General features: G+C 58.3%; 38 protein-coding genes and 3 pseudogenes. 24 read left to right on the top strand and 17 right to left on the bottom strand.

Going from position 1 to position 42,860, the window contains the following annotated elements:
• The first annotated feature begins 427 nt into the window (after window positions 1-427).
• Together JQK88_RS31960 and JQK88_RS31955 are read left to right on the top strand one after the other, a co-directional pair.
• Entirely contained in the window at window positions 428-1,216 is a 789-nt protein-coding gene (locus JQK88_RS31960) for a class I SAM-dependent methyltransferase (protein WP_246750132.1), read from the top strand.
• 201 nt (window positions 1,217-1,417) lie between these two features.
• Window positions 1,418-2,077 (top strand): annotated as a pseudogene (locus JQK88_RS31955) (IS5 family transposase); the annotation flags it as partial.
• A gap of 302 nt (window positions 2,078-2,379) precedes the next feature.
• On the opposite strand, the gene JQK88_RS31950 reads toward JQK88_RS31955, so the two are convergent.
• Genes JQK88_RS31950 through JQK88_RS31940 form a run of 3 tightly spaced genes read right to left on the bottom strand, consistent with a single transcriptional unit; the run spans window position 2,380 to window position 3,527 of the window.
• Window positions 2,380-2,883: a hypothetical protein gene (locus JQK88_RS31950; protein ID WP_203280594.1), complete on the bottom strand. Its 504-nt coding sequence runs from the start codon at window positions 2,881-2,883 to the stop codon at window positions 2,380-2,382.
• Between the two features lie 57 nt (window positions 2,884-2,940).
• The gene (locus JQK88_RS31945; RefSeq protein ID WP_203280593.1) at window positions 2,941-3,282 is read right to left on the bottom strand and encodes a helix-turn-helix domain-containing protein; all 342 of its coding nucleotides are present in this window, start codon (window positions 3,280-3,282) and stop codon (window positions 2,941-2,943) included.
• Window positions 3,279-3,527 carry a type II toxin-antitoxin system RelE/ParE family toxin gene (locus JQK88_RS31940; protein WP_246750131.1) on the bottom strand — a complete coding sequence of 83 codons (249 nt, stop codon included), beginning with the start codon at window positions 3,525-3,527 and terminating at the stop codon, window positions 3,279-3,281. Before JQK88_RS31940 ends, JQK88_RS31945 begins: the two co-directional genes overlap by 4 nt.
• Window positions 3,528-3,764: 237 nt before the next feature.
• On the opposite strand from JQK88_RS31940, the gene JQK88_RS31935 reads away from it, so the two are divergent.
• The 3 genes from JQK88_RS31935 (at window position 3,765) to JQK88_RS37055 (ending at window position 4,470) form a co-directional block, all read left to right on the top strand.
• Window positions 3,765-4,031 (top strand): NAD-binding protein, encoded by a 267-nt coding sequence (locus JQK88_RS31935; RefSeq protein ID WP_203280592.1) that lies wholly within the window; start codon window positions 3,765-3,767, stop codon window positions 4,029-4,031.
• Window positions 4,032-4,109: 78 nt separating this feature from the next.
• A complete protein-coding gene (locus JQK88_RS31930) occupies window positions 4,110-4,325 on the top strand; it encodes a hypothetical protein (RefSeq protein WP_203280591.1) in 216 nt (71 codons plus the stop codon).
• Window positions 4,326-4,347: 22 nt separating this feature from the next.
• Complete coding sequence (locus JQK88_RS37055; protein ID WP_281434915.1) at window positions 4,348-4,470, top strand: hypothetical protein; 123 nt, start codon at window positions 4,348-4,350, stop codon at window positions 4,468-4,470.
• 53 nt (window positions 4,471-4,523) lie between these two features.
• On the opposite strand, the gene JQK88_RS31925 is transcribed toward JQK88_RS37055, so the two are convergent.
• Window positions 4,524-5,741 (bottom strand): MFS transporter, encoded by a 1,218-nt coding sequence (locus JQK88_RS31925; protein WP_203280590.1) that lies wholly within the window; start codon window positions 5,739-5,741, stop codon window positions 4,524-4,526.
• A gap of 491 nt (window positions 5,742-6,232) precedes the next feature.
• Between JQK88_RS31925 and JQK88_RS31920 the strand changes: the two genes are divergently transcribed.
• The 8 genes and pseudogenes from JQK88_RS31920 to JQK88_RS31885 all read left to right on the top strand — a co-directional run bounded on the left by JQK88_RS31920 (window position 6,233) and on the right by JQK88_RS31885 (window position 12,938).
• Window positions 6,233-7,450, top strand: coding sequence for a cytochrome P450 (locus JQK88_RS31920; protein ID WP_203280589.1), 1,218 nt, complete (start codon window positions 6,233-6,235; stop codon window positions 7,448-7,450).
• Between the two features lie 44 nt (window positions 7,451-7,494).
• Window positions 7,495-7,740 (top strand): ferredoxin, encoded by a 246-nt coding sequence (locus tag JQK88_RS31915; protein WP_203280588.1) that lies wholly within the window; start codon window positions 7,495-7,497, stop codon window positions 7,738-7,740.
• 174 nt (window positions 7,741-7,914) lie between these two features.
• Window positions 7,915-8,550: a nuclear transport factor 2 family protein gene (locus JQK88_RS31910; protein ID WP_203280587.1), complete on the top strand. Its 636-nt coding sequence runs from the start codon at window positions 7,915-7,917 to the stop codon at window positions 8,548-8,550.
• 364 nt (window positions 8,551-8,914) lie between these two features.
• Window positions 8,915-10,513: an SDR family oxidoreductase gene (locus tag JQK88_RS31905; protein WP_203280586.1), complete on the top strand. Its 1,599-nt coding sequence runs from the start codon at window positions 8,915-8,917 to the stop codon at window positions 10,511-10,513.
• Window positions 10,510-10,779 carry a hypothetical protein gene (locus JQK88_RS31900; protein ID WP_203280585.1) on the top strand — a complete coding sequence of 90 codons (270 nt, stop codon included), beginning with the start codon at window positions 10,510-10,512 and terminating at the stop codon, window positions 10,777-10,779. The genes JQK88_RS31905 and JQK88_RS31900 overlap by 4 nt, the downstream gene beginning before the upstream one ends.
• Before the next feature lie 33 nt (window positions 10,780-10,812).
• Window positions 10,813-11,865, top strand: coding sequence for an LLM class flavin-dependent oxidoreductase (locus JQK88_RS31895; protein WP_203280584.1), 1,053 nt, complete (start codon window positions 10,813-10,815; stop codon window positions 11,863-11,865).
• Window positions 11,866-11,970: 105 nt separating this feature from the next.
• Window positions 11,971-12,286: pseudogene (fdxB, locus tag JQK88_RS31890) on the top strand (ferredoxin III, nif-specific).
• 31 nt (window positions 12,287-12,317) lie between these two features.
• The gene (locus tag JQK88_RS31885) at window positions 12,318-12,938 is read left to right on the top strand and encodes a nitrogen fixation protein NifQ (protein ID WP_203280583.1); all 621 of its coding nucleotides are present in this window, start codon (window positions 12,318-12,320) and stop codon (window positions 12,936-12,938) included.
• Window positions 12,939-12,956: 18 nt separating this feature from the next.
• Here JQK88_RS31885 and rpoN read toward each other — a convergent pair whose 3' ends face one another.
• The 6 genes from rpoN to JQK88_RS31855 form a co-directional block, all read right to left on the bottom strand.
• Window positions 12,957-14,366, bottom strand: coding sequence for an RNA polymerase factor sigma-54 (gene rpoN, locus JQK88_RS31880; RefSeq protein WP_203280582.1), 1,410 nt, complete (start codon window positions 14,364-14,366; stop codon window positions 12,957-12,959).
• A 172-nt stretch (window positions 14,367-14,538) separates the two neighbouring features.
• Complete coding sequence (locus JQK88_RS31875) at window positions 14,539-15,072, bottom strand: peroxiredoxin (protein WP_192250766.1); 534 nt, start codon at window positions 15,070-15,072, stop codon at window positions 14,539-14,541.
• Between the two features lie 1,603 nt (window positions 15,073-16,675).
• Window positions 16,676-17,524, bottom strand: coding sequence for a hypothetical protein (locus JQK88_RS31870; RefSeq protein WP_203280581.1), 849 nt, complete (start codon window positions 17,522-17,524; stop codon window positions 16,676-16,678).
• Window positions 17,525-18,087: 563 nt separating this feature from the next.
• The gene (locus tag JQK88_RS31865) at window positions 18,088-20,085 is read right to left on the bottom strand and encodes a phospholipase D-like domain-containing protein (protein ID WP_203280580.1); all 1,998 of its coding nucleotides are present in this window, start codon (window positions 20,083-20,085) and stop codon (window positions 18,088-18,090) included.
• A 573-nt stretch (window positions 20,086-20,658) separates the two neighbouring features.
• Window positions 20,659-21,903, bottom strand: coding sequence for a hypothetical protein (locus tag JQK88_RS31860; protein ID WP_203280579.1), 1,245 nt, complete (start codon window positions 21,901-21,903; stop codon window positions 20,659-20,661).
• A gap of 11 nt (window positions 21,904-21,914) precedes the next feature.
• The gene (locus JQK88_RS31855) at window positions 21,915-22,418 is read right to left on the bottom strand and encodes a hypothetical protein (RefSeq protein WP_203280578.1); all 504 of its coding nucleotides are present in this window, start codon (window positions 22,416-22,418) and stop codon (window positions 21,915-21,917) included.
• A gap of 609 nt (window positions 22,419-23,027) precedes the next feature.
• Here JQK88_RS31855 and JQK88_RS31850 point away from each other — a divergent pair.
• Entirely contained in the window at window positions 23,028-23,567 is a 540-nt protein-coding gene (locus tag JQK88_RS31850; protein WP_203280577.1) for a hypothetical protein, read from the top strand.
• 131 nt (window positions 23,568-23,698) lie between these two features.
• On the opposite strand, the gene JQK88_RS31845 is transcribed toward JQK88_RS31850, so the two are convergent.
• Window positions 23,699-23,881, bottom strand: coding sequence for a hypothetical protein (locus JQK88_RS31845; protein ID WP_203280576.1), 183 nt, complete (start codon window positions 23,879-23,881; stop codon window positions 23,699-23,701).
• Between the two features lie 327 nt (window positions 23,882-24,208).
• Between JQK88_RS31845 and JQK88_RS31840 the strand changes: the two genes are divergently transcribed.
• Both JQK88_RS31840 and JQK88_RS31835 read left to right on the top strand, forming a co-directional pair.
• Window positions 24,209-24,409, top strand: coding sequence for a hypothetical protein (locus JQK88_RS31840; protein WP_203280596.1), 201 nt, complete (start codon window positions 24,209-24,211; stop codon window positions 24,407-24,409).
• A 114-nt stretch (window positions 24,410-24,523) separates the two neighbouring features.
• Window positions 24,524-24,784 (top strand): DUF2958 domain-containing protein, encoded by a 261-nt coding sequence (locus JQK88_RS31835; protein ID WP_446669885.1) that lies wholly within the window; start codon window positions 24,524-24,526, stop codon window positions 24,782-24,784.
• A 28-nt stretch (window positions 24,785-24,812) separates the two neighbouring features.
• On the opposite strand, the gene JQK88_RS31830 is transcribed toward JQK88_RS31835, so the two are convergent.
• Window positions 24,813-25,253, bottom strand: coding sequence for a Ros/MucR family transcriptional regulator (locus JQK88_RS31830; protein ID WP_203280575.1), 441 nt, complete (start codon window positions 25,251-25,253; stop codon window positions 24,813-24,815).
• Between the two features lie 1,096 nt (window positions 25,254-26,349).
• Here JQK88_RS31830 and JQK88_RS31825 point away from each other — a divergent pair.
• A pseudogene (locus tag JQK88_RS31825) lies at window positions 26,350-26,776 on the top strand (hypothetical protein).
• 121 nt (window positions 26,777-26,897) lie between these two features.
• Here JQK88_RS31825 and JQK88_RS31820 read toward each other — a convergent pair.
• Both JQK88_RS31820 and JQK88_RS31815 read right to left on the bottom strand, forming a co-directional pair.
• Complete coding sequence (locus tag JQK88_RS31820) at window positions 26,898-28,052, bottom strand: porin (RefSeq protein ID WP_203280574.1); 1,155 nt, start codon at window positions 28,050-28,052, stop codon at window positions 26,898-26,900.
• Between the two features lie 367 nt (window positions 28,053-28,419).
• Window positions 28,420-29,157, bottom strand: coding sequence for an antitoxin Xre/MbcA/ParS-like domain-containing protein (locus tag JQK88_RS31815; protein WP_203280573.1), 738 nt, complete (start codon window positions 29,155-29,157; stop codon window positions 28,420-28,422).
• A gap of 812 nt (window positions 29,158-29,969) precedes the next feature.
• Between JQK88_RS31815 and JQK88_RS31810 the strand changes: the two genes are divergently transcribed.
• From JQK88_RS31810 to JQK88_RS31800, 3 genes are read left to right on the top strand one after another with little or no spacing between them, the layout of a single operon-like run.
• Window positions 29,970-31,106: a ParB/RepB/Spo0J family partition protein gene (locus JQK88_RS31810; RefSeq protein ID WP_203280572.1), complete on the top strand. Its 1,137-nt coding sequence runs from the start codon at window positions 29,970-29,972 to the stop codon at window positions 31,104-31,106.
• Entirely contained in the window at window positions 31,082-31,567 is a 486-nt protein-coding gene (locus JQK88_RS31805) for a hypothetical protein (RefSeq protein ID WP_203280571.1), read from the top strand. Before JQK88_RS31810 ends, JQK88_RS31805 begins: the two co-directional genes overlap by 25 nt.
• Window positions 31,540-32,046 (top strand): hypothetical protein, encoded by a 507-nt coding sequence (locus tag JQK88_RS31800; protein WP_203280570.1) that lies wholly within the window; start codon window positions 31,540-31,542, stop codon window positions 32,044-32,046. Before JQK88_RS31805 ends, JQK88_RS31800 begins: the two co-directional genes overlap by 28 nt.
• Before the next feature lie 726 nt (window positions 32,047-32,772).
• Here JQK88_RS31800 and JQK88_RS31795 read toward each other — a convergent pair.
• Window positions 32,773-33,717: a toll/interleukin-1 receptor domain-containing protein gene (locus JQK88_RS31795; RefSeq protein WP_203280569.1), complete on the bottom strand. Its 945-nt coding sequence runs from the start codon at window positions 33,715-33,717 to the stop codon at window positions 32,773-32,775.
• 388 nt (window positions 33,718-34,105) lie between these two features.
• Here JQK88_RS31795 and JQK88_RS31790 point away from each other — a divergent pair, with 388 nt between their 5' ends.
• The gene (locus JQK88_RS31790) at window positions 34,106-34,534 is read left to right on the top strand and encodes a hypothetical protein (protein ID WP_203280568.1); all 429 of its coding nucleotides are present in this window, start codon (window positions 34,106-34,108) and stop codon (window positions 34,532-34,534) included.
• A 1,163-nt stretch (window positions 34,535-35,697) separates the two neighbouring features.
• Here the strand turns inward: JQK88_RS31790 and JQK88_RS31785 are convergent.
• The gene (locus JQK88_RS31785) at window positions 35,698-36,447 is read right to left on the bottom strand and encodes a restriction endonuclease (protein WP_203280567.1); all 750 of its coding nucleotides are present in this window, start codon (window positions 36,445-36,447) and stop codon (window positions 35,698-35,700) included.
• Window positions 36,448-37,032: 585 nt separating this feature from the next.
• On the opposite strand from JQK88_RS31785, the gene JQK88_RS31775 reads away from it, so the two are divergent.
• The 3 genes from JQK88_RS31775 to JQK88_RS31765 all read left to right on the top strand — a co-directional run bounded on the left by JQK88_RS31775 (window position 37,033) and on the right by JQK88_RS31765 (window position 42,254).
• Window positions 37,033-37,740 carry a competence protein CoiA family protein gene (locus tag JQK88_RS31775; protein ID WP_203280565.1) on the top strand — a complete coding sequence of 236 codons (708 nt, stop codon included), beginning with the start codon at window positions 37,033-37,035 and terminating at the stop codon, window positions 37,738-37,740.
• Window positions 37,741-38,022: 282 nt separating this feature from the next.
• Complete coding sequence (locus JQK88_RS31770) at window positions 38,023-40,350, top strand: AAA family ATPase (RefSeq protein WP_203280564.1); 2,328 nt, start codon at window positions 38,023-38,025, stop codon at window positions 40,348-40,350.
• Entirely contained in the window at window positions 40,347-42,254 is a 1,908-nt protein-coding gene (locus tag JQK88_RS31765; RefSeq protein WP_203280563.1) for a UvrD-helicase domain-containing protein, read from the top strand. Before JQK88_RS31770 ends, JQK88_RS31765 begins: the two co-directional genes overlap by 4 nt.
• An 18-nt stretch (window positions 42,255-42,272) precedes the next feature.
• Here JQK88_RS31765 and JQK88_RS37635 read toward each other — a convergent pair whose 3' ends face one another.
• The gene (locus JQK88_RS37635) at window positions 42,273-42,755 is read right to left on the bottom strand and encodes a DUF6650 family protein (RefSeq protein ID WP_376740480.1); all 483 of its coding nucleotides are present in this window, start codon (window positions 42,753-42,755) and stop codon (window positions 42,273-42,275) included.
• Window positions 42,756-42,860: the final 105 nt, after the last annotated feature.

The following is a 42,860-nucleotide window of genomic DNA, read 5'->3' as shown; positions in this document are numbered from 1 at the left end:
ATCGAGTTGCCAATCCCTGTTCATGGTCGGCCCCTCCAACAGCCGACCTCTCATGAATCACGCAAAACCGCTCTTGGGAATCCTCAAAACGCTCCCAGAACTAAAAATCTGCCAAAGTAGTGCTAGGCCGTGTACTCATAAACCGGCGGCGAAGTCCGCTTCGCTCCGATACCGACCTCCTTTGCGCAACCGCAGCAAATGTCGCGATGGGCCATTAACGAAAGTGACAGGGCTATATTCGAGCACCTCCGTCGGGCCGGTCAACGCGACAGAAACGATAGGCATCGGCCCAGAGTCTGGCAGAAGGACCGCCTGAGGGAGGGCGCCGGGTCGTTATTGGTGCAAAGGTGGTGCTCATCGGCACGAGCTGTTTGTCCCGATCAAACCCGGACGATGCTGCACTTGCGTTATATAACGGAGAATGTCGATGAGCCAAGCGCCCATACGTTTTGAGGATGGTTCAGTCTACGAGCGCGGGATGGGTGTCTGGAGCCGACTTGCAGGACAAGTGTTCCTCGACTGGCTGGCGCCCTCGTTGGGACTTAAGTGGATTGACGTGGGTTGCGGCAACGGCGCATTCACAGAACTGCTTGTCGAGCGGCTAGCGCCAAGTGAAGTGCAGGGAATTGATCCATCCGAAGCGCAACTGGTGTTTGCACGCGCGCGGAAAGGAGCATCGGGCGTAGAGTTTCGGCAGGGTGATGCCATGGCGTTACCGTTCGATAAAGCACGTTTCGATGCAGCTGTTATGGCCTTGGTGATTTTCTTCGTTCCCGATCCAGCCAAAGGCGTTGCGGAGATGGTACGAGTGGTTCGACCAGGCGGCATGGTTGCGACATACGCTTGGGACATATTGGGGGGCGGCTTCCCATTCGATCCGATCCAGGTTGAGTTTCGCGCTCTGGGCATCACGCCGCCGCTTCCACCGAGCGTCAACGCCTCACGTATGAACGTCATGCGCGATCTATGGAGCAACGCAGGCCTTCAGGCTATCGAGACCCGCGAAATCACAGTGCAACGGACCTTCGCCGATTTCGACGATTTCTTGCGTTCAAGCACAATTACCGGGAGTATACGGCCAATCGTTGCGGCAATGTCAGCCAGCGACGTGGAAGGGCTGAAGTCGCGGCTGCGTGCACGTTTGCCGGCGGATGCAGCCGGCCGCATAACGTATAGTGCGCGAGCGAACGCGGTACGGGGTGCGGTGCCAGAATAATTGATCGGCGTTGTGTGCCTCGCAAACTTCGGTGGTGAATGTCGGCATTGGGTCATTTTCAACGGTTTTGGCAGAGATTGAGGGCTAGTTGATGTCCGCTCCTGTCCGTAAGCGCCGTACCAGGGTCGGCCCGGGAGCGTTGCGAGCGTTGCGTTTAGCCGGACTGCCGTGATTCAAACTCCCGAATTGGGGGCTCGAATCATGCGCTACGAACTCGCCGACTATGAATGGACCGCCATCAAGCCGATGCTGCCGAACAAGCCGCGCGGCGTTCCTCGGGTAAACGACAGACGGGTCCTGAATGGCATCTTATGGGTCCTCCAATCAGGAGCACCCTGGCGTGATCTGCCGACGGCGTTTGGCCCATACACCACTTGCTACAACCGCTTCGTCAGGTGGCGGCGGGCCGGTGTTTGGGGCCGCATCATAGAAGCGCTTGCCACTGCCCAGGATGCCGCTGTCCAGATGATCGACACCTCCATTGTCCGCGTGCATCAGCATGGAGCCTGCATCAAAAGGAACCAGCGCCAATCGATGGGAAGGTCCCGCGGCGGCTTGACGAACAAAATCCATGCGGTCGTCGATGGCAATGGTCTGCCGGTACGGCTGGCGCTGAGCCCCGGTGAGGCCCATGACGTTCGACTTGCCGGAAAACTGCTGTCTCGTCTGAAATCCGGGCCAATGCTGCTTGCCGACCGTGGCTATGACGCGGACTGGATCAGGGAGCTTGCCACGAAGAAGGGCGCGTGGGCCAACATCCCGCCGAAAAGCAACCGTAGCGATCCGATCTGCTTCAGCCCCTATCTCTACCGCGCTCGCAATCAGGTCGAGCGGTTCTTCAACCGGATCAAACATTGTCGGCTTACTTCAGTTCCAGATGACTAGTTTCCGGGAACGAGATTTAGCCGAAGTGCAGTTGATGATCGATCGTCAGCTCGCCGATGCGAATTGCAAAATGTCATCCGGGCTCAGCGAGCACGCTATGATGTGGAAGCGACTAAAATTCAAAGCGATCGAGCGAACTATCTCGCGCCAATTAGCCCGCAGACGCTTTCGCAAAAATTCGCGGGACGCCTAGCCAGAAAAGGGCGCCACTATCTTTCTCCCGCGCGATAGCCGCGATTTTGACTTTCTATTCAGGAACGATCGGCGTCCAACCCAAATCATGTTGGAGTCTTCTCCGATATTCGGTATCCGTTTTGGATCGGTGCATGACGCACATATTCCTCTGCAACTGCGCGCTTCTCGTGAGCCAACCCCTGAAGCGAGGCGAGGATTTGGTCGTATGTGGGCATATGGTCCCGGCTTGCTACCAGTCCAATTTTCAGATTTGTCCAGACGGCTGCGTCCAAATCCTTCTCCGCAGCCCAAGCCTGGATAGCGGCTTTCCCCATGCCATGGCTGGTGTTTGTGGCCTTATCCCAGAAACCGATCGAATATTTGATGTCCGCTTCTTGGATGCTCTCGCGCGCGGCAAGAGCGCTTTTGGCAGAGGCCAGATCGTCAATCGTCATTAATGCCCACAGACTTCTGACCAGACTTTCAGTTTCGGCAATCACAAGCGTGATCCGGCCGTCCTTGGACTGTCTTGCGAATTCGATCGGTAAGACCGGACCGTCTTCGAACCACTTTTTGCGGATGGGCAAGGCTCCTGGATTCCAGATCAATGATCCCCATCCCAAACAAGCTATTTTCATTTGAAATGCCCCCGATGGTGTTCGTCGCTATACCCCGGCCGGAAGGGTGGGGTGAGCGCTGTTCGAGCGAGGACGCACACTCACAGACAATTCAACTTCCTGTCCAAGTGAGGTCAAAACTGTCATAAGGCGGTCCAGCGTGAATCGTCCGAGATTGACGCGGCGTATACGGGAAAAGTCAGCGTGGCTGATCCCGGTGGCGTCTTGCGCTTTGCGCGTCGTCCAGCTGCGTTCGTCCAGGATTTTTATGATCTCGGACGCCATGATGGCCTTGGCCTGCAAAAGGTCGGCGTCGTCGCGATTGAAATCGCGAAACACGTTGCCGCTGCCGTGGACCAATTCCATGTCGTCTTCTTTTTTCGTGCTCATCTCAGCATCTCCTTTAGTCGTTTTATCCGCTCAAGGATCAGATCGATCTCCTGTTTGGGTGTTTTGATTCCGCTCTTCGACTTCTTCTGAAAGGCGTGGACGACCCACAATGCGCCTTCAAACTGAATCGTATAGACTGCGCGATAGGCATCGGTGCGGTGGCGCAACGCTAGTTCGTAGACACCGGTCCCTACGCCCTTCATGGGCTTCACGTTGCTCGGAAAGCCGCGCCGCCAAAACCTCATCCTGGGCGTCCTTCGGAAAGTCCTCGAATGCCTTTAGGGCGGCTTTAACCCATGAAACCGGTCTGGTATCGCGGTAGGTAATCATCTATCACAATGTTGGCAAATTTGCCACCAAATGTCAAGGGCTAAGCTAGTCCGGCTAGTGACCTGTCGGACTCAGGACGGCCCGCCTAAAAATGAGCCTGTGGACTGAGATGCTCATATCGCTTCGAAACAGAGGCAGAAGCGGGTACAGTCATGCTCGACATTCTCTCGGGCACATCAGCATCGAGTTCGATGCTGAAAGATCGCGGGCCGCGCATGATCATGGAAGACCCGGAGGCCTTCAGCACAGTCGATATCTTCGTCAAGGACCTCGGCATCGTGCTCGAGGCGGGCCGAGAAACCAAGGCGGCACTGCCGTTCGCCGCGCTGTCCCACCACCTCTTCCTTTCCGTTTCCGGCCGCGGCGACGGCCAGGTCGACGACAGCCAGGTAATCCGCGCCTCGCGCGCTCAACGGTGAGTAAGCGCGATCAATCAGCCCGGTGCAGCCGTTCGCCTGCACGCCGGCCTCGGGCTGAGAGAAGGTCAGGTCGGGCTGGTGCGTGAGCGCTTCTTCACGCCGCGGCTGTGCTTCAACACCCACGAGAAGCTGAACGCCTGCCTGCATGACAAGTGTATCGCCTACGCCAAGACGCATTGTCACGTCGAGCAGCCGGAACCTACGATCTCGAACGTGTTCGAGGACTCTCGCGGCAAGCTGGTTGAATACCGCGGTTCCTTCGACGGGTTCCATAGGATGCCGGTCTCGATCTGAAGCGAGGCGCCGGTGCTGGGTCATGCCCGATCGGAGAGCCGCCGCGGAAGGGGCAGAAGCCGCGATCCAGGGCGGCTATGCGATTGGCGAGACGAAGGCTGCAGCCGCCAAAGTAATCGTGTGCAGGATCGCGCCGCGCGACTGATTGCGATTGCATCTCTCGCCGCACCGCGCTGAGGGCTTCGTCTGTCAGGCGGTCTAGGTTTCGCGCTTCGGGCCGAGCACGAAGACAGTCAGGACAGCGAGGAACGTGGCAACCGCGCTGTAGGCAAAGACACTGGCAACGCCGGCATTATCCACCAATAGTCCGCCGAAAATCGCGCCGGCTGCGATGGCTACTTGGAACGTTGCGGTCATTAGCACACCGGCGCTTTCGGCCTGCTCGGGAGCGGCGCGCAGCACTGTCCACGTCTGTAACCCCCCCGGCACCGCGCCGAAGGCAAAGCCCCATACGGCAACCGCAGTCGCCGAGGCCGAGGTCGATGCTCCCACCGTCAGCAGCGAGACAGCGGCTATCGCTATGAGTAGAGGCGGCAGTGCCGCGACTGCCTTGAGGCTGTGCATGCCCAGGAATGCGCCAGCTAAATTACCGAAGAAGCCGCCGATGCCAGAAGCGAGCAAGATTAGCGAGATCGTCTCGATATCGAGCGCGGGAACCTTCTCGAGAAAGGCACGGATGTAGGTGAAGCTGGCGAAGTGCCCAGAAGCGACCAGCAGGACGACCAAATACGCGACCCTGATCGTCGGATTCTTGGCCACATCCAGGAGACTGCGGAATGTAGCCACTTCAACCGGAGGCAGCGTCGGAATGGTTATGAGTTGGACAACCAGTGTAACGGCATTAACGACTGCGGCGATCATGAAGGCGGCTCGCCATCCCCAGATCTCGCCGACATAGGCGCCGATAGGAGGCGCGCAAACGGTAGCGACGGAAACGCCGGTCAGGATGATCGACATGGCGCGCGGCAGGAAGTGACTTGGAACGAGCCGCATCGCCAGCGCTGCCGAAATCGACCAGAAGCCTCCGAGCGCTATGCCGAGCACGACGCGTGCCGTCAGGAAAACCGGCAGTGACCAGGCGACCTCCGCCAGAACGTTGGACAGGATCTGCAGCAGCGTCATCGCCCACATGACGATATTGCGATCCAGGCGCCTTGTAATGATGGCCATCGTCGGCGCCGCGATCGCCCCGGCGATTGCGGTCGCTGTCAGCGCCTGGCCAGCCGCACCCTTGGTGATACCGAGATCATGCGCGAGTGGCGTCAGCACGCTGGCAGGCAGAAACTCTGCCGTCACCAGCCCGAAGGTGCCCAAGGCAAGCGAAATGACCGCACCCCATGCGGGACGAGACCGTTGATCGGGCTTTTCTGGGTCGTGCAGAGCAGCGTCCGTGACGCCTGTCGCCGATTCGGTCATGAATAAGCTCTTCAGTTTGAATGCGCTGCAACATGGGGGTGGAAGCGTCGACCCGCGTTAAAGCCAGAAGTGCCGCCTTTCCCGGCGGCGTTCAGCGACTTGTTGTGACGGTGCGTTGCAATATCGATGCCGTTTCCTTGAGTCGAAGACGCTGTCGTCGAGGAGGGGACAATGTCCCGACGTCGGCGGGAACGCTCGGTCACCAGGACCGAGAAATGTCCGAAGCTGAACAAGAATGTCGCAAGTCCGACCAAAAGACCGCCAAGGCTGGGCTACCGTTACCGGGCAAGTCGGGCAACGCAAACGGTGCGCTAATCGGCACGCAACTTGCTCCGACGGTTTTGTGGCGTCAGCAGTGCTTGGAGCTCAGCGGTCATTGACCAGTCTGTACGGGGCCTGATCCGGGACGTGCCCCGTGCTGGCAATCGACCCTGTGACCAGCCGTGCGATCCAATCGAGTGCAAGAACGGCTGACGTTCAGGAGAAACCAAATGGCGATTAATGCGGTTCCAGATCATGTCCCGCCCGAAATGGTGAGGGACTTCAGTCTGTTTACGTCGCCTGGCATGGCGCCGGCGCCCAACGGAGATCCGCACGCAGCTGTCGCTTGCGTCCATGCCGGGCCGCCGATCTTTTATTCGCCCTACAACACGCGCGATGGCCGGGGTACCTGGGTCATCACTCGCGCCGCAGACCAGCGCCGTGTGCTGCAGGACGCCGAAACCTTTTCCAGCCATCGCAGCATCTTCGCATCCGCGCTGGGCGAAAACTGGCCGATGATCCCGCTTGAACTCGATCCACCGGCCCATGGCGTCTTTCGCTCCCTGCTCAATCCGCTGCTTTCGCCAAAGCGGGTGGTGGTATTGGAGCCGAAGGTCCGCGAGCGAGCGATCACGCTGATCCTTAGGATCGCCGCATCGGGCACAAGCTGCGACGTCATGAAGGATTTTGCCTTTCCTTTCACGGTCAGCATCTTCCTTCGCCTTCTGGGGCTTCCGGATCACCGACTCGATACATTTGTCGGCTGGGCGAAAGATCTGCTCCACGGCGACGATGTGAAGCGACCGGCCGCGGCCCGGACGATTGTGGCCTTCATCGACGAACTCGCAACCAAGCGCCGCAAGGAACCGGTCGACGATTTCATGACTTTCATCGTGCAGGCACAGGTCGGGGGTCGCCCGCTGACCGAGGAGGAGGTCCGTGGCATCGGCGTGCTCGTGTTCATTGCGGGCCTGGACACGGTCGCGGCAGCTATAGGCTTTGGCTTGGCTTATCTCGCGCGCAACCTCAAAGATCAAGATTTGCTGCGGCGCGAACCGGACCGGATCGTGCTTGCAGCCGAAGAATTGCTGCGCGCCTATCCGACCGTTCAGATAATCCGCGTGGCAACCAAAGATATAGAGTTCGAAGGCGCGCCGATCCGCAAGGGGGATTATGTTTCCTGCGCCGCGATGATTGCCAATCGTGACCCGGCGGAATTCGAATGCCCCAACACGGTCGATCTGGCGCGAGAGGACAACCGCCACGCCGCCTTTGGCTATGGTCCCCATCGTTGCCTTGGCTCACACCTTGCCCGGCGGGAGATTGTCATTGGTCTGGAGGAGTGGCTGGCGCGCATCCCGGCTTTCCGGATCCAGAACGGTACGGCACCCATTACCTCTGGCGGCCATCTATTCGGGATCGAAAACCTGATCCTGGACTGGTCCTGACCAAGCCCGTCTCGAGCCGGGCAACAGACATTGGAGGTAGCGCTATGCGCATTATTGTCCACAAAGCCAAATGCCAGGGTCACGCGCGATGCTCGGCGCAAGCGCCGGACGTCTTCAAGCTTGATGACGAGGGCTACATCCTGCCCGGTGACATTGAGGTTGCGCAGGGGGAGCAACTGCTTGCGTCACGCGGTGCGCGATCCTGCCCCGAACGTGCGCTGGAACTCGACCGTACTCCCGCTGTGCGGGCTGTATCGGACGTCATTGAACCGAGAGTCTGGCGGGCTTGAATGGGGATCGACCATGTGGCCGCACACTGAAGACGGCAGGCGGCCTCTGTCCCACCCTCCTCCTCGTCGAATTGCGCGGGAGGCATCACCGGCGTCGAGGTGCTGCCATGATGCGCAACCGGCGGCCGGGATTCGCGAAACACCTCTTCCAATCACCCAATTGCGACAGAGACGATGGACCAGGCAAAAACTACCGAACTCCTCGACCGAGAGGCGATCCGCGACTGCCTCTATCGATACTGCCGCGGTGTAGACCGTGCGGATGAGGCGGCGTTGCGCAGCGCGTACTGGCCCGATGCGCATGACAATCACGGGGCCTATTGCGGCTCGGCAGAGGGCTTCATCCAGTTTGCGCTCGGTGTCTTCAAGACCGAGCCTCGCAACATCCATCAGATCACGAACATCCTGATCGAATTCATCAGCCGGGCGGAGGCCACGGTCGAGAGCTATTTCACCGCGCTGCAACGCGGACCGGACAAAGACGGAGAAGTACGCCAGACCCTCCTCTGCGGCCGCTACTGCGATCTGTTTCAGAAGAGGGAAGGGGAGTGGCGGATTGCCGAACGGACGGTGGTCTACGATTGGCTCGAGGAGCAGATCCCACCTGCCGTCCTTGAGGCAGAACGGTTCGGCCCGCGACAGCCGATTGGAGCACCTCATCCGGACGATCCGGTCTATGCGCTCGAGAAGCATCGCATTCCTCCTCGCCATGAAGCCTGCAGAGGTTCCGAACGGGGTGCCGGCAATGGAGACAAAAACTATGATGACTTTGCAATGGCACAGCGATCCCGGCGAAAGCCTGCCCGGTAAGGACGTAGCCGAGAGGATTGCCTTTCTGCCCCGTAGCGGCGTGACCGCGACAGCGGTCGGCTCTGTCGCTCATAAATTCGCTGACGCAGGAACAGGACTGTATTGCACGGCAGTCTCCGATGTCCAAGCTCAGACCGGAGGACCGGTTCGCAGAGGCAAGTGGCCTCCCATCGATCCGGATCGCCTCTCATCGAAGGGTCCGTCGCCAGCTTCGTCCTGCCACTCGACAGTTGGACCGCTGCCGGAACGCACGACGTCTATCTGGGGCCGCAACTGGCTGTCACCCGGGCGTGCTGCTTACCTCATTCCGCCGCCCAACGGGTGATGCGCTGACATCGCTGAGGCTCGTCGCGGAGAAGTTCTCATGAAGCAGGCAGGACGCATCGTCATCATTACAGGTGCCGCAGGCGGGATCGGCCGAGCCCTGGCCGATATTCTTGCCGAAGATGGAGACACTGTTGTTGCGGTGGACCTTCCCGGTAGCGGCGTCGTTGAATTCGCCCGTGGTCTCGGCTATCCGCATCTCGGCCTCGAGTGCGATGTCTCGCGAGAAGAGGAAGTCCTCGCGCTTTATGGCCGGATCCAAGCGCAGTTCGCTCAGATCGGCGTCCTCATCAACAACGCGGCCGTCGGTCCAACGATGACTGCGACCGTCGACACGGGAGTCGACGCCTTCAGGCGCGGCTTGGCAGTAAACCTGCTTGGGCCGTTCGTCATGGCTCGCGAAGCGGCGAGACGTATGAGGCGAGGCGGTGTCATCGTCAACGTCGCTTCCATGGCAGGCATGGTCGGCAATCCCAAACGCAATGCCTACGCAGCCTCGAAAGCGGGCCTGATCTCGTTGACGAAGTCGCTTGCATGCGAGTGGGCGTCTCGTGGCATCCGCATCACGGCGGTTGCGCCAGGCTACGTGCGCACGCCGATGGTCGCAGAACTGGAACGCGCGGGCAACATGGACCTCGCCGCGGTGCGCCGCCGTGTGCCGATGGGCCGCTTGGCGCGGCCCGACGAGATCGCCCTCGCCGTGCGTTTTCTGGCCAGCATTGAGGCGCGCTACATCACCGGATCGGTGCTCGCGGTCGACGGCGGGTGGATGTCATTCAACCAGCCGGGGGATGCGCACCCCGCGATGGAAGGGACGCCCAGAGCCGAACTCTCCTGTCCGGCCGAACGAACCGGTGCGCGAATCGTGCTTGTCACGGGTGGCGCGAACGGCATAGGCGCCGCCATCGTTCGCCGTTTTGCCGCGAACGGCGATACCGTCGTGGTTGCTGACAGAGATCGCGCTGCAGCCACTGCACTCGCTGGAACGCTCGACGGAAATTTGGCGAAATCCGTGGATGTTGCCGTTGAGAGCGAGGTGGTGGCGCTGTTCGAGGAGTTGCGGGGACGTTTCGGGCGCATCGATGTGCTCGTCAACGGCGCTGCTGTCGCCGACACTTGGTTGTCGGGGCTCAAACAAATACCGCAACAGATCGAACACGTCCTGGATGTCAATCTCACCGGCGCCTTCACTTGCGCGCGCGAGGCGATCAAGGTGATGGGCCCCGGCGGCGTGATCCTCAATCTCGGATCGATCAACAGCTTTCTGCCGTTCGCGCCGCGCCATGCCTACGGCGCCTCCAAGGCGGGGATGGACATTCTGACCCGATGCATGGCGGCCGAACTCGGACCGGTGGGGATTCGGACAGCCACCGTCGCTCCTGGCTACATCCGCACGCCTGCACTGGCTCGGTTGGCGAAGGCCGGCCGCATCGACTCGACAGCGATCGAGCGACGGATCCCCATGGGCAGGATGGGACGGCCGAAAGACGTCGCAGATGCGGCGTTCTTCCTTGCTTCGTCTGACGCCTCATACATCAACGGCTCGATCCTCTACGTGGACGGCGGCTGGACCTCGTTCGGTGATGCGGGAAACGCCAGTGAACTCTATGACGAAGGTTTTGCGGAGGCCGTGGGTTGAGTATCGACCAATCGCCAGCCGACGGGCTGCGGCTCATCGAAGCCGAGGACGTCCAGGGCTTCAGGCTTCGGCTGCGCGCGCCCGCAGCGCTTCCTGCAATCGAGCATGTCATCTTCGGCCATGACGAAACCGTCCTCATCGCGGTCGAAGCAGTTCCAATCGCTCCCGGGCGCGCCTGCACCCGCCCAATGGCAAGCGGGTTGCCGCACGACTCCATCGCCACCGCGGCCAACGCCTTCAGTGCGCATGCCGAGCGCATCCCCTGATCGGCAAACTCCCTCCGTAAACAAGGAAGCCCCATGGAATTCGCCACCTTCATCCTGGCCGCCCAGCGTGGCTACCATCAATCTTCCGACAGCGTCATCCGAAACTCCATCCAACAGGCTATCGTTTCGGAGCAGGCCGGCTTCGGCACCGCCTGGTTCGCCGAGCACCACTTCAACAATTACAGCCTGATTCCGTCGCCCTTGATGATGGTGGCGCACTGCGCCGGCGTGACGAACACCATTCGCCTCGGCACTGCAGTCTGCGTGCTGCCGCTCTATCAACCGCAGCGCCTGCTTTCCGAGATCGGCTTCGCCGATATCGTTGCGAACGGCCGCCTTGAACTCGGCGTCGGCTCGGGATACCAGCAATTCGAGTTCGAGCGTTTCGGCGTCCATATCGATGAGGCGCCGGCCGTCTTCTCGGAATACCTGGACATCCTTCTCAAGGGCCTCAACCAGAAGGTCTTCGAGCATGACGGCCAGTATGAGACCATACCCCCGACGGCGATTTCGGTGCGCACCGTCCAGAAGCCGACCCCGCCGATCTGGATCGCCGGCGGGCCGGCGCGCATGGAGCGGGCCTATCGCGAGGGACACAATTTCTTTGTCACAGCATTCCACGATGGCCTGGAGGCTTTGAGCGCGCTGCGCGGAACCATCGAGAAGACAGCGGCTTGCGAGGGCAGGAATGTCACGGACGCCAAAATATCGCTGCTGCGCTGCTGCTATGCCAGCGACGACCAGGCGGAGATCAACAGCTATCTCGATAACGCCCGCTTCCAGCGCCGGCTGTCTGAGGCACTGCATCAGCGCCGTCAGCAGAGCCACGACGGCTATCTGCTGCAGGAAACACCGACGCAGCAGGATCTGTCGTTCGAGACTATGCGTAAGAACCTGCCGATTGGCAGTGTCAATCGCGTGATTGATCGCCTGCTGGAAGAGATGGACATCTTGAAACCGGACCAGATCGCAATTCAGACCCAATTGGGAGATTTCGACCAAAAGACGATGCTGCGCCAGATCGAGCTCTGGGGCGACAGGATCATTCCCGCGATCAACAAGTCGCTGGGTCATGCGCAGGTTTGAACGAAACGGCTTGAACTTTTTGCCTCAGCTGCATGATCGTTCAAGCTGGCATAAGCGCACGTCCAACGGCAGGCTCATGGACGGAACTTAAAAGATCGCTTTTCGATGAGTAGCGCTTTCGTCACTCTCGACGGCGCCAGATGGGTGCCGGAATGTGTCGCCGCTATCAACGGCTCTGCCTGCAGCGGCCGCTGCCGCTGCTTCAAGTCTGATCGCGCAAGGTCATGCACCTTCACGGCGTCGATGACCCGGGTAAAATCCTTGGCGCCCGCGACGGCGAGGACGATGCCTTCGACGGCTGGCTCAATCGCATGATCATGGTCGTTGACCATGCCAGCCGCTGCATTGCCGGTGGAGCCTGCGCCCGCGTCTGCCCGAAGGACGCCAGACCCATGTTGCGGCTGACAGGGTCGCTGCATGATCTGACGAGACCAACCCAGGAGAACGGGACCATGTTCGCCCAAAACGATGGCTGTCTTAGCCCCGGCCAATGGCCTCGGATCGAGCTGGAGAAGGAGTTCGACCAGCATGTGTTTGCCTGTGTCCTGTCGTGTGCGCTCAAGGAGGTCGAGTCCGGCGAGGCGACGGCGACGCAGTCAACCGGCCTTTCCCGGGCCGAGTTGAGCGATGTCCTGACCCGCAGTTTTCCTGCTAGCGCCATAAAAGCCTTCACCTTGGATGACGCCAGCGAGCCAGAGCCGGATATGGAGGAAGAACTTCTGCGCGGCCTGCTGCTGGCGCATGCCCGGCCGGGCGACCCGGGGAGCGCCCGCTTCGCCAAGATCATCGCCCGGCGCGCGATGCGCAACGACCATCTCTGGCAGGACCTTGGCCTCTTCAATCGGGCCGAGCTCAGCCGCCTGCTTGCCACGCACTTTCCGACGCTGGCGGAAGGCAACACCCAAAACATGAAATGGAAGAAGTACTTTTATCGCAAACTGTGCGAGGCCGAAGGTTTTTCGCTATGCACGGCGCCCAATTGCCGGGAATGCAGTGATTTCGAAAGCTGCTTCGGCCCGGAGGAAGGCGAAAGCCGCCTCATGCGGGTCAAGAACGGGATCGCATTGGATTAAGGGCCGCTTTCGTCAGGGTTACGAGGCCTTCAGGCCTTCATCGCCGTTGAGCCATAAGCGCTTTTCTCGGCGCCGCTGTATGGAGGAGGGGATGTTCATCGCCTCGCGATATTTTGTGACGGTGCGGCGAGCGACATCGATGCCGGTTTCCTTGAGCCGGACGGCGATGTCTTCGTCAGAAAGTACGTCGTCATGCGATTCCACCCCGATCATTGTCCTGATCAGATGGCGGACAGCTTCAGCGGAGTGCGCGTCACCGCCTTCGGAGGAGGCGATCGCGACAGTGAAAAAATACTTCAGTTCGAACACCCCGCGCGGGGTAAGCATGTACTTGTTCGATGTCACCCGGCTTACCGTCGACTCGTGCACGTTGATCGCGTCAGCGACAGTCCTGAGATTGAGAGGCCGCAGGTGGGCGACGCCATGTTCCAAAAAGGCATCCTGCTGGCGCACGATTTCAGTCGCAACCTTGAGGATCGTCTTGGCGCGCTGATCGAGGCTGCGGATTAGCCAGTTCGCATTTTGCAGGCATTCGTTGAGAAAGGCCATATCTTTCGAATTTTGGCCGGCCCGGCGTGAGACTTCCGCGACATAGCTTTGGTTGATTAGCACCTTGGGCAACGTGTTCGGATCAAGTTCGATCTGCCATCCACCTCCGCGCGAAGGCATCACCCAGACGTCGGGTACGATGGATTCCGGCGCTCCGGATTGGAACCTGTTTCCAGGCTTGGGATCGAGCGCACGGATTTCCTGCAACATGTCGAGGAGGTCGTCTTCATCGACGCCGCAACGCTGCTTCAATGCCTGAAAATCCCGTCGCGCAAGCATCTCAAGATTGGCAACCAAAGCCGCCATCGCCGGGTCGAACCGGTCTCGCTGGCGCAGCTGTATCTCGAGACATTCGCTGAGAGTTCGTGCAAAAATTCCCGGTGGATCAAAGTGCTGCAAGGTTCGCAGAACCCGTTCCACATCAGCCAGTCGGACGTTTAGGCTCCCGGCCAGCTCCAAAGGGTTCACCTGGAGATAGCCGGTGTCTTCCAGATGGCCGGCAAGCTCGCCAGCAATCAGCCGCTCCTGCGGTGTGAATGCAGTGAGGGCGATCTGACAAGCGACATGGTCGTGCAACGTTTCGGCCAAGGCGACAAATTCCTCGAGGGCAGGTCCATCACCCGGCGCGGTACTGGTCGTACTGGGCAGGGATTTCCCTTGCCTGGGCCGGTCCGGGGAGCCGGCCCAGGTCGGTCCTTCAACCTCGCCAAAAGGCCCGTCGTCCTTTGGCGCAGGCTCCAAAAGCGGGTTCTTCTCGAGTTCCTGTTCTACGAATTGATGCAGTTCGGCATGCGCCAGTTGCAGCAAGCGAATCGACTCAATGAGTTGAGGCGATGCAACAAGCGACTGTTTCTGAAGTAGGCTCACTGATGATTGCATGGTCCGTGCAGTTCCTGTCAAAGAAGCTCTTGGCCGTGGCTCATTGGATCTCTCACAGGGTCGACGCCTCTAAAGCGCATCACATTTCACCGGCCTTATGGGATGCGCTTTGGAGTTCTGTTTTTGTGCACGTCGTGGCCCAAATACCGCTGCACGATCAATGCGCAGTAGGTCATGCAGCGGCTTTCAACGTTTCAAGAACGTTCTGTGGGGATGAGACGCCATAAGGGTCGGTCTCAGAGTTATCGGAGAAACCTTCCTCCTCGAACCACTGCTCCACCACGCCATTGTTGATCAGAGCGGCGTAACGCCAGGAGCGCATACCGAAGCCGAGATTGTCCTTGGCGACCAGCATGCCCATTTTGCGCGTGAACTCGCCTGAGCCGTCGGGGATGAGCTCGACCTTCTGCAGGCCCAAGGACTTCCCCCACGCATTCATGACGAAGGCATCGTTGACGGAGACACAGTAGATCGCGTCAATTCCCTCCTTCTCAAACTCGTCATAGAGCTTTTCGAAATTGGGCAGTTGGTAGGTCGAGCAGGTCGGGGTGAAGGCACCAGGCAGCGAGAACAGGATGACGCGCTTGCCACCGAAATAGTCGTCGGATGTCTTTTCTTCCCAGCGATATGGATTTGGCCCCTGGACTGACTCATCGCGTACACGCGTGAGAAAGGTGACGAAGGGAACCTTCTTTTGAACGGTCATCGACTTGCTCCTTTAGAAAAAACTGGCGCACTGGATTTCGGCTGGGACTGGCGCAATACCGAGCTGCGGCCCGCATGCCGGGCATGAGATGAGGCCGTCGCGGCTCGCGAGTGCATGGGAACGGCCTAGCTCCTGGTCTTCGTCACCCGAACGGCATCTATATGAGGGATCTGGAGGCCTTCGAGCCGCTTGGTCACTCTTTCCGCGGCTACGACGCCGGAAGCGGCATCGATCACCCGCTGCTCCTGCCCGGGATGAAGGTGATAGCAACCGGAAGTGGCCAGTATCGGAACAAGCGTGTGAAGCCGCAAATGTGACTTCACGCAAGAGACCCGCGTCACCGAACTGGTTCAGCTTATTGTCGTGGCTTGCCCGTGACCCGCCGACCTTGGCTTGGGTGACCCTTTCATGGGGCTCTTGGGCACTCACATGCTGATCAGAACCGGTAAACGGCAATTGCGCGAGCGCCACGTGATGCCGTGTCGGCATCGGACTAGCCATCCGCAAAGCAGCTACCAAGCACGGATCTCCGAAGCGGATGATGTCCCGATCTTCAGCGGGAATGGGCGCCGTCGCCTCGGGCGATCGTATAGAGCTTCGCGTGTCAGCCATGGTTCGGTAGTCGCTTTCTTCGTGCTTTGATGGGCTCTACCCACGAGTAGCAAGCGCCATGCCATTTTAAATGAAGAGCTTTTGCAGGGATCCTTTTGGCTCCGCGAGGACGTCTTCGCTTAGGCCGGGTGCGCGCTATAACTGCATGGTCACCACACTGAACAAAGGTGCTGCATGGTGCGGGTATTCAGCGCTTCCGTGACCGGCTTGGGAATGACGAAGCGGGCAGACCGAGCCGATGCCGCACCGGGCAGTGCAGCGATTGCATAGCGTCTGCCGTTAGCGTGTCCTTGCGTGCGTAGGCGCGGCTATGGCGCAGACACGGCTGGCGCAGCAACCATGAGCGCGCGCTCTTCAGCAAAGGCGCCCTGGTCCGAATTCGTTGGGATCAAGTTCCGCCCTGGTGAGACGTTAACATGCCTGAGGTTCCATTTGGTCTCCCCGAGCGTGTCGATCGGCAACCTTCTATGTCCGAAACTGGACAAGAATGTCGCAAGCCCGACCGAAAGGCTGTCAAGGCCGGGCCACCGGTTAGCGGGCAAGCGGTGGAACGCAAACGGAGCGTCAACCCGGCACGCAAATTGCTCCGATTATCTTGTCAGTGGGGCGTTGTGGAGAAGAGGAAATCAACATGGAGCGTGCTCGATGCTCGCCAATGCGATGGCCAGAACAGGACGATGAACCCAGCCACACCAAGGAGCTTGGCCGCTAGTAGTAAGCCACGGCGCTTCCCCCAAGATCGCGCCTACGTCGGCCAAGCTTTCCCTGTTGCTGGTCCGCCCGGAGCCGCTGTCGTTCCCTTCTAGCCGGCGCAGCCGTCTTGTCCCGTTCCTGCCCTCTCCTTCACTGCGCTCCCGTGCAGGGGGCGAGCCAGCTCAGCACGCCGTCTCGTGCCGGCCGGGATCGTCGCCTGATACGACTGGCGAAGGGCCGTACATACGAATGTACGAACCTTCGCTAGTTGAAGCGTATAGTCGCCGGTCGCGTTGTTCTATTGTTCTAGCTTTTGCTGCAAAATCAGGAAGTCGAGGTCGTTAAGAAGTCTCTCCTTTGCCCCCTCGTCGACGGGTGGTGGAGCTGGCGGGATGACCTCCTTGGGTTTCTGACCTTCCGGTAGCTTGGTCGCTCGCTTCGGCCGCTCGACCTCTTTCTTCGGTGTCTTGGCGGGCTTGGGGGCAAAGGTGATAATGATCTTGTTCGTGTCAGTCCACGTGCCTTTCCAACCCCAACCAAGGCTAGCCTGGGCGGTGTCGAAGGGAATCTTGACTATTTTTACGCTGGCTTCCCCCTTCTGGACGAGTTTGAAACTCAGGGTATACGCCACGGATTCCGGCTTCGTTCGGGTCTCCGCATAAGCATCCTGCAGCTGGGCCAACCAACTGGCGATACCCAAGTCCCCCATCAAACGGATGCCGTGCGTCCTGCGCGCTTCAACGGCCTCGTGGTTACAGTCAATTGGATCTCTAACGCCCATGCCGATTGTGAACTTATAGCCGACCTGCCGGTCGGCCGTGCCCGTGACGTCCGTGGAAAGAGCCAATGTGGCAGTTTGTGGAATGTAAGGCACATCGTTGCCGGCGCTCCCGTTCCCACCACCTTCGGCAATCACGTTCAAAGAGAGGTCGACTCCAGCGTTCCACTCTTCTTTCTCAGTCAGGAATGATGCCGGCCCGACGCCTGTCTTTGCGTTGCCGTCGCGCCCTTCCTGTAGCTCGCACCGAATATTGTCGACAATGTCAGAAATACGCAGCAATCCGATGTCGGTCTGAAGCTTGGGGACACTTCCGCACCCAGAAACAGCCAAGCAAACTCCGATTGATCCCCTTATGAAAAGTTTCATGATTTGCCCCCCCGTGCAGCATCAGAACTGATGCATCCTGCGTAGGAAAAGACAAACGAGATTTTCACCCGGAAAGGTCTGTCAACAAGTTTTCAAAAAGATTGCCATCTCTGATACTTTTCGTTATCTACCGGGTTTCCCCCGCACTTAGATAAGTTCGTGGTCCACAAATAGGATCTCGCCCCGTAGGATCGCTTCCACTCTTCGTCCCGGAGCTGCCGACCCCAGAAGGCTCCGATTGGACTTCAGAGCATCAAGAACAGGCTGAAGAGCTGTGTCCTTCGCAGTGGGCGCCTATCCATCGCAGGCGCACCCTGGCGCCTTATGACAGCGCTTGTCCCTCGAAATACAGCTATCGCCGCACGCTTTGCCTGCAGAACAGGTCTTGCAGCAACCTTCGACGGGGACCGTGGACCAGGGGATCGGCGCATCCGGTCGTTTGATGATCGACCCGAATTGCGCCGGCATCAGAACGCCGGCGACCACCAAGCCGGCCACGATCCGAAACATGTTGCTGCCCCCAGGCGGAGTTTCTGTCGGCCCTGCACGCTGCTGCCGGGAACTTATTTCGCAAAATAGGCAGAAATCCGCCGATCTGCCTTGGTCTGCCAATTGTCGTCAATGCTAAGGAAGCCATCGGTCGGGCTTGACGATGCGGCGACGCCCGCCCGCTTCAGTTCGGCCGACTTCTCTGCCTCAGCTGCGCGGAAGCGGTAATGATCGAATACGTCGAGGACATGCGTTGCATACGCTTGGGCAAGCGCGGGATCGCGTTGCACGATTAGGAGGTTTTCGTCGTTGGAGTAGGACGCCTTGTAACCAAGATTGTGGCTGCCAAAGGCGACCACGCAATTCACCGGGTCAAGCGGGTCTATCACTAGGATCTTGTCGTGGATAATCGCTTTGCCCGCGCTCAAGATTTCGTTGTTGACGAAATTGCCGAGTTCGCGGCCGATATCCTTGTCGGTGAGCGCGGTCGCGCGCACGACATTGACACCGCCCTGCTGGATAATGAAGGGCGAACTCGGCACCAAAGGCTTGCCATCTGGGCCGGTGCCTGAAGGCTGGTAGCCCCAGGCCAATGGATCGGAGACGGCGCCGACCACCTCCAGGCTGGTATCCGCCAGGCCGAGGTCGATCGCCTGCGAGATGATCGAGTGTACTCCGCGCTTTGACGGCAGAAACACCGCAAACAAAATTATGCGGTGTGCACGGCGCATCAGTGAGAAGAGACGGTCCATGTCCGGTGGAGGTGGCGGTTGATGCTTGGCGCGCGCCGAAGGGGGCTGTTCAGCGCCTGGAACGTTGGGCGAGAACCAACATTCAAAAGCAGCACCGTTAGCGAGATTACCGGTCACCGGAGTGCGGTCGGCCCCCTTTACAATGTCGCCCTGGTCGGCGCTGGAGTTGGCATCCCCCGTGTTCGCGGGCTGCGGCAAGGGGTGATCGAACAGGCGTTGCCAGTAGTCAAGGTATGCGCGCGCTACGTTCACGTCTTCGATGACGATGCAATTGTTGCTCTGGCCGGAGATGCCACTCCACGTCCAGTTGGTCGAACCGGTAAGCACCGCTTGGGGTGTTCCCTGGTCGTCCGACCAGACGACGAATTTGTTGTGGCCGATGTGACCGCTGCCGTTGAACAGCCGGTCCTGCATACGGAAAGTCGCTCCAGGCGCATCCGCTATCGAGCGCAACGTCGCGCGAGCTTTTTCGTTTCTTGTATCGTAGTCGGTATGAATGACCTTCTTGGTAACCTTGTCCTTGGTGTCTCGGGACCCTGCATCGGACAGGATGAGCTGCATCCGGGATGCCGCGGCGACAAGGAGGTCGAGTAACTGCCGATCCTCAAGCTCGTAGAGGGCGGCATGAAATTGCCCGCCCGCTCGGCTCAGGAACTCGGTCATCGTCGTCGGGACGTCGCCGGCCAGATAGCGTCGCAATATGTCATTTGGTTCGCGCAGACGAACTGCAAGTTCGTTGCGCCCAACTTTGCGATCATTCCCTTCGAGCATGCGGATCAGGAACTGGCTCGAAAGAATACCGTTGGTGAAGGTGGAGACGAACGGTCCCAAGCGGCGGGTGGCCTCAACGATGTTGGTGAATGCCGCAGGTGCCAGGTAGCCGAGCCGGATAGGCGCGCCCTGATAATGATGCTCGACGCGCTGTTTGGTTTTTACGTCCCAATGGCTTTCGGGGACGGGCACCACTTCCTCAAGGTCATCGCGCAAGCGACCTACCGGGCGGATACGGTATCGTAGCCGCTCATTTTCGGGCCGGAGACCCAACTTGTCGCGGTGTCGCCGCAGCGTGAGGTCGCGCCAGTTAAACTTCTGCACCGGCCATACCGTGGTGTTCTGCGCCTGCCAGTCTGGATTCGACTGCCCTTCAAAGGCGACATAGGCGGCAAGCGGGCGCTCGGCGGTTACCAGACCGGTGGCATCAAGATATTCGCGAACAATGTGGAAGCCCAGGCAATCAGGAATCGGGTCAGGGTCGGTCTGCCACGCAAGAAACGCGACTTCATTGTTGACGATCGCAGTTGCTTTGACGATCTGCACCATCTCATCCTCACCTAGAAGAACAACGGCCCGATCCAGCGATCTGGCCTACCGCCAATCGTACTGTTATCCCGCCGACTCGGTTCTATGAGGCGGCTAATGTATAAAGAAGGCCGAAAACCTTCATGTTCGGCCTCCTGCGCAAGGGCGCATCGTTATTTTTCAGAATAAGTCGCCAAAGTAAAGTCTAGTTGCGATAATTATTTTACGCCTATATTTCTTTCTCGCCGAAGAGCGGGAGGCGTTCCATGATCCAATCGATCTATCGAGTTTTCCTGCACGATCGAAGTCGCACATGCAGTGCTACCTCCATATTTCATTCTTTTGCCGGGAAAGTGTTATGAGAATTCAATTCGAGCCGTCGCTAGACAGATCTAAAGGCGTCTGCGATCGACGCGGGTTGCGCCGGAATCAGAACGCCGGCGACCAGCAAGCCGGCCACGATTCGAAACATTTTGCTGCCCCCAAAGAAGTGTGGTTCGAACTCACTTCTCGCCGCACATGAGCGCGGCGGGGATTGGCTGGGCATCGAATTGGACGCCGGCCAAGCCACCGCGGCGGCGTGGCCATAAATGTCTAGTCGACCGTCCTACGGACCTCAAAGAACCCCCACTTCTTGGGTTCTTGTTCTGTAGAGTAGGCGATTTGGCAGATCTGATATGCAAGGTCGATTTTGTCCATGTCCTCCGGCGCGGCAGGAAGACCGCCTAAAGACTTGTAATCCAGCGTTCGGCTGGTGTTGGCCCCGATTACCAGGTTCTGCTCCAGTGGGGCCACTATCTCGGGATACTGCACGCCCTCATCATCCGCGATTTTATGCCCGGCTGAGTCGTACCAGTAACAACCGTAATTTCCAATCAACGAAACTTCGGTACTTCCAAAGTTTTCGACAGCAATAGTATACCGGTTGAAACCATCGTCTGCCACGCGCTCCGCTGCAATATGACCGGAAAGCAGCGGCTGTTGACGACCTAGCTGCTTAATCCAAGCGTCGTTGGACTCAAGCTGTGATTTGGTTACGCCGACCGCGCCACCATCGTTGTGTTGGCGCTCGAGATCAAAAAGGGCCGCCTCGTTCGCGGTCAACGCGTTTTGAAATTGCTTTTTCGCTACCAATCCAGCGATAACTGCGCTTGCCTGGAGCTGTTGGTTCTTGCCTTCATCGAGTATGCGCCTAACCTCGGGCAGTGTCAGAGGCCTGATATCTAAATTTGCTTCTTTGGAAGCGCTTTCAAATATCTCTCCCAACTTTCTAAGTAAAACGTCATCAATCCCGAGAGCTAATCCGCTAGATCTTCCATACAGATAATCGTTTGCAATCATCCATCCTCTTATGGCCTTGAGGTGATCCTTAGACCACTTGTTGGTTAACTCCAACTTCAGCGCCAAGAACTTACACGTATGGAACATCGAAAATGCCGTTATGCGGTTATCCGGCGTCTTGACGACGCATTCCTTGGCGACGACTTCCCTCGTTGCGTTCATGTCTGCTACGCGATTGAGACGCACCTCCTCGGGTTGCGGCCGGATCCTGAATGTGGCCACGATTGGAAAACCCGTCTGCGTTCCGTCGGCCCAAATAACAAAGAGCTGATGCGACGTGGCCGAAGGGTCGACGGGGATATTTACAAGGTCACCCTTTGGGTTGAAATGATCCGCGAGTTCGTCGTCGCTCGCCGTGCCGCTAACCCGCAACGACGTCGCCTCGGTGCTCGGAGTGACAACAACTTTGAACGCCACTGTCTCCTCGGCCGCGGCATGATTGTCAGTTAACGCACAAGAGGTAAGGACGATGAGAAGAATTTTTCGCAGTGATGCCATCACATGACCTTTCAGCCTTTGGCCTTTGGCGCGTCTCCAAGTTTCAATCCGACAATCAGCATTACATATGTCGCCAAATTTCCGGCAGTTGTTATAAATAACTGGGAGGTAATTCCCCGGCTCTCGTCGGGAGAAAATATGTTGAAAAGACCGGCGTTGACTAAGCAAATGAAGATCGTGAATAGTGGAAGTAGAAAGATATAGGTCACCAGGCCGCGTACCCGCAGTACGCTTGTGTTGGCGGCCGTGATTACGGCTGCAACTGGCAAAATCATTTGATGCAGAACATTCGTATAGACTCCGGGGTCCTTGGCGATTGTCGTAACAAATTGGAGCGTCAATGTTTCGTCGAGTTTTGAGGATAGATTCTGTGCCGGGCTGTCGTGAATTGATAAGAGAACACAGATAAGGACGATTATAGGGCCGGCGCAATAGAATATCAGCAGGAACATTAAGAGTAAAAACTGCTGTGTGGACCTGTCGGCGCGGTCTGACTCGTTGTTTTCCATTGCCATAATACAACCTCCAAAAAGCATGCCGATTTAGAATCGGATCGATTCGCGATGCACCACTTTTTTCGAGTTGGCCCCCGAGGGAAGGCCAAATCGAGCGGCGTGCTAATGCTGGGGAACCAATCGCACTTTGGCAATAGTTGTCAAATCTTGAAGCTTGTAGGATGGCAGGAACTTCTGATCCTCAAGCTTGAAATCGAGCATAGACCCCTCCTGTTGATGCGCCGACTAAAGTTCCTGTCTCCAATCAGGGAACTGGCATTATTCATAACCATACAACGAGCAAACATACAATCGAAGGTTAGACGGTGCTCAAAGATTCGTGTCGTCAAGAACGCTCTGCTGCGTTTGTTTGTTTTTCGCAGCAGTCAACCTGCCGAGCATTTCCTCCCTGAGTAAGAGCCGGGCCATCCACCCAGGGACGCAAAGTTTGCGGCGCCGTTGGAATTTGGCTGTTTGGGTAAGAGATTTACCATCTACCGCCGGGATTCCGCGGCAACTAGAGGACGTAGCTCCGAAATCCGAGGCTACTTCTCGAGTAGCCATCAGGAAAGAAGAATGGCAGATTGCCGGGTTAACAGGCGACCAAGATAGCATGAGGCGGGCAAGAGCATGCCAAATAGGCTTGTAATGATCATTCGGCACGCCGAGAAGCCGGTTCCCGATGGCGCGGATCTTGGAGTTACGGAACAGGGCGAAAGTGATCCCGCCTCATTGACCGTGCGTGGCTGGCAACGCGCGGGTGGGCTTTGCTCAATCTTTTCTAAGCCGCCTGCGCCTATGGAAAAACCGGCATCCATTGTTGCGTCCGGTCCGATCAAAAAAGATGGCTCTGGAACCCGGAGCAAACGACCTAGCCAAACAATCACGCCACTGGCAAGACGCCTCGGTCTTCAACCTGATGTCACTCATTCGAAGGGCCAAGAGGCGTTGGCGGCAGAAGTCGTCCGTACAGCCCCAACACCTGTGCTGGTTAGCTGGCAGCACGAAACTATTCCTAGTTTGGCAGCTGCGCTGGTCGGAGGCACGGGTATCGCCCCGGAAACATGGCCGGACGAGGATTTTGACAGCATCTGGGTGCTCCAGAGCGATGGCGCAGATGTCTGGTCATTCTCGCATCAGAGCCAGGCGCTTCTCGACGGCGATGGGTGATCGTTCTCACAGAGGACCTCAGTATGCGATCGCCGCTTGCGGTGCCATTCCTATCGATGGCCGCATATCGAGCCGCCGCCGAACGCCATCCTTTAGGAGGCGCATGGCTACTTCGCTACTTCGCTACTTCGCTACTTCCGTACAATCCAATCCAGCATGTCTAGGTCAACCTGATCGTCGCCGGTGAAATCTCGGATCATTTGGGCGGCATGTTCCCGGGACTGCTTTTCCAGGATTTCCCCTTCGATGATCGCACGTTGGATGGCGCTTCGCAGGATGTCGCAGTCAAATGCCGATACCTTGGCGCGTGACATTGTCAGGCTCCCGCACATAGGCGGAAGCACTGCCAGCTCCCAAGCGCCCACAATGCCTCTATTCGGTACGGGCGACTTGGGGATCATACCCCTTACTGCGCATTTCGCGGGTCGAACAACTTTGGGTCCGTCAAACAGACCATCGCCCGTCCAACGCGGAATGATTGTGAGAGCGAACCTGGCCATCACACTCGGTGCCATGCGGTTGGCGGTTGCCTTTTCCGTTGCTGGTCCGCCCGGAGTCGATGACGTTCCCTTCTAGCCGGCGCAGCCGTCTTCTTTGGAACCGTCCTCCGGGACAGAAACTATCAACCAAAGGAAAAGACCATGACCAACAACCGCAACACCAAGTCCGAGGCGAAATCGCCACTCTACCACGCCTATACCGTGCGTGACGGCAAGGAAGGCCAGAAGGGCTTCTGGATCCGCATCGGCTCCTTCTTCGCCCACGACGACGGCGAGGGCGGAACGCTCCTCCTCGACGCACTGCCCATCGACGGGCGGGTCGTCCCGCACGCCCAAGGCTGACGAATAGGATGCCGCCATGCAGATCTTGACACAAGAGCTGCGGGCGAAGCTGCTGGCGAATGGTCGCCAGCAGCAGCCCCTCCGCGGCACCGACAACGAATCGACTTCGTCCCCGTGGTCAAACTGTTCACGCCGGATGCTGGCACGACCTGGCTCCTGACGGAAATCGACCCGGAGGACCCGGACCTCGCATTTCGACTTTGTGACATTTTTGGGCTTGGCTACCCGGAGATCGGCAGTCTGAGCCTCTCAGAGCTCGCTGCCGTTCGGGGCCGCCTAGGCTTGCCTGTCGAGCGCGACCTGTATTTCAGGCCGGACAAGCCGCTGTCGATCTATGCCAGCGAGGCTCGACGCCTCGGCCGCATCCAGGTGTGACGTTCGTCACGGCGATAGCGGCCACGCCTCAGGCCTTCGCCTTCCGTTTCGCCGCAGGTTTCTTGGCTGGAGCTGGCTTCCTTCCCAAGCCTAGCGACTTTGCCAAAGCCGATCGGGTCGCCGAATAACTCGGCGCAACCATCGGATAGTCTTTCGGCAAACCCCATCTCGCCCGGTATTCATCAGGCGTCAGCCCATGACTGGTCGAAAGATGGCGCTTAAGCGACTTGTATTTCTTGCCGTCCTCAAGGCTGACGATATAGTCCGGAAACACCGACCTTTTGGGGTTAACTGCCGGCTTGGGCGGGGGTTCTGCTACGGGAGATGGCGGGCTAATATTCGACAACGCCGAATTCACGCTCGCGATCAAGTCCGGCAATCCGGACACTGGAACAGCGTTCTTTTGGACATAGGCGGCAACGATATCTGCAGTAAGTTCGATTATATTATTGTTTGGTTCCCCGGGCATTGGTGTGCTCCTTCAATCACCACGTCCTCATATCCGTCTAGAGACGATATGCAATCAACCTATGCCACTTGGAATTTGTCTGATCAATCCGGATATTTGATATTTCTGTATGACGCAGGGGCAAGATGCGAAGTTTCGTTAGGCGACAAGCGTATACTCGCCAAACCAGCCTCCCTGATGATGTAGGGGCCAAAGAATGTTGAAATCGCCACGAGTGACGATAGTCTAGGGGCGCCAAAGGCCGGGGTCTGGATTATGCAACGCGGGATATCACGGAGTATAGATCACGAATTCCTAATAAAGCGTCGGCTGTATCTACCCATGTCCCTTGGTCGGACCAACTAACTGCTTATGATAGAGAGCATCAGCCCATCTTTTTGATGCTCCTGCAAGCGTGGTTCGAGGAAGCCAGCGTAGAAGAGATGGCGGAAATATTGGGTATCGATCCGTGGGAGGAGCCAGTTCGCGCCCGCGACGCGGTTCGCAGCCAACTCGATCGGCTGGTGTGGCTCCTGACTACGGGACTTTTCAAAGACTGGCCGCAAAAGTGCCCATAGATCGGCGCGAATTCTTTGCCGGTTGATGGACCAAATGCGCGCCCGGTGGCTCGAGCTGAGAGCGGTGAAGCTTCCGCTAGCGCCCATCGCTCTCCGTTATTTCGCCGATGCATTCCTCGAGCTTCTCCGGGCAGAACTTCGCCCTGCGAAGTTCATGGCCGGCTTCGAAACGTCGATGGCGTCCCAAAGGTTTGGTCGTCATGAGATCGAGCTCCAGTTCGGCAATGCGAGCGCGCCTGGCGAGCGTCGTCCTGGCGCAACGCTCTAATCAATCTACGTCCACGCATTAGTCTTCCTTACAGCACCCAAAAGCCATGCGGGTCTATCCTCGGAGACCCCAATTTCCGGCAAGCCGAAACGCTCGAAATTTAACTTCAGCTACTTAGCTAGCGAAGACAAAGAGGATCGCGGGAAAAAGTCCGGCAGCAAAGGACTTGAGCACGAGGCGGACACGAGAAAGTAGCGCCGGCGAACAGTGCGACTGCGACGTCGCATCGGCTGCGGGGTGGCGGCTGAAGTGTGGATAATCAGCCTTGGCTATTGCCGCTTGCGCCAGCCGGCGCGCACCCCTCGCAGCCAGGGTAGCCGAGCATGTTGAATTGGCGTTGTTTGAGCAGTCACTCGGCGATCGCGAGGGCATACATCAACCGTTCGGTGATCGCGTGGCTGACGCCGCGGAGAAAACCGCAGGATCGGTTCTATTCGACGTACGTGTCGACGGCGATATCTGCGTTCAGCGGATGGCTGCGATTGGATATGCCGAAACCGGCACAGCGATAATTGTGATGGAAAAGCGGACAACTGAGATGTGCCTCGATCAACGGGGACACCGCCCTTTTGGTGGCGGAATTGGCTGCTTGGTATGCGACTCCGCTAAGTGAGCAAGCGAGGAGCGACCACCGTGGAGCAGCCATCATCCTGCTCGCGAAGCTTCGTAGCTCGGGTCACTTTGCACAAGCCGGATGAGCGCTGCTTCTCACCTCGCGGGAAGCCGAATCCCCCGTCGCTACCGCAGCTTTCGTCAGAAACAAAAGGCCCGCGACGACGTCGCGGGCCTTTCCGTTATGATCGGCGGGGGTGGGCTGGATCAGAACGAGCGCTGGAAACGGACGATGCCGCCAACGCTGTCCTTCTTGTCGGCCTTGGTGAAATTGCCGAACGGAGTGCCGTCGTCGAAGTGGCCGAAGTGATCCCAGTCAACTTCGGTCGTGACAGTGAAGCCCGGGACGATGGTGTAGGCGATGTTCGCCGCAAGAGCGTAGTTCTTGTCGTCGTCAGCCGAAGCCTGGAGATTGAACGCCGTCTTCTCGTTGAACTTGTAGGTGCCGCCGCCCCAGACAGCCCAGTTGCCGCCCCACGGCTTGTAGAAACCGCGGCCATGAGCGTTGATGGAGTTGCTGGGGTCCGTGAGGTTGTCGTCGGTGCCGTAACCGCCCATGACGAACAGCGACAGTTCCTTGGTGACGTTGACGTCCAACCGAACCTTGCCGGCCACTTCCTCGTAGTTGCTGTCATAGGCGACGACGCCGGTGACCGCACCCCAGTCGGCCTTGTACTTCAAGCCGCCGACGACATGCGGAACATAGCTGTCGATCGTGTTGGCACCGGAGCCTTCTTCAAGCGAGACGACGCCCGAGAAGCCGCTGCCAGCGTCGAAGTAGTAGCTGACGACGTTGGTATCCTTGATACCGTACGGGATAATGGTGTCCTGGATGACGTTGCCGGCATAGCCGATGAACTGGTCATAGGGCGTCTCATCCTTACCGACGCGCAGGCCACCGAGCTGGATCCACGCGAAATGCAGGTCGACCGCCTTGTTGGCGGCAGGATTGCTGTCGACGTCACCGCCCGCGGTGACGAGGTTTTTGACACCGAAATTAAAGCGCGTTTCGGTGTAGGTTTTCAAGATGCCGAGCTCGGTTTCCTGGCCGGTCCAGGTCTTCAGCGTGAAGCGGGTGTTCTTGTACCAGGTGCTGTTCTCGCTGCCGTCTTGTACGTCGGTGGTCTTAGCGCCATCGAATGTGCCGATGTCGCCGACGCCGGCGTCATAGCGGACATAGCCGCCGATGCGCAGGCAGGTCTCGGTGCCCGGGATGTAGAAGTAGCCGGCGCCGTAGACGTCGCAGATCTTGACGTATTCGGCCGGTTCCGGTTCGGCGACGACGACAGCGTCGGCGGCCCGCGCGCCGCTGACCGCGATCAGGGCCGCGGCTGAGCCGAGAAGGAGGCTCTTGATGTTCATTTTCTTGAATCTCCAGTCAAAGGTTCAAGACAGGCTTCGGCAGGTCTCTTGGGCTTTCCTGCCACCCCGTCCTCATCGTTGAAAAAGTGGCGCACTGGCGCCGCTTCTTCGCGCTCGACATGGCCGAATTCGCTGCAGTGCACAAACGGAGATTGAGACTGGAAAGCGGCTCTTTGACTCTTAGAGAAGTATTGTTGCCTAAATATCACGCATATGTGCTTAAATCTGGCACAGATTGCACGGGAGGCACAAACGAAACGTGAGTCTAGCACAAGGTGATTCGCACTAGGACTGCCTGCTAGGAGACGTTACTTATAAAATTAGAAGGTATTACAATTGCAAACTAATCGATTTGAAAACCAGAAAGTCAAAATGGAGAGTTGATACTGCCGGCCGATGAAAAGTCGCGCGCAGCCAGCACGACCTCGTGCACCATGTCCTGCTTGAGCATTCCAATGGGAGTGCGACCGTCGAGATCGGGCGAAGGTCGGGCCAACCAGAACCAGGCCAGCCTTGGATTTGGAATGGCGGACAGCACCTCAGTGATCCCTAGCGCCGGCCTGCCGTCTACGAACTGGGCCAGCGGGAACACATGTTTGCGGCCGCCTTTGCGCAAGGCAATGACCTCATTGCGCCTTTGCCAGCGATGCAGCGTCGAGCGCGGGATGCGGAGCTTCTCTTCCAGGTAGGTCGATCCGGCAACTTCGCCCGCCCAGTCCTCGATCACCATGGATTGGAGCTCTGCGGCTCCCTCGGCACCGTGTTGGAACGCAGGCTGGCCGGGTCCGGCCGTCGGCGCCGGTCTCTCCGAAGCACAGTCCACTCCGGCTGGGTGGCCGTGCGCGATCTTGTTTGCCATCGTGCGGAAGAATTCGGCGGCGAGCGCAGTCAAGTCGCCCTTGAAAGAGCCGATCGCGAGCCGCTGTGCCTGCGGCAGAAAGGGGAGGACGGCGGCGACACTGTCGGCAATCTTACTGGCTGAAACCAAGGCCTCGGCGTCCAGCAGGACACCATGCTGCGTCAATGCCTGTTGCACCGCCTCGGTTACCAGGCCTGCCAAGGCTTCGTGGGATATCCCAACCATCGGATTTTGAAATCTGGTCATGTATCTGTCTTGCGGGCCACGCGCTCTCGTCCCCAGCTGCGGCCGATTGGACTACAGCAGGAAGACGAAATGGTAGCGACCATAGACACAGCAACCTGACAGGCAGCTGTCTTGCATTTTTACACCCCAATTGCTGTCCCGAAATGTCAGTCACGGAACGCCTCAGTTTGCGTGTAGGTGCGCTTTATGACAGATGCACGACAGGCGGCGTTGTTTGATGCCCTAATAGGGCGGCTCAGCTTTACTATTGCATTCTTGCTGCTTTGCTGCGCGGCGCAGGTTCGGGCATGGCCGCGGAGCTTGGCTCATGGCTGACATCTGCGGGAGCTAATTGGCGGGTGTCCCGATGTCGATGTGGCGCCCTTCGCCGGGGGCGGTCGGTCCCGCATCCTGCCTGGCGGCGGCGCTATGCTGATGCTCCTACGGCCGCCCTGTTGAACCGGTCTCAGGGCCACGAACTTTCTCCAGCACCGAACTGACTTGGTTCCACTGGCGGGCATTTCGGTGCTTCCGCCTTGTACGCCCTTTTTGTTGCGGCCGCCTTCGCGGCACGGCTACGCCGATAAGGATGTGCCTGGCGGACACGTTTCCTCTGTGTTGGGGGAAAGAGGGGCGCGGCCCTCTCTCCCAGCAAGCCGCCGCGGGCGGTTTCCCCCATCTTCCTGCGCTTTGCTCCGTGCAGACCGGGGATACCCCCCCACCTGCGAGGCTTGCCCCCTCGCTCCCCGTTGCTCGCCGCGAGGCAGGGGTTCAGGCGACCTGAACCCGTAGGGAAAGGGTTGTCCTGAAACGACAATCAAAGGAGCAAGTCCATGAATACCGCTGAAATCACCATCCCGCTCGGCAAGCCGGTGCCGAGCAAGGCCAACGTACGCCGCGTCAATTCCGAGGCGGGCAGGGCCGAACTGGCCGCCAGCATCGAGGCCCACGGCCTCATCCATAACCTTGTGACCCGTAAGGCCCCGAAGGGAGCCAAGTTTGAGGTCGTCGCCGGAGGGCGGCGTCTCGGGGCTTTGCGTTTGCTGCTGGAGGAAGGCCGCACCGTGCAGGGTGTGGCCGTGACCACGGATTTTCCGGTCAGGGCTATCGTGCGTGAGGAAGGCAGCGACACCGAGATTTCGCTGGCCGAGAACGACCAGCGGGAGGCAATGCACCCGGTGGACGAGGTCGTTGCCTACCGCGACCTTGTCGAACAGGGCATGGCGGCCGAGGACATTGCGGCGCGCTTCGGTAAGTCCATTGTTACTGTTCGCCAGCGCCTGAAACTAGCCAATCTGTCGCCACGCATTCTTGACGTCATGCGCGCCGGTGAACTGACGCTTGAGCAGGCCAAGGCCCTTGCCGTCAGCGATGACCACACCGCTCAGGAGGCGGCGTGGTTCGAGCAGGATGGCTGGAGCCGCAACCCGGCCAACATCCGTTCCTTCCTGACCAGCGCCCATGTGTGCGGCACCGACCGGCTGGCACGCTTCGTCGGCATCGAAGCTTATGAGGGGGCAGGGGGCGCTGTGCTTCGCGACCTGTTCGCCGAGGATGGGCAGACTTTCCTGACCGACCGGCCCTTGCTGGTGAAACTTGCCAGCGAGCGGCTTGAGGCGGTAGCCGACGGGTTGCGGATGCAGGGTTGGAAATGGGTGGAAGACAACACGTTCATCCACAGTGGGGGGTTCGGGCGCATCCATGCGGTGCGGCGCGACCCGACCGAAGCCGAACAGGAGCAACTGTCGGCGCTAGGCTTGGAGTACGACAAACTGGCCGAGGCTGTTGACGCGTACGCCGAAGGCGACCCGCAAATCGGGGCCGACGAGGCAAGTTGCAGGCGCTGGAAAGCCGCATCGAGGCCATCAAGAACGCGGCGGAAGCCTTCGATGCAGGTGAGATGGCGCTGGCGGGCAGTGTCGTGGGTATCTCTCATGGCGGCACGTTGCAGGTCACGACGGGACTGGTGAAGGCCGAAGACCGCAAGGCGCTCGCTGCGTTGCAGAGCGGCGGCGAAGATGAGGGCCAGAACGAAGGCGACGAGGCCAGCGAAGCCGGGGAGAAGGAAAGCCCCGACGAGGAAGCCGTGGGCATATCGGCAGCCCTGACCGAGGAATTGACGGCCATTCGCACGGCAGCGCTGCGCGTCGAGCTCTCAAACCGTCCCGATGTTGCGCTGGTTGGCATCGTGCATGCGCTGGTGAGCCGAGTCTTTTACGATTACTACGGACGTATCGATCCAGCCGTGGAGGTCACCGGCCAGCGCCGAAACCTTGCGCCCTCCATCAAGGAGCCGGACGCCTGCCGTGCGTTGACGGGGTGGAACGAAGTCATGGAAGGCTGGGCAGACCGCGTGCCCGGAAACCCCGCCGACCTGTGGCCGTGGCTGGTGGCGCACAAACTGTGCTCCTCGACCTGTTGGCGGTGGTGACTGCCGCCAATCTCAACGCCGTGGTGGCCCGCCACGAAACCGGCAAGGAGCGCATAGCCCAAGCCGACCTGATGGCAGAGGCGGTCGGGCTGGACATGGGTCTGTGGTGGACACCGGAAGCGGCGTTCCTCTCGCGGCTGTCAAAAGCCGACATCGCTAGTGTGATGCGCGAGGCCGGGTGCGCGGACGATGCCGCGAAAGCCGTCGAACGCGGCCCCAAACCCGAAGGCGTCTTGCAGGCCGAGAAGGAACTGGACGGCAAAGGCTGGCTTCCCGCACCGCTGCGGATGCCGGTCCGGTCCGATGCCGAAGGTCCTGATGATGGCGATCGCCGCCGAATAAAAGCCAGATACTTAAGCCCGGGGCAGCGATGCCCCGGGTTTTTGCGTCCGGAATGTCCTCAGGCCGGTGTCGAACCGGCCGAGGCCATGCGAGGGCGCCCCTGGCCCGCCCCTCGCGCTCCCCGCCCGCCCAGCTGATTGGCGAAGCGCGGCGTAGCGGCTTCATTTGTTCCTCATTCTGCCCTGCGCATCCGGGACGCCCAGCTTGCCAGGGTGAATGGCAACCATGCGCCCGTCTGGGCCTTGAAGGCCCAAGCAGCCTTTTGGAATCGCCACCATGCGACCGTCTCTGCCCTGCAAGCCCAAGGCACCGGACGGTATTGCCGTCATTCGCCCATCTTTACCTTGTAACCCCAGCGCTCCTTTGGGAATGGCAACCATGCGACCATCTCTACCCTGCATGCCGAGCGCACCTGCGGGGATGGCTACCATGCGACCATCACGCCCCTGCAGCCCGAGGCCGCAAGGTGGAATCGGCACCATTCGACCGTCCTTGCCTTGAAGCCCTGTCCACCCATCTGGGATAAGTATAGGTCTTCCATCAGAGCCGTTCAGTTTCGTCGACATTTGTTGGTCCCCTTACTGGAACTGGCCAGCGCCATCTCGGGTCGGAATATTGGGATAACGCGTTACGTGCTTGAAGCCGGCATGGCCAAGGGTGCCACGGTACGCCTCGGCCGGTGTCGAACCGGCCGAGGCCAGGCGAGGGCGCCCCTGGCCCGCCCCTCGCGCTCCCCGCAAATTCCCGGTACTCAAGCTAACTTTCAAGGCAGTTGCCGTCTGTACTGGCTCTCAGCGAGCTATAGCTTGTTTCTCACCCATGATTTGCGCGGTTAGACACGTGAGTGAAGCCACGGGCTCTGATCATTGGAGATTGCGGATCAGAATGCCCCAAAGAAGCTCAGCACCGCCTTCCTGCGTGAGTTTGGCATCCCGGTTGGCGCCAAGAGCCGACGCCATGCCAAGGCTTTTCAGAAAAAGCCCTTGGTTGTCATTGTCGACGCTCAACTGTTCATTGAAACTATTGCCATGGTCAGAATTTGAATAGGCGATGCCCTTTCCCATGACGCTGCCAAGAGAGATCGTGCAGCGCGACAACTCCTTCCCGGCTCGATAGACGGCTGCGGAGAACTTGTTCTGATCGATGGTGCGAAAGCTGGTGTCGATGCCGTCGTTACGGGCTTTCAGCTCGTCAAGCGAGTTTCTGAAATAGCTCAAGATGTACTCGAAGCTCTCCTCCAGGAACCGATCACGGTCACGGTCAGTGAAGACCTTTGGGAGACTAAGATTGCTGGAACGCGGGCCTTGCGAAGGGGTGGGAGACGCTGCAGCGGGCGCATTGACTGCGGGCGCAGCCTTGATCACAGCAGGTTTTGCCGCCTCAAGCGCTTTGCGGATGGCGACCGTCACGTTCTGGAAAGCTTCATCAATGTCAGCATAGCTTTTGATAGGCTTGCCGTCGGTCGGTGTCGCGAGCAGCTTGCCGAACGGGGCGGCATGCCAGTCGCAGTGCCTCAGAATAACCGGAATGACCCGCGCGTCGCCTGCACGATGACGCTCCATTGCTCGGCCCATCTCAATGTCGTAGCAGTAGTCTGAGGCTAGGAAGTCCGGACTAACCAGTAACAAGATAACATCGGCTTCCTCGAGATGACGGTCGATCTCCTTGCTGAACTCGTCCCCGGCAGCGATACGTCGATCATGCCACGTGTCTATTAGGCCTTGGCGCTGGAGCATCGTCAGCGCAACCTCCAGCCGGTTTCGAAGCTCCTCATCCTTGTGCAAGTATGAAAAAAATAGTTTTGCCACTTCGAATGCTCTCCCCGGTCCCATGTACGCTTCTGGACTTGGCCTAACGCCAGCGCAACAATAATTTGCAAGAGATAGAGTAACCCTCAGGGTTTCGCGAGACCAAGGTATCGCTATTTTGGCCAGTCATGCACGGCACGCATAGCCACTATGCAAAACCGACATTGCCCAAGGGGCAGCCAGCGCCTTATTGTTGGCTATCTGGCTAGAAATGTCGCTGCGAGTGGCAAACAGTGTCCGGGGCGTTTGCGAATGCGCAAACAAAAAAGCAGCGACGATAAAATAAGCAGCCGGATAACGTGCCGCTCACGTTCCCCAAAATCTTGCAATTGTCCTTAGTCCTGCGCGCGTAGCGTGTCGGTTTGGCTGTTAGATTGAGAGGTGCGTCATGAGCCACGGAGACTTTCACGCGAATTCGATATCGGCCGCCCACCACAGTGCTTTGGTGGTAAAGCTGTCGGTCACGTTCATGGCCGTGTTGGCCATTTTTAGTGGGCTTGCCTTCTTTGCGGGACTCTACATGGCCACTACAGACTTTGGTAGAAACGCTGTAAAGACGGGTTGGCTTCTCACTTACTCCATCAGGTTCTTCGGTCTGTCATTTTTCTTGGTCTTGGGTTCAACGATTTTGCTTGTAATCTACAGCTTTAAGAGCTGGAGAGATCACAGAGAGGCGATTTCCAAAGAGGGTCCGTTTGCCGATGCCCTGAATAAGACCTTTGGGGGCTACGGAGCCGTGTTCGTCGTGACGTGCTCTTTGCTGTGCATGCTGGCTGGAGCTCTGTGTATGACCGCCTTGGTTCAAAATGGATATTAAAAAAGGGCGCAGAGGGCGCCATTTTCATATACTTACCTTGTGAAGTGCAAGAGCGGTAAGTAAAACAAAGTCTGCATTCCGGTAAATAGTGCAGGAGTTGTGCCGACAAGTCTAGCTTCTATTTGTAAAAAGTATTCGATGACCAGTTGGGGCATTGGTCCTCCTTCCGAGGTGAATACTTCGGGAAAATCGATGTTTTGTCAAATATTACAGCATCGGATAGCGGGATCGCTTTTTCAGAGACCGGTATGTTGGGCAGGGTCTCCTTATTGAGCTGATAGGCTGGAATGAAGCCGTGGAACGTTGGAGCCGGCGGTTACCGGGCGCCCCCCTAGTCGTGGCGATTGGCGCAGCCATTGGGCTGCCTTGCCTGACCTATTGGCTCAGGTCGCCGCTGCCAATCTCAACGCCGTGGTGGCGCGGCACGAAAACGGCTAGGAACGCATAGCCAAGCCGACCTTATGGCAGAGGCGGTCGCGCTGTCGTGTTAGACAGAGACGCCCCGGGTTTTGCGTCCGGAATGTCCTCAGGCCTGGTGTCGAACCGGGCTGAGGCCAGGCGAGGGCGCCCTTGGCCCTCCCTTCGTGCTACCCCGGAAGCCAGGGAATAGCCGTAGTCTCCCAAGCTTGCCCCGTATCGTCGCCTACCAGCGCTCGATCGGTCAGTACATAGAACGCGACTACTCGCCAGCGGCGCATTGGTCCGAAAATCAGAAAACACAGTAGGGAAATGTGCGCTAGTCGGCCACCCACGAGCGCACCCGCCGTTGATCTGAGTGGTTGTCGTGTCGAGCCCTGTCCAAGCCCCTTCTCCCCGTTGAGGGAACGCGCCCGAACATAGCAGAAAGTCTCGCAAGTCTGCCAGTCAAGGTTTCGCTTGGGGCAGCAGGAGCTTTACCTTGGACAATCTCGCTCGGGCCAGGCGTCGAGCTGAATTCTGGAACGCTTCCCGGCCAGCTTCAACACCGGCGCGGGGCAACCACTCCAGGGCTGCAGAGCGCGATGCACCAGCGACTACATTCGAACTCGGGTTTGCGCCAGAATCTTACCGGACATTTCGGTGCACTCTGTGCGAAGCAGTCGAACTGCTTGGTAGACGATCGGGTTTCTTTGTCTCTCGGCTTGCCGTCTGATCGTTGCCGACATCTCGCATCGCGCGCTCAATCACCCCGTTAGAGATCGGCGGTTCACCGTCCGGAATTTGCCATGGCCCATCACAAGATGAAGTTCGGCGGACTGCGCGCCTCGCTCATCCTTCTCGATTGACGCGAGCCAGAACCACGGCAGTCGGCATGGGCACTGATGGCCTACGTTGGTTTCGTCGTCCTCGGGAATACAGAGGATCTGACGGCAGGTTGTGCAGGACACATGGAAGACTCCGCAACGATCGCACTTGCCGACGCTATGCACGAACGCGAGTCGCGTCGGGGTGCCGTCGAGCGCCAGAAGGCCAAGTGAGACCTCCGGATAACCGTCCCAGAAAACGCGTCCGTTCTTGCATCTGGGACGAGAGCAGCGTGGCCAAGTTGTCGGATCGAAATCCTCAAGACGGTCGAGCGGCAGCAAGCGGATGCTTACTGCCGTCTGGGCGCGCTTCTCCGCCGCTGGCGTATGTCCGTGAGGACAAACGAGAATGCCATGGGTGGCCCCTACGTCTTCCATCATCCCCCTGAAGGTCTCTACGTCCTTTACGTCGATCTTGCGCTTCCGCCGCTTGGCGTCGACGATAATCCGCCGGCTGTTGTCGGTGTCGTGCCGCGCTTCGATCAGAACGTCGATCTGTCGCTTGATACCCGTGATGGCACCCAGGATCGAAGCGTTCGGAGTCACGCATAATTCCGTTGATAACTGGTCGGCCATCAACCGAGCGACCAAACGCTCGTAGCGTTTCCAGTCCTCCCATATGTCCTTCATCGTGATCGCTCCCCGAAACGCATGTCACCGTGCAGTGGTGATCATGCTACACTACCCGACGTGCGGGACGACTAGCTGGAAAAGAATCGAAGAATTCGCCGACGGTCGACAGGAGTTGTGGTGCTGTGCGCACCCGAAGAGGTAGAGCCCATCTATCCTCCTTGATCGGGCGGCGCTGCCAAAGATCAGCGAGTGGCGCTGATGGGCTGAGACCGCAAAGCCGCCTTTGCAATTCTTCAACGGTTGAGGCCAATCTCACCACAGCGAATCAGGATAGTGGCGCTTGGATACCCTCAGCCCGTTGCAACGCAGCGAACGCATGGCCCAGGTCCGCCGTCGCGACACCCGACCGGAATTGGTCGTCCGCCGCCTGGTCGTGGTTGCTTCTGCGAGATGCGCTACAAGCGATCCTCCTTCATGGAAGTATGCCAAGTGACGAGGATCTGACCGCAGTCTGCTCAAAGACGATTGATCTACCGCGCCGCAGTGGCATTTGGCGGTGGTAGTATAAAGACTCAACGACATGATTACGTGAGAGGGTTCGGATAATTGGGGCAGATCGCGTACAACGCGGCAACAGGGGACATGGCCGAAGCGTTCTCGGCCTCCGATGCCGCTTGGCTGAGTATTTGCAATGCGCCGCTCGGGACATGGCTAATGCCGCGCACGGCGTGGCCGGCTGTGCCCAAAACATCAATCCGGGGCCTCCGATTCTTCGCGCACGCTCCTGGATTTACAGGTCAGCTTCCCGTCCCGGAGAGCTACGCACACACTCGCCTGAAGATCGATGTGGTCAAGGCTGTGCGGGCTATGGGCTTTCGGGCGGAACTTGAGGCCTGGGGAACAGACGGAGCAGGCGCCGAATGGATAGCAGACGTGCTGGTTTTTCCGGCTGACGGCAGGCGGGTCGCATTCGAGATTCAACTCTCAAGCCAGCACTTGGACGATTTCCTGACCAGGACGCAGCGCTATCGGCGCTCTGGTGTCAGGTGTTGTTGGATCATGTCCGAGAGGCCGGTAGCCTTGCGTTCGACAAAGGCCCTCAGTTACAAAAACAGCCAGTACCGCCGTGAGACCGGCGAGGTCTTATGCGATTGCGAGGAGTTAGTGCCCTTTGCCATAGAACTTGCCGGAAAGGACACTTACCCCCGATGTTTTGCCACCGTTCAGGTTCGGCAGAGGCCGGCACATAAAGCGGATGGCGCTGACAGAAGCTATCGCCGGCATGCTGCACGGATATCCTATCTGGCAGCTGCCAGACTGGCATTGGAACGCGCCTACAGTATCGGTTGATTGATGCTCGTTCCTGGTCTGACGCACGAAGGTTGCCATAGCGCCGGCCATAAGCTTGCCTTGATGAAGTATTCAGTTTTCCGCAGTGTGCGGGCAGAGCGCAGCCCGCACTGACCGAATGTGCTGAATGCTGGTCGGGCGATAGCGAAGTCCGGGGTAGGCCGAGATTGAATTGGAGCCTAAAAATACTATTCCTTTTCTGACTCAAAATCGGTGGGAAGATCGCGGAAGAGGTTCCGCTGCACGTGTAATTTGCTATATAAAGGCTGGAGGGGGACAGCCATGCACATCGAATTTGTAGAAGTTTCAAATTTCCGGAAGTTGATTTCAACGCGAGTTGGTCTATCGAAGAAAACAACAGTCTTTGTCGGAGCTAACAACAGCGGGAAAACATCGGCAATTACGGCGCTTCGGTACTTTCTCGTTCAGCGGGAAAAGAATAATTTCGCATTCAACGACTTCACTCTGAGCCATTGGCCCACCATCAATACGATGGGGTTGGCTTGGGAGCAGGCACTGGTGGCACAGGAGCCGATGCCTGACCCGGATTGGGGTACGGTGCTGCCATCAGTGGATATCTGGCTCGATGTCCCCGAGACCGAGCTGCACTACGTGCAACCGCTCCTGCCCACGCTCGAATGGGTCGCTGGCCGTTTGGGCGTTCGCGTCCGTTATGAGCCGAGCGATGCCAAGCAGCTGCAGATGGATTACGTGTCGGCTCGCGGGGAAGTGTTATCGCTCCAGAAGGCTGCTGCCGCACTTGCCGGGGAAGAGGGGGCGGCCGGGCCCGCGTTCGAGGTTAAGCTGTGGCCTGAAAACTTGGTCGATTTTCTCCAACGGCGGCTTACAAGCTATTTCACCCATAGATATTACGTGTTGGATCCGGAGGCCATCGCAGATCCGGTGCACGGGGTAGCCCAGCCTCAGCAACTTAACGGCAATGAGCCAATCGAAGGAGATCCCTTCAAGGGGCTCATTCGCATCGACGAGATCAGTGCTCAGAGGGGCTTCGGAAACGGTGACGACGGTTTTGAGGATGACAAGGCTGCTACAGCTTCCGGTTCTCGAAAGCTGTCCTCCCAGCTGCGCCAGTATTACGCTCACCACCTTGATCCGTATGAAAAACCGGACGCGAAAGACCTGCACGCGCTAAGGGCGATCGAGCAGGCCCAGCAAGCTTTTGACGGTCGCCTGACCGACGGGTTTGAAAGTCCACTCAAGGAAATGCATACACTAGGATATCCGGGGGTAACTGATCCAAGGTTGAATATCTCCACACGATTGCGCCCGGTGGAGGGGCTTAATCATGAGGCCGCAGTGCGTTTCGAGATCGCGGTCCATGATGGAGAGAAACACGTCAATCTTCATCTGCCGGAAGAATCAAACGGTCTCGGATATCAAAATCTCATATCGATGGTTTTTCGCTTAATGGCGTTTCGCGACAGCTGGATGAAAGTCGGCAAAGCGAAGGCAAAGGCGGGGGATGGAACGGTTATCGCGCCCCTGCACTTGGTCCTCATCGAAGAACCCGAGGTGCACCTCCATACGCAGGTCCAGCAGGTCTTCATCCGCCAAGCGTACAAGATTCTCCGCAATCACGACGAACTCGGAGCCAAAGAACCCTTCCGCACCCAGATGGTGGTAAGTACACATTCAAGCCACATCGCGCACGAATGCGAGTTTGACTCGCTCCGGTATTTCCGGCGTCTACCGGGCAATGCAACGAGTATTCCGACCTCATGCGTCCTGAACCTCAACGATGCGTTCGGCGGCGATCCTGACACAAAACGTTTCGTCACCCGCTACCTTAAGGTGACGCACTGCGATCTCCTCTTTGCCGATGCGGCCATTTTCATCGAGGGGCCAGCCGAACGCATTCTCGTTCCTCATTTTGTGAACGAGCATGCTGAATTCGCCAAGCTGTCTGAGAGCTACATCACCTGGCTTGAAATCGGCGGAAGCCACGCCCACCGCATGAAGGCACTGGTCGAGCGAATTGGCCTGACAACCCTTATCATCACAGATCTCGACTCATGCGATGCTGACGGAAAGGTCGCAGTACCGGTTAGGGGCCAGAACTTTACCTCCCGCAATCAGACCCTGCGAACCTGGTGTCCGGTTGCCACTCTCCTCGATGAGCTTCTGGACAAGCCTGACGCGGACAAGATTCTGACCTACACCGATGAGCGCTTCGCGGTTTGCGTGGCTTACCAGAGTCCGGTGCAAATCACCTTCAAAGGCACAGCGGCAGAAGCACTGGCCTATACGCTTGAAGATTCGATCGTCTATGCGAACTTGCCCCTCTTCGCTGGCCTCGACGGCACAGGTCTCATTGCAAAATTCCGCAAAGCCATCACCGACAGCGCAGATAGTGCTGCATTGGCGGTAGCCCTGAAAGAGCATTTGAAGGAAGGGAACAAGGCGGAATTCGCGTTAGACCTGCTTGAGATTGAGAACCCAATCGCCCTCGCTCCACCACCTTACATCCGTGTTGGGCTTCTATGGCTAGCCGAACAGCTTGAACACAAGCAGCTCGAACTCGGCATCGTGAAAGTGCTCGAAAATCCCCTTCCAGCAGCGGTGAATGAACTTGCCGGAGTGGCGGCATGACAGAGCTGGTACAATCCAACTCCAACATGAACATGGACGATCATGTTGATGGGACGATTGCCGATGCCCTTCGGCTGGACGATCCCAAGAGCTTTTTCCTGTTTGCCGGGGCTGGTTCCGGCAAAACCCGGACGCTGGTGAACGCGCTCCAACATATTCGCGAAAATTTCCGCGAAAAGCTTCGCCTGCGTGGCCGACAGGTCGCGGTCATCACATACACGAACGCTGCCTGTGACGAGATCATCCGGCGAACGGAATACGACGCTCTCTTGGTTGTCCGGACCATCCATAGTTTTGCTTGGCAGCAGATCCAAGGCCTAAACAGCGATATACGAGTATGGCTGCGTGATGCGCTCCAGCGCCAAATCCGTGAACTTCAGGAAGGGGAAACGAAAGGCCGGCCCGGCACAAAAGCGTCCATATCCCGCCTCGCGCAGATCGAGTCCAAAGGTCATCGCTTGGATCGTTTGGATCAGATCAAAACATTCACCTATAATCCCAACGGCGACAATCGAGAACGAAACGCGCTGAACCACAGCGAAGTGATCAAAATTTTCTCGTCGTTCCTCCATACCAAGCCGCTTATGCAACGGCTTCTCGTCGAAAAATTCCCTTTCCTCTTTATTGACGAGAGCCAAGATACCCACGGCGCGCTGGTAGATGCGCTACTCAGCGTTCAGCAGGCGCACAAAGAGCGTTTCAGTCTTGGGTTGATCGGCGACACCATGCAGCGCATCTACGCTGACGGAAAGGACCGCATCGAGGATGAAATCCCCGCGGGCTGGGCAGTCCCAGAAAAAAAACTCAATCATCGTAGTCCGAAGCGTGTCGTTCGTTTGATCAACCAGATCCGCTCGTCAGCGGACGTGCATACCCAGGAGCCTCGTGACGACGCGATCGAGGGGTGGGCTCGCCTCTTCGTATTCCCCACAGGCACCGACGACAAACCCGCGCTGGAGCAGCGTATCCGGGAATACATGGCAGAGATCACCAGCGATCCGCTTTGGAAACGCATTGATGATTGCAAAATCTTGACGCTCGAACACCACATGGCTGCGCGCCGGATGGGGTTCGAGAGGATGTTCGAGGCATTAGCATCAGTCGAAGAGTTTCGCACCAGCTTCCTGGACGGCACTTTCGGTCCCGCCCGCCTCTTCACCCACTGCGTGCTGCCGTTGGTCAATGCTCAAAAAAAGAGAGACAAGTTTGCAGCAACCAGAGTCTTAAGGGAACTGTCGCCTTTGCTCAGCAAGGACAGCTTAAAGGCGTCGCAAAAACCGGCGGATCAGTTGGCTGCAGCTCAGACAGCAATCAACCACCTTATGGGGTTATGGGAGGCTGGCGTGCCCTCCTGTGGCCAGGTGCTGGAGAGCATAGCCGAGACGAAACTTTTCGACATACCCGAAAGGCTCAAGGCGGTGCTCGCGGTGCGAATGGCCTCGTCGGAATCGGAGAGTGTGAAGGCCGAAGACGAGAGGGCCGACCCGCCAAGTGAGGATATGGCGGCGCTGCTGGAGTTCCTTGAGTGCCCATTCTCAATGATAGAACCGTACGCCGCCTATGTTGCGCATGAAGCGTCTTACGACACGCACCAAGGCGTGAAGGGGCTCGAATTTGATCGCGTCATGGTCCTAATGGACGACAGCGAAGCACGGGGCTTCATGTTTGGCTACGAAAAGCTGCTCGGCGCCAAGGCTCCCACGCCCGGCGACCTCAAGAGCCAGCAGGAGGGTAAAGACAATTCTATCGAGCGAACGCGACGCCTTTTTTACGTAACATGCAGCCGCGCAAAGAGGAGTTTGGCCTTGGTTGCCTACACAGAAAACCCGGCCGCGGTGAGGGCGCACGTGTTAGCTAACCGCTGGTTCGATGCAGGTGAAGTAATGCTTGTGCTTCCAGATTAGCGCGGGGCGAAGCCGCTATCAGTCGGTGTCATCGGGAGGTAGGATCGTCGCAAGCTCGGGCTCTATTTCAATCTCGTATGATGATGCGAGATCCGCAATTTGAATGCCAACGCGCGTTCGAAGCTCCCCTAGCGCCGTGAAGAAGCCCAATTGATCTGGAAACCGGCCATGATCTCGAGGTTGATAGTTTCGGAAGTCGGCGTGCGGCTCCTCCAAAAATCGACGGCAGGCAGCTCGGATCGATCTGATGGCGGTCAAACTCGGCGACCGCTCCGAGACTATGCCTAATGCATCGGTGCAGCGCTTTCTAATTTCCTGAACCGAGCGCTCAACCTCGCCAGGAACCTCAAGATTTTGAGGGACGTAGAGAACGCGGCGATCTTCTAGGAAAGCTAGAAGTTTCCGAACTTCGTCCCGCTCAGCGTTTGAGATGTCCCACGATGCGCCAAAACCTAACGCACTACCTCTGACCTGCTCCCTGACCTGCCACTGAAGTTTCATCCAGTGGCGATTAGAGCCTCGGCCGTTTCTGTTACGCCGTATGGCGCGGGTTGAGCAACCGGCGCAGACGCGAAGCCTGCAATGAGCGCAGCGTCGGAGCCGGTT

Source organism: Mesorhizobium caraganae (assembly GCF_016836705.1).
Lineage (GTDB): Bacteria > Pseudomonadota > Alphaproteobacteria > Rhizobiales > Rhizobiaceae > Mesorhizobium > Mesorhizobium caraganae.
Note: the sequence above shows the minus strand (reverse complement) of the source record. Positions and strands in the feature narration are given on the sequence as shown.

Excerpts from the sequence above, each read along its gene's own strand:
- JQK88_RS31875 (WP_192250766.1), bottom strand. The coding sequence starts at position 15,072 with ATGACCGTTCAAAAGAAGGTTCCCTTCGTCACCTTTCTCACGCGTGTA.
- JQK88_RS31865 (WP_203280580.1), bottom strand. The coding sequence starts at position 20,085 with ATGGTGCAGATCGTCAAAGCAACTGCGATCGTCAACAATGAAGTCGCG.
- JQK88_RS31960 (WP_246750132.1), top strand. The coding sequence starts at position 428 with ATGAGCCAAGCGCCCATACGTTTTGAGGATGGTTCAGTCTACGAGCGC.
- JQK88_RS31915 (WP_203280588.1), top strand. The coding sequence starts at position 7,495 with ATGCGCATTATTGTCCACAAAGCCAAATGCCAGGGTCACGCGCGATGC.
- JQK88_RS31785 (WP_203280567.1), bottom strand. The coding sequence starts at position 36,447 with ATGAAGGACATATGGGAGGACTGGAAACGCTACGAGCGTTTGGTCGCT.
- JQK88_RS31860 (WP_203280579.1), bottom strand. The coding sequence starts at position 21,903 with ATGGCATCACTGCGAAAAATTCTTCTCATCGTCCTTACCTCTTGTGCG.
- JQK88_RS31910 (WP_203280587.1), top strand. The coding sequence starts at position 7,915 with ATGGACCAGGCAAAAACTACCGAACTCCTCGACCGAGAGGCGATCCGC.
- JQK88_RS31905 (WP_203280586.1), top strand. The coding sequence starts at position 8,915 with ATGAAGCAGGCAGGACGCATCGTCATCATTACAGGTGCCGCAGGCGGG.
- JQK88_RS31770 (WP_203280564.1), top strand. The coding sequence starts at position 38,023 with ATGCACATCGAATTTGTAGAAGTTTCAAATTTCCGGAAGTTGATTTCA.
- JQK88_RS31935 (WP_203280592.1), top strand. The coding sequence starts at position 3,765 with ATGCTCGACATTCTCTCGGGCACATCAGCATCGAGTTCGATGCTGAAA.
- JQK88_RS37055 (WP_281434915.1), top strand. The coding sequence starts at position 4,348 with ATGCCCGATCGGAGAGCCGCCGCGGAAGGGGCAGAAGCCGCGATCCAG.
- JQK88_RS31850 (WP_203280577.1), top strand. The coding sequence starts at position 23,028 with ATGCCAAATAGGCTTGTAATGATCATTCGGCACGCCGAGAAGCCGGTT.
- JQK88_RS31940 (WP_246750131.1), bottom strand. The coding sequence starts at position 3,527 with ATGAGGTTTTGGCGGCGCGGCTTTCCGAGCAACGTGAAGCCCATGAAG.
- JQK88_RS31925 (WP_203280590.1), bottom strand. The coding sequence starts at position 5,741 with ATGACCGAATCGGCGACAGGCGTCACGGACGCTGCTCTGCACGACCCA.
- JQK88_RS31870 (WP_203280581.1), bottom strand. The coding sequence starts at position 17,524 with ATGAAACTTTTCATAAGGGGATCAATCGGAGTTTGCTTGGCTGTTTCT.
- JQK88_RS31765 (WP_203280563.1), top strand. The coding sequence starts at position 40,347 with ATGACAGAGCTGGTACAATCCAACTCCAACATGAACATGGACGATCAT.
- JQK88_RS31810 (WP_203280572.1), top strand. The coding sequence starts at position 29,970 with ATGAATACCGCTGAAATCACCATCCCGCTCGGCAAGCCGGTGCCGAGC.
- rpoN (WP_203280582.1), bottom strand. The coding sequence starts at position 14,366 with ATGCAATCATCAGTGAGCCTACTTCAGAAACAGTCGCTTGTTGCATCG.
- JQK88_RS31885 (WP_203280583.1), top strand. The coding sequence starts at position 12,318 with ATGTTCGCCCAAAACGATGGCTGTCTTAGCCCCGGCCAATGGCCTCGG.
- JQK88_RS31945 (WP_203280593.1), bottom strand. The coding sequence starts at position 3,282 with ATGAGCACGAAAAAAGAAGACGACATGGAATTGGTCCACGGCAGCGGC.
- JQK88_RS31845 (WP_203280576.1), bottom strand. The coding sequence starts at position 23,881 with ATGTCACGCGCCAAGGTATCGGCATTTGACTGCGACATCCTGCGAAGC.
- JQK88_RS31790 (WP_203280568.1), top strand. The coding sequence starts at position 34,106 with ATGAGCCACGGAGACTTTCACGCGAATTCGATATCGGCCGCCCACCAC.
- JQK88_RS31775 (WP_203280565.1), top strand. The coding sequence starts at position 37,033 with ATGGCCGAAGCGTTCTCGGCCTCCGATGCCGCTTGGCTGAGTATTTGC.
- JQK88_RS31920 (WP_203280589.1), top strand. The coding sequence starts at position 6,233 with ATGGCGATTAATGCGGTTCCAGATCATGTCCCGCCCGAAATGGTGAGG.
- JQK88_RS31895 (WP_203280584.1), top strand. The coding sequence starts at position 10,813 with ATGGAATTCGCCACCTTCATCCTGGCCGCCCAGCGTGGCTACCATCAA.
- JQK88_RS31820 (WP_203280574.1), bottom strand. The coding sequence starts at position 28,052 with ATGAACATCAAGAGCCTCCTTCTCGGCTCAGCCGCGGCCCTGATCGCG.
- JQK88_RS31855 (WP_203280578.1), bottom strand. The coding sequence starts at position 22,418 with ATGGCAATGGAAAACAACGAGTCAGACCGCGCCGACAGGTCCACACAG.
- JQK88_RS37635 (WP_376740480.1), bottom strand. The coding sequence starts at position 42,755 with ATGAAACTTCAGTGGCAGGTCAGGGAGCAGGTCAGAGGTAGTGCGTTA.
- JQK88_RS31815 (WP_203280573.1), bottom strand. The coding sequence starts at position 29,157 with ATGACCAGATTTCAAAATCCGATGGTTGGGATATCCCACGAAGCCTTG.
- JQK88_RS31830 (WP_203280575.1), bottom strand. The coding sequence starts at position 25,253 with ATGCCCGGGGAACCAAACAATAATATAATCGAACTTACTGCAGATATC.
- JQK88_RS31840 (WP_203280596.1), top strand. The coding sequence starts at position 24,209 with ATGACCAACAACCGCAACACCAAGTCCGAGGCGAAATCGCCACTCTAC.